Here is a 57671-nt window from a genome sequence, read left to right as displayed (position 1 = left end):
TAAAAATTTATTTACTTCATCTTTTGTCGGCATTCCTCCCTGAGCTCCCATTTTCTGAACGGATAGAGCTGCTGCTGCATTCGCAAAATTACATGCTGCTTTCACATTTTTATTTTTACTAATAGCGTAGGCGAAAGCACCATTAAATGTATCGCCTGCCCCTGTTGTATCAACTGTTGGCACTATAAAACTAGGTACCTTACAAATACCATCGCCGTCATGATAGATAACACCGTCTTTTCCTTGAGTTACGATTAACTTCTCCGGGTAATTGCTCAACTCTATTTCTGTTTTTTCTAAATAGGCAAGTTCTATTTCATTGGGTGTAATATAACTGGCAAGTTTGATGAGATTCTCATTTAATTCCATAGCAGGCGCCGGGTTTAAAATCAATGGTGTCTGGTGTTTATAACATAACCTTGCAATTTCCTCTACAGATTCAATAGGGATTTCTAATTGTGTAAGAACAATATCACTCGTGGCAATTTGTTCTTCATATTTTCTCACATATTCTGGAGTAACCAGCTTATTGGTTCCAGGAACTACGATAATACTGTTATCGGCTTCGGCAATCGTAATTAAAGCAACTCCTGAGGAAATACCTGTAACCGGTTCCACACCATTCAAAAAAATAGTTTCCCTTTCAAGGAATGTCTTTAACTCTGATCCAAATTCATCGTTACCTATACACCCTATCATATGAACTTCTGCCCCTAATCGGGCGGCTGCGACAGCTTGATTTGCTCCCTTTCCTCCCGGGCTTGTTTGAAAATCATTTCCTAATATGGTTTCCCCAGCTTTAGGGCGTCTTAAAGCTGAGACAACTAAGTCCATGTTAATGCTTCCGATTACTGTAATAATTGGTTTCGTCAATGGTTTCTCCTCCATGTTATTTAGTAGTGCCACGTTCTATCATTTTCGTTGGTATTTCATACTTTAATTGCTCGGTTTCTTTTCCATTTATAATTTTTATCAACAACCTTGTAGCTAAAGCTCCCATATCATAAATTGGTTGTGCCACTGTTGTTAGTTCCGGATAGATCATTTCACCAAAGGCAACACCATCAAATCCAATAATCTGTACATCTTGTGGGATTTTAATTCCTCTTTTTAATGCTACCTTCAAAAATCCCACTGCAATCGCATCACTACTGCAAAAGATGCCATCTACTTGAGCATGTGTATTGAAAAAGTTCTCTGCCAGCTTTTCAGCAGCTTTCAATTCAAATGCTGATTCCTCTATAATATAGTCAAAGTGCTGTTCTTTCATTTCATCAATAAATCCTTGATAACGATCATCAGCAGGCGTAATACCTTGCGGGCCCCGAATATGAGCTAAATTCTTTGCCCCTTTTTGTAATAATAATTTAGTGGCGTTTCGGGCTCCATCATAATTATTCGATACTACTGTCGGTAAACTTGAATCACTAATACGGTCCAAGGCAACTATAGGGATTTTTGAGTCTATATATAATTCTGAATTAGATCCATGTGCAGTTATGATGATGCCATCTACATATTTCTGTTTAAACAAATCGATATATTTTTTTTCTTTATCCGGGTCTTGATCCGAATTACATAATACGACTGTATAACCGTAAATCATAGCTACATCCTCTACAGCCCTTGCCAATTCTGGAAAAAAGGGATTTGTAATATCCGGAATAATAAGACCAATCATATTAGAAGTTTTATGATAGAGTGATCTCGCTACAGAATTAGGTTGATAATTTAATTTTTCAATAGCTTTTTTGACACTGGCTGCTGATTCTTTACTAACATAACCACTTTTATTCAATACTCTAGATACAGTAGCAACTGATACACCAGCTTCTTTCGCCACTTCTTTAATTGTCGCCATACAATCCCCCACCTAACCTGTAACCGATTACACATTGTTAACAATAATGTATGTGATATAAATTGTCAATAACAAATTTATATCATGAATAACGCTACAACGATTCCAATCATTCCAAACAGCAATGTAAATGGCAGGTTATGAAGCGTGATTCGATATGGATTTTGCTGCGTATTTAATGATGTCATCGTAACTGTTATGCCATATGTGCCTGAACTGGATGTTGCCAATGCAGCAACGATTAATACGATACCAATACTCACTGGATTAAAGACTGTAAATAACGGTGACAGCACCTCTAATAAAATACCAATCGTAGCAATAGGATGTACGCCTATCAATGCCATAACAAAATAAGTAACTAAAATGAGAGATAAAATAATAATAGGATAATCTTCAAATTTCAAGAAAGGGCCTTGTACGATTTCCAATATAGGTGTGGCACTTAAACTATTGGAAAAGAATGCTAAAGATAGAAAAAGAATAACGAAATTTTGCATCCGATTCGTTTGTTCCTTCCATATTTTATAACCCAGAATTCTAAACTGATTCCATCTCTTGATGATTATTGCCCATATGCTAGAGAATGGTAAAATTACTAAGGTTACCGTAAGAATAAAATTCAAATTAAATACATTACTTACGACTAGAATGGTTATTAAAAATAAAGTTAAAGCAAAAAGCAACTTTAATATTTGTTGTAAAATTTCATTTAAGGAAACTTCTTTTTCACTTTTATTCGTCTGTACATAAGGGATTTTCTCATAACGTTTTCTTCCTAAAAATAAGTCAATCGCTACAGCAATGACAGAAACGAGCAGAAGCCATGGCAAGTATACAAGGTAACTGATACCTGTAGCATCAACCGTTATAGCAACAATAATTTCCATAGGGCTCCATATTAAAGCTAAGGCAAATGCCCTTATTGTTGTTTTACTTATAAAGGTATCCCGGATTACCTTTTTAACACCTTTCATATTTTCAATCAGAACACCTTGCGCAAGATTTATTGCTGATAAATTAAGAAAGGTCATTAATATGTACGTTGTGACCGTACTTCTGACGTACAAACTCCCTAAATTATCTACGTTTTCCTTCATTAGCTGGTTAATCTGTTCATCATAGCGCCCCACATGGACAACACTATTTATCCAAGGCAAAATCATTAAAAATGCTAACATAGACATATTAGATGTTAGATATAGCGGAATGTCAGTAATTGGGAGTTCAGCTGAACTATACATAATAAATCCGATTATAATAAAAGCACTACCAAGCACTCTAAATAGTTTTGTTGCCCATAGGAAAGAAATTACCAACATTGGTATTGCTAATAGGCCAACAATATACGCTAAAACAGAATTATCCCAAAACACATTTATAATATAAAGTAGAAGAATCCCTGAATAAAAAAGGTAAAGTCGCTGGTATATCCACTCTTTCATTTTATTCCTCCTTCCTATTAAATATATGCTGAGTAATTTGAAACCCATATGTAACCCGTTACAGACAGCCTAATATATTAATATAAAAGTGTCAATAGAGTGACGACTTTATGCAGCAAATGCAGATTTATACTTGAATGCACCAAACATGTATGAGTCATACTTGTATGTAATTCCAATAGATTAGAAGAAAAATATAACTTTTTATAAGAACATAGAAAAAGTCATATTAAAATAGCAAAATAAAAATGCAGTACTTTGCGGGATTAAACACAAAGTACTGCATTATCTACATAAAAGGCAAGTCAAACACGTATTAACCGATCAGGCCGAAACATATCTATATTCAATGCTGGTGTCGCACCTGTGGCAACTTCAGCAACTAATTTGCCCATGATTGGTGCAAATTTAAATCCATGTCCCGCCATTGGTCCAAGCATCGTTACATTAGGCAGCCCCGAAACAGGACCAATAATAAAATGGTTATCTGGTGTATTCGTGTACATACATACTTTTGCCTTTACAGGATTAGGATCAAGGTCAGGGATGTATCTTTCAATAAAGTTTGATAATAGCTCTGTATCTTCTTTATGTGTAGCTCGATCTATCGTATCTGGGTCAACTGTATCTCCGCCATGATGAAAAGCAACTTTAACGAGATCACCATCTAGTGATGGGAAACCATACCATCTGTGCCCTTCTCGCTCGCGTGCGAAGGTTGGGAAGTTTTCCAGTGTAAAGGCATCTGGATTTTTCGCACGATACCACACTAATATCTGTCTTTCCACCCAAACCGGCAATGATAATTGTGGAAGTAGCTTAGATGCCCAAGCACCTGCAGACACAACAACATGACCGACCCGGAAACTTTCTTCTCCACAATAAATTGTTACTCCAGCATCATCAGGCTCAATAGCTGTAACAGATACACCGCAATATATTCTGGCACCCAGTTCAATCGCACGTTGCGATGCAGCTTGTATAGCAAGCTCGGGTCTAACAAAGCCTGCTTCCGGATCCACATAAACCATATCATTCTCTTCATATTTATGTTGTGGAAAACGTACAGAAGCTTCTTGCGCATCTAATAACTCATAAGGTAAATTATGAAGGTTTGCTCCATTGATTTCTGTTTCTAAATCCTTTTTTTCGGAAATAATAATTCTCCCTGTTTCTTCATATATATTATTTCCTGTCTCGGTTTCAAGTTGTCGCCACAGCTTTTTAGCTTCCTGAAGAAATGGAACATATTCGGTTCCCTCGCCATATGCAGTTCGGAATATACGGGTTTCACCATGTCCCGCACCTTTATCATGACCTGGAGCATATCGTTCAAATCCTAATACTTTCGCACCTCGTGAAGCAAGCTGCCAAGCTGCTGCACTTCCCATTGTCCCAACACCAATTACCGCTACATCTGCATCCATTGATACACGTCCTTTTCTATTTAAAATTTATAATGCATCATACTCTTACTCTTTCCTTATGCTTAGCTTATTTGATTAGTTGTTTTTGCATTACACATAAAACGGCAGATTTAATTACTATCCTTAATCATTACACCATTCTCATATAATGATAGCGCCTCCATAAAATGTTTACAGAGTAAATGGTTGTATAAAACCTGGAATGCATACTCCTTTCTGAACAAAGGGAGAGATCCTTCTCCCTTTTAAGTTGATTGTAAGGGAGGACTGTTAACAGATCATACTCAAATTATATTTATCTAGTTTACTTGCTTTAAGCATTTAACTTATATTTCTTCTACTCTCTTGTTTAGCTGCAGAATAGCTCCACCACCCCATCCATTTTGAAAGAATTAGAACCAGAGTACCAATAGCCAGAGCAACAAGTGTAAATGGCCAGTGTTGGCCTGTCATTATGAGTACAGGAGCTAAACTAACAATTAAAATGTCTACTGTACCAACACCAACATAGGCGAGTGCATAGTCATCAAGTGTTTTACTTTTGAGCTCTGGATCAACAATGCGCAATAACGCGATACCCATTGCTACAGTTCCGGTTCCCCAGCCCCATGAGAATATAGCCTTTTCAAACCAATTTTCTTTAAAAAGTCGTGGGGCAATAAAGTAAAAGAATATGGTTACTAGCAATAGCCCGAATACTAGCAGCAATGCTAACGGCAAAGCATAATTTACAACAACTGCTAAATTAATGGATGCTATCCCAAAAGCAACTAATAAATCGGTTGCAGCACCACTAATTCGGTCAATTATCTGTTTATCTACATAATCACTTGCTTTAACAGTACGTAAAAGCCTATTTATTATTAAACCAGCAATGAACGCTGTACTGAATACTGGAATGGAGATTTGCGGAAAAAGAGTTGTTCCCCATTCACTTAAGTAATAGCCGGCTGTTGCAATAACTCCTATAAGGGCAAGATGATATACAAGCGGATCAATTGAAATGGAAGATACCGTACCATCTCCAATAGAACCACGGCTGCCCTTAGGCACTAATCCTGAACGCAGCTCTCCAGGCAAGCTTTTAAAATCACTAATATAGGATGTTTGTCCTTTGATAGTGCTTCTTTTAATTAAAAACAGACCACCAACAATAGCACAAATAATCCCCATTGTAGCAGACGTCATTGCTAAGGTGCCGGCATCTGCCCACGTATCTGAAAAAGCATCACCAATTGCAGCCGCAGTTCCATGACCTCCTACAAACCCAGCAGCAAGAACTAATCCAAACCCGTTCGGTATATCAGTCCAAAACAGCTTTAACACTAGAAGAGCAAAAAGCATTCCTCCACCCCACTGAAAAATCGTCAGTGACTGGGCAAAAGACCACATACTGCCAATTCGATTAGCTATTCCTTTAATAGGTATTTTCGCTGCACTTAGAGGTAGTGAACCAAAGATGAGTGCAATTAATATACTCGTATACGTACTTAAGTTATCAGAAAAAGGTATAATGCCAAACCCATTAGGACCGAGAATCAAGCCCATTAATCCCGCCAATAAACTGGCTGGCAAAAACAGAAATTGAATAGCCTTTATTTTTGCCCTTAACAAAGTTCCTACTACCAACAACAGACATATAAAACCAAAATCAATAAAAATTGTCCAAGGTGTGAATTCCATTTTTACCCTCCTTTTAAATGTAATGAAGTGAGACACCTAAATGCGATAATGCCAGGCAGCCCAGCAGCCTGTATATGCGCTTCAATTCCGCAGCATATTAATCCAAGAATCACAGCATCAGGGTTACAATATTTTGCACCAAGCGCACTGTAAGCCACCTCATATAAAGCGCTTACAATCATGTCATCCATAACAGCAAATGAATAACCCATCCTTCATTATAAAATAATCATTCCGTTAAATCGTGACATTTGAAGTTTTGCTGGATTGGAAAGATTACTTGGTATTCCCTTGTCAGGCGCTGCCTTCATATCCATAGATTGGATTAGCTTCATGTCCGCCAATAAACTGGCCACCCTGATTCCCAAAGCAAATGCAATAACTATCGTTCAACCACCCTACCAATAGATAATCAGTGGTTTACTTCGTTTTCATGATTTATCCCTCATACATTCACTCCTCTTTTAAAATAATCTGAACCTTCAATTTAATAATAACAGCGTTTTGGAATATTGTAAACACTTTTTATTTTGAAAAGGTACTTTTTTTCCTTTTTCATACACTAAATTATAAAATCTGGGGAATTTGGATAAACAATCAAAAGCTCTCCCTATTTACATGGATTATAAGATGTCTCATTTCTTTAAGAGAAAGTATTAAATCCCAAAAATTCTGTAAAGTTGGAATTCCATCCCTTGACGACTTCATTATTATTAAGTTAGCATTAAAGTATTAGTATAAAATCCATGTTGACAGAGGGAATGAATATGAAATGGACAACCCCAATATTCTTGATACCATATTATCCAAAAAGGACTTCCTGCCGAAAAAACAAAGAATCCTTTGTGAATACATCATTGAAAATTACAAATCTGTAGGTGTCTTAACTATTACCGAACTAGCGGAAAAGGTTGGTATCGGTACAACGACTATATTACGAGTAGTAAAAGCATTGGGTTATGATAGCTTTCAGGAATTTAAAAAGGAATTCCATCATTTTACGATTAATTCGGGGAATTCTACTTGGTGGCATTTGCAAAGGTCTTTTATAGATAATGAATCAGATTCCGAAATCCCAGCAATGGCTACTGCCTGGAATGAAATTAATTATCTATTAAATGAAACGATGAATGATAACTTAATTGAAAACATGGAGAAAGCAGTTCAATTAATACTTCGCATGGATACCATCAATGTCTTAGGTTTGCGCACATCAAAAGTGGCTGCGATTTATTTTGAGAATCTGCTTGCTGAATTTTATCCGAAAACAAGACAACTAAGCTATGATCATGAATTTATTTTTGACCGGATCCTGCAATTTAAAAAAGGTGACCTGCTTATTTTAATAGCTCAGTCGCCATTTACAACATTAAGCTTAAAGGTAGCAGAATATTGCTATCAACAAGGGCATCCTTTTATCTTGATTACTGACCATTACTCCTGTCCGGTAGCCTCTTATGCTGAAATTGTTTTTCATACACAAGCAAGCGACAAACAATACTCCATTGTACCAACTATGGCACTGCTTGAAACACTTGTAATAGAAATAGGCAAACGAACGAGCTCTCATTCTATAGACCATTTGCAAAAATTGGGCGATTTATTGAAAGAAAAGAACATAACAACATGATTAATTTTCTTGTGTATATTTGTTATTAGCATGCGGCTAAGAAACACGGCTGTTACTCTGGAACGCCTTATTCTGATAAATGTGACTTACAAGGTGGAGTGTTTCTCCACCTTTTTCAATTAAATACTAGTAGAAATGAATATCCTTACAGTTGCAAGCTTCTATAATCCCATCCCTACCCATTGCCAATACGAAAAATAAAATAACATCATAAGAAGTATATAGAGGGGCATTAATATAGCACTCATCTTTAATAGATTACTAGCATCATAGGATATGTCGCCTTCCTCATAAAAAAACAGCAATGCTTTGGAACTAACCGGAAATGTAACACAATAGTTCATCCCAATTAAACTCAAGAAAACAACTGCAACAGGATTAACCCCTATTGTCTCGCTAAACATCAATAAACTTGGAATAAAGATAATCGCTCGTGTCGAATGAGAGGTAATATACAAATGGCTCGTTACGGTTACAACCAAGATAATGAAAACAATGAGCCAATCTGGAGCTCCTACAAACAGATTCAGTACATGCAGCATTTCGTTTTCAATCCAGTGGACTACACCTGTATCGACTAACACTTTTCCTAGCGCCGTTGCAGCAGCAACAAATAAAATCAAACTCCAAGATACCGCCGCTAGTCCTTCTTTCCAACGAATGATCCCGTATTTCGGTATCATGACCAGGATAGCACCTATCATTGTAATAAATGCAATATCATAGCCATGGATCGTTTCTGTCATCCAGCCTGCAATTAAAAATGAAATCAAAATCAGTGTCTTCTTCTCAGCCCCACATAACTGAGTTTCTTGCATTGTTTTTTCTTCTGGTTTTACATCCATCTCTGCAGTTTCACCTTTTGGCCACAAGCACCATTTAATGATAAAAAATGAAACAAGCGTAACAACGAGCGCAAATGGCACTCCCCATAGAAACCATTTTAAATACGAAATGGTTTGACCAGATGTACTTTCCAGTAAAGAGACTCCGATTAAATGAGATCCTGCACCTATTAATGTTGCTGACGTGCTCATTAATATAAGTACAGGTGTAATAATAGCCAATACGCGTTGCTCTTTAGTTGAAAGCTTTTCACCTAGCTGATTCACAATCGGTTTAGATAATGCAGCTCGACCTGAGGTAGATGGAATGAAAAATGCAGATGCAAAGAAAACCGAACCTATTCCAAAAAGCACATTGCTTTTTTTCGTTGACCTTCTGCATACAGAACGTGTTAATCGTTCTGCTAATCCAGATCGTTTCACTGCTTCACCGATAATAAAAGAACCAATCATTAACCATACTACCTTCTCAGATAGTGATTTGTATAACAATTCCGTACCTGCTGCATTCATCATAATGATAAACATAATAAGTGTAATCGCTACGAATCCTGCGGGTATTTTAGTTGTGATCCATAGCGTCATTGCTGATAAAAATGCGAATAAAGCTATCTTTCCATTAAAATCTAAACGACCTATGGATAGGATCAGTACTATTAGTAGGACATGTATGCTGATAATTACGAACGACTTCGTTGATAATTGGCTTACCCGTGATTTGATCCAATTCTGCTTTTCTAATCGTTTCTCCATTCGTGACATCACTTTTGATTCATGCCTTCCCTTAGCAATTTTCTTTCACCAATTCCTAAGCCAATAGCAACTTGTCGCAGTATGCATTCTGTACTTTCCTCAATCCACTTTGGCGCCCTTTTCATCGCCTTTTCTAAAGTTGTTGGTTTTTGAATAATACTACTGTAAGCATCTATACCCGCACGATAATTTAAATTTGCTCCTTTACCGATTGTCCCAGTAATCGCAATCACAGGGATGTTATTCTTTTTCGCAATACGTGCAACCTCCGCTGGAATTTTTCCATTTGGAGTTTGAAAATCTAAACTACCTTCTGCAGTGAATACGATATCAGCAGTAGAAATTTTTTCCTCAATATTAATATAGTCCATAATAATATTGAAACGTGGGTGTAATGTTGCACCGGTAAATGCAATTAAACCAGCACCTAATCCCCCAGAAGCACCACTCCCTGGCAATGAACCTATCTCTATCCCAACTGATTCCTGAATTAACGCCGCATAATGCTCTAAAGCAGCTGATAACTTTTCTACTTGCAATGGGGTGGCCCCTTTTTGCGGACCGAAAACTCTGGCCACTCCATTCTCGCCACATAAAATGTTTTGCCAATTACATGCAACATCAATAGCAACAGTTTGTAAGCGCTTATCTAATTTCGCTAGATTAAGAGAATCCACCTTCAATAAATCCTTACCCCCGTTTATAGGAATTGATCGATGCTGCTTATCCAAAAACTGAACCCCTAAAGCTTGCGCCATTCCAGCACCACCATCTGACGTTCCAGAATCACCACAGCCGATTAAGATTCGATCAACACCTAAATCAAGCGCAGCTAAAATTAACTCACCTACACCATAGGTAGTTGTTCTTAATGGATTTCGTTGATCACGAGGCACGAGCTTCAGCCCAGCAACTGCTGCCATTTCAATCACGGCAGTTCGTTTTCCATTCTCAACAAAAACGCCAAAATGGCTTAATATTTTCTGCCCAACAGGACCTGTAGCTTCTTTATATATTAATTCTCCATTTTTTAAATGAGTGATCGTCTTTGCAAATCCTTCTCCACCATCAATCATTGGAATAACTTCCATATTAATAAACGGATCAAACCGCCTTACACCACGTTCCATTGCTGAAGCCACTTCCTCAGAGCCCAAACATTCTTTAAATCCAGACGGTACAATAACGATTTTCATGATACATTCCTCCAAATGTTTTTATTACGAATCAATATACCGCTGAAAAATGAGAACATAATGAGAGAATGATGGGAAAATTATTATAAATTCGTTGTAATTGTATGATTAAGAATACGAAAATCCCTATTTCCTTAATTTTTTGGATTTAATCTCTATCTCATTCGACTTCTTTTGATTCAGGCCAGATGCAATTTATCGTTGATTCCCTTTTCATCATTTTTCAGCCGTGATACAAGTCGATAACTAATTAATTAGTAGGAGGTATATTTCATATGCCGTTCTTTTATACTTATGAAATAATAGTCTCTTTTTACCGAAATATAGGATTCAAACAATTATTGAAAAATAACGCTTTATTGTTCTTCTATTCTTTAGTATATTGTTGGTTGGGCAAGAAAAAAATGGAAAAAGGGAGAATCGTATTAAGTATGAAGAAGAATTTCGTTTATCTATTTTTAGCTGTATCTTTAAGCTTTTTTATAGGAGCTTGCTCGGAACAAACTCCGGAAACAGCTGGATCAAAAGAAGAAAAGACAGATGATGCCAACGAGGAACAAAACACTGGTATGAAAGAAAATGAATCAGAAGATACTACTACACATACTTCCCAGTGGTCTTATAACGGGGATACAGGGCCTGAACACTGGGGAAAACTAGACAATGAAAACTTATCCTGTACCAATGGAAGTGAACAATCACCCATTAATGTCGAATTTTCCCAAGTAAAAGCGAATAAAAAACCAGAGGATATTCAGATTCAATATGAGCCAACAACATTTTCACTCGTAAACAACGGTCACACAGTTCAAGCTAATGCTGTAACAGAAAGCAGCAGCATTGTCATTGAAGGAAATGAGTATATGCTCGCTCAATTTCATTTCCATACTCCGAGTGAACATCAATTTAATGGCCAGAATTATGATATGGAGCTGCACCTAGTACATAACGATGCAAATGGCAATCTTGCCGTACTTGGATTAATGATTAAAGAAGGTAGAGAAAATGAAAATCTAGCATCTATTTGGGAAGTATTACCGCAGGAAGAAACAGAAAAAGATATTTCCGTAAAAGAACCGATTGATTTACAAGCACTGCTACCCCAAGATCAAACATCTTTCCATTATAACGGTTCTCTAACGACACCTCCTTGTACAGAAGAAGTGAAATGGATGATTTTTGAGCAACCAATCGAAATGTCAGACGTACAAATTCAAGCATTCCAAGACATTTTTCCTGACAACCATCGTCCTGTACAATCTTTAAATGAACGAGAAATTATTAAAGAGTAGATAGATTTCATCTACTGTTTTCACAGCGAAAAACATATCTATTAATCTTGGTGACCTAGTTAACTGAGAGAAGAATGCGGTCCCTTTGATACTTTTATTATCTCTTGACAATCAAGCGTTTCAATGAATTCAGTATAAACACAACTATACATGGAGAAGTGGTATTGGTATGCTCCAAGCAAGTACAAACCTTGCTTTATAGCCTTTCACCTTTACCACAGAGGCTCCATGTTAAGTTCCTTTAGATATAAATCTTTCATCCAGATAATACCGATTGTCATATCACACAAAATTAAATGCCAAACACAACATTTCCTATACCTCTCCTTCAATCATCCCTCTAACCTTCTCAATCTCCTCACCAGACACAATCAAATAATAAACGCCATCAATCGTTGTTCCGTTCCCTTGCAGCTGATAGCTTTCAACATTGTTCCTTGTATTTTTATATCCGGACAACAGTTTCTTCATATCGTCAAAATCCAGATTTGTTGCCATGTTATTACCTAGTACGTCGATTGTGCTGTTGATTTTTGTGACAGACCCAACAGAAGCACCTTTGTTAATAATGCCTTCGATTACTTGCCTCTGTCTGGATGTTCGGCCAAAGTCCCCGTTTGGATCCTGCTTGCGCATTCGAACAAAAGCCATTGTCTTATCACCATCGAGTTCAACTGGACCAGCATTAAAGTCATATGTACCATCATTCCAAGCAATCTCATTATCTACTGTAATTGTTCCGAGTTCGTTTACTAGCTCAGATAGTCCGTCCATGTTCATTCGTACATAATAATCAAGCTCAATATCTAAGAAATTTTCGATCGTCTCAATAGACATTTCAGTACCGCCAAATGCATGGGCGTGATTTATCTTATCTTCAATTCCTTTACCGGCAATTGTTGTTCTCGTATCTCGCGGGATACTAATTAGCTTCATAGAATCGTCTGTTGGATCAAGTGATAGAACCATCAATGCGTCAGATCGGCCGCTCGTACCTTCTTGTGAATCAATTCCCAACAATAATATATTAAGATGTTCGGTTGCTTCCATTTTCTTTTTCGTCGTTTCTCGATCAATAGACTTCACGGGCTCATGCATTTTTTCATTTACCGTCTTAGCAGCATTATTATAAATGGAAAAGGCATATGCCCCTCCTCCAAGGACAAGCAGTCCAATTAAAATCAGTGGAATTTTCAACCATAGCTTTCTGGATTTCTTATGATGTGATTTTCTAGTCATTTCCTGTCTCCCTCTTTTTAGCATTCTTATTTATTCCATTTAATCTAACTTTTGCAACAATTCTACATAAACATTGTTCACACTCATTTTCTGCGGACAGTAACTTTCAATTGACCTAACAATAAATAACTCACTATCCCCACACTAGCTCCTCCACTATCAATTAGCACATCCATCACTTGAGCCCCTCTGCCTGGAACAAAAAGCTGGTGGACCTCATCGGAAATTGCATATAGCACACAGATAAGCATTGCTAACCCGATTGTTTGATATCCTGTTCCCTTGCTCTTTCTTAATGCATAAAGCACTAGCATTCCAAGGAAAAAGTATATGAAGAAATGAGCATTTTTTCGAATCAGATGATGAATACGATTAACATCTAAACCCTCATTGGGAACCATTTTTTCTATTATACTTAACACTATTTCTGTAACTCCTGTACTAAGTTCACTAGACTCTGCAGCAGGTTGATGTGATAAGTAAAAAATCAACCCCATCCAGAGGATAACAGCTGCCCAGGAAAGGGTTTTATGCATAGTAATCTTCCTTTTTATTTTCATTATGCTGGTCTATATCTACAAAGTTGCGAATTATGCTTTTAAATTAGTTTTTTAAAGAATGTAACATCCTATATATTATCAAATAATAGATTAATTATGAAGATGAGAAATCTAGATTTGGGGATTAATCTAAAGACTTAAGTTTTTCATTTATGTATGAACTTAGCCTAGGGCATTTGGCAGCCATAATCTGCTGCTTTCTTGTTGGATGACATTTTGCAATTAAAATCTGACCACATTATTGCTGACAAAGGACTTTATTTAGCATTAATTATTTTATAATTTAAATGCAGTATGGTTATACCGAGAAATGTTTATATCGTTATACTGGAGTCACCCCCCTTGTCAATAGAAACTGTTAATCAAATCCAACATCTTTACAAACCTCCGTATTTCTTATAAACTTTAATACATATAAACCCCATTATTTTAATGGGAATAAGGAGGTTTTTACGTTGGAACAGCAAGCAACCGTATCATCAAAGACATTTACGAAACATCCAACAACAGTGATTAAAGAACTCCAGCCTATTCAAAAACCATATCTAACACTTGGAATTATCGCTGCAGTTATTTTATTTATTGCAATTGCCAGCACGACTAATATGGTGCAAGGAGTTCTTTATTTAATAGGAATTGCATTAGGTGTTACTTTATTGCAGGCCCGTTTTGGATTTACATCAGCTTTCAGACGGCTTATGTCCGTTGGAAATACACAGGGCATCCAGGCGCATATGCTGATGCTCATGGTTGCGACTACATTATTTGCCATCATTCTTAGTACTGGATTTTCATTTACTGGGGCCGATCCTGCGGGATATGTTTCTCCAGTAGGAATGAGTGTCATATTTGGCTCATTTTTATTTGGTATTGGCATGCAGCTTGGAAACGGCTGTGCCTCTGGATCACTTTATAATCTTGGTGGGGGCTCCAGCTCGATGATCCTTACACTGATAGCCTTTATTATTGGTTCCACAATTGGTGCGCTTCATTTCCCATTCTGGATGAGCACGCCATCACTTGAGCCATTCTCCCTTGCTACATCTACAAATCTCGGGTATGGTGGAGCTTGGGTAGTCCAAATGATTGCTTTCGTTGCGATTTACTTTATTCTTGCTCAATTTGCGAAGAGAAGAAAACCTCCGATGATGAAGCCGCTCGCAACAACAAGCGGTTGGAAGAAAATCTTTAGAGGTGCATGGCCACTAGTTGCTGCTGGATTGATTCTAGCAATCTTAAATGCTCTGACACTAGCAGTCCGCGGACAGCCATGGGGAATTACATCTGCCTTTGCTTTATGGGGTGGAAAAACACTTGATTTTGTTGGGGTCGACGTTGCTTCATGGGGATATTTCCAAGGGGCAAACGGCATGGCACTAAGCCAAAGTGTTCTTGCTGACTCCACAAGTGTGATGAACTTTGGGGTTATCTTAGGTGCCTTCATTGCTGCAACTGCACAAGGTAATTTCAAGCCTAAAAAATTAAAAGTCGGCCCAGCGAGTGCCTCCATCGTTGGTGGATTACTAATGGGATATGGCGCACGTCTTGCCTTTGGCTGTAACATTGGCGCATACTTTGGCGGGATTGCCTCATTCAGCTTGCACGGCTGGGTATGGATGGTTATGGCAATGCTTGGTACAGGAGTTGCCTTGTTTATCAGACCGCTGTTTGGGCTGAATAATCCGAAGAAGAATGATTTATTCTGTTAAAAACATCCTCGTCCGTTGTGGACGAGGATGTTTTGGCTCTGCTTTACAGAACTCCATACGACTTTTAATGTTATTTTAGATGGGGCCTGGGCAATCTCCGAACCACTTAAGTCTAGAATCTTAGAATAAATTCATGTATAATGGATATAGATAAAGAGAGAAGTGCGCTAACACTTCTCCCTGCAACCATCTACCGTCAGGATGGTGGTTGTCAAACCGTTTTATTTTCGTTGAGAACCACCCCTATGCTTGTGACGGCGTTGGGTGGTTTTCTTTCGTTCAAGAAAAGTTCTTTTAAAGAAATATGCACTAATTGCACGTACAACCCCTTTCAAAACTTCTCTTGCAAACTCAAGAAATGTTTCCATAATTATCACCTCCTTTCAGACTAGATATAGCCAGAAGGAAGAGTGACAACCAACCACCCTCACAATATTCGGTTACTACTTTATTTTATCATATTCGGCTATGATTATTATTTATCATTCTTCTACAAAAACTGACACCGGTATAGGTATAAGCTTTAAAATACCTAACCTGTTCCCCATATTATCCACTGCACCTTATCTACTCTAACCGGTACATTCCATCCCTTATAATGTTCCGTCCCCCAACAAATTCCGAGAAACTATTTAGAGGATAGAAATAAATAAAAGCGAAACTATCACCAACCGTAATAATGGTTTTATCCTCAGTATTGAAAGTTTTATAGCTTTAATTACTTTTCTCCAATGGCTTCTCTTCTATTTTCCTGTTATTTTTCGTATTATTTTTCTTTAATCTCTCTTCCCAAAAATCAGCTCCTTTAATACCAAGTTTAACCGGATCGAAGACTGGTTCAATGCCTGCTTTCTTCTGTTTCTCATAGTCTTTAAATACTTTTAAAGCTGTTTTAGTTAAGAGTAAAATTGCCACTAAGTTAAGCCAAGCCATGCTTCCGAAACCAAAGTCGCCGAGTGCCCATAATAGAGATGCGTTTTCGACACTTCCAAGGTAAATCATTCCTAAGAAAAGAATCATTAAGCCTATTTTTAACCCTTTTAAATTTCTTTTTCTGCCGAGGTAAACGAGTGTTGTTTCAGAAATATAGTAGTATGCCATCAGAGTCGTAAAGGCGAAGAAAAAGATAGCAATCGCAACAAACAAACCGCCAAATCCAGGGATAACACTTTCAACAGCGGCCTGTGTCCACATTGGTCCCGCCTCAACACCTGAGATATTCTCTACAATTGGCTGCTGTCCTTCTGGTGTAACACTGTACATGCCGGTGATTAGTATCATAAGTGCTGTTGCTGTGCAAACAATGATAGTATCAATATAGACGGAAAAGCCTTGTACAAGACCTTGTTTAGCTGGGTGGGATACATGTGCTGCGGCTGAACTATAGGTCCCTTCTCCGACACCAGCAACATTAGAGAATATTGCTCGCTTAACGCCCCATGCAATTGCTGCCCCGATAATTCCGCCAAACATTTCATTGGCACCAAAAGCACTTGAAATAATCAGCCAAAGCATTGCTGGAATTTCTGTTGCATTCGCAAATAAAAGAACGAACGTGATAACCACATACCCTAAAGCCATAAAAGGAACAACCTTTTCTGAAACAGTAGCAATACGCTTAACGCCGCCAAAAATAATTATGCCAAGCAATACAACAAGAACAATGCCAGTGATACTTTTATTAAGGCCAATTGTGTTTTCGAATCCAACAGCAATTGTGTTGGCCTGAATACCTGGAACTAAGATTCCGTAACAAAGGGTAACAACAATAGCAACAAACACCCCGAAGCCTTTCATATTTAAGCCTTTTTCAATAAAATAAGGGGTTCCGCCTCGGTATTGATTACCATCTTTTACTTTATAAACCTGTGCAAGAGTAGATTCAATAAAAGCACTTGCACCTCCTAATAAGGCCATGACCCACATCCAGAAAACTGCCCCCGGACCACCAAACGCAATAGCAGTAGCGACTCCGGCAATATTTCCTATACCAACCCGGCCGGCTAACGCCATCGTAAACGCCTGAAAAGAGGTCACACCCGATTCGGGTTTACCTTTTTCAAAAAGAAGCTTGATCATTTCCTTGAAATATCTAAATTGTACAAAACGCGTCAAAACAGAAAAGAACAATCCCGCACCAAGTGCAAACGCTACCAAACCAAGGCTCCAAACCATGCCTGACGCTTTATTCACCAATTCCTCCATCTTACCCCTCCTCTTTAGGCTTCAATTAGATCATTTCTCTCTTTATATCCTGCAGAATATTAATCATTTCCATATATAAAGAAAGGAGGTGATATGAGACAATGGAACAGCCCCATTGCACCGCCTCCATATGATTAATATCCGGCTATTATTCTAGCGTTCTAGTTATCCTGTTTGATGTTAACAAACACACTTTTCACTTCCGTATAGTTTTGTAATCCATACTCTCCACCCATTTCTCTGCCAATTCCTGATTGTTTGTAGCCGCCAAAAGGCATTGTTTCCCATTCAAGGCCAAAATCATTAATCCAAACTGTACCTGATTGAAGCTTCCCTGAAATATAGTGAGCTTTTTTGATATTTTCTGTCCAAACACTTGCAGCCAAGCCGTAATCACTATCATTTGCACGCTTAATTACTTCTTCAATCGTATCAAAAACGAAAACGGACATAACCGGACCAAAGATTTCCTCATGGGCAATTACCATGTGATCTTCTACATCAGCAAAAATGGTTGGCTGTACAAAATATCCTTTTTCAAAAGCTTTCTCGCCACCTGCCACAAGAAGTGCCCCTTCTTTTTTGCCTTGTTCAATATAGTTAAGAACCGTTTGATGCTGCTTAGCTGAAACAAGTGGACCCATTTCCGTTTCAGGGTTCATTCCGTCACCTAGCTTCAGTGCTTTTGCCCGCTCTGCCAATGCTGCTACGACACGGTCATAAATATTTCGCTGTACAAATACACGCGTACAAGCACTGCAGTTTTGTCCATGATTGTACATCGTTCCGTTAAATGCCCCTTCAATTGCTTCCTCAAGATTGGCATCATCTAAAATAATCGCTGGCGATTTTCCGCCAAGTTCGAGCGTAATGCCTTTAATTTGGTCTGCAGCTTTTTTCATGACTTCTTTTCCGACAGCTGTTGAGCCAGTGAATGCTACCTTATCCACGTCTTTATGCGTAATGATTGCTTCTCCCGCTATACTTCCTGTTCCAGGAACAATATTCACAACTCCATCTGGAAATCCAGCCTTTTTAAACAGCTCGCCTACATAGAGAAGAGATAACGGTGTTTCAGTTGCTGGCTTAATAACAATCGTACAGCCAACAGCAAGTGCAGACCCGAGCTTCCACCCTGCCATGGCAAGCGGAAAATTCCAAGGAATAATTTGACCTACCAATCCAACGGGTTCGTGTACCGTATAGGTTACATAATCCTTGGAAATTTGAGTGGTTTTGCCAAATATCTTCGTTGCCCATCCAGCATAATATCTAAAATGCTGAATCGTTCCATCAATATCATCTTCCAAAGCAATCATGTAGGGCTTTCCGTTATCCAATGATTCCAGCTGTGCAAGTTCTTCTCTATTTTCTTCTAAAAGATCCGCAAACTTATAGATTAGATGGGAGCGTTCAGCTGCCTCCATTTTTGTCCATTCGCCTTCATCAAATGCTTTTCTTGCTGCAGCTACGGCCACGTTAATATCTTCCTCCTGCGCTTCACTTACTTCTGTGATGACCTCTTCATTGGCAGGATTAACAACATCAAACGTTTTTCCATTAATTGCTGGCACATACTCCCCATTGATATATAATCCTTTGATTCCTTTCAAAAATTCTTGTACTTTCGGTTTCAAATTATAGTTTGTCGCTTGCATGGTCTCGCTCCTTCACTAATTTTTAGTTATTTACTGTTTGTAAATTTGCCAGTAATTCCTTTAGCTTCTCATCTTCCTCTGGAGATAGACCTAAACGAGGGAAGCGTGCAGGACCTCCAGCATTACCGGTTAATTCCATCGCTCTCTTCACGATTTGCACATACTTACCTGATCCTTCTAGGAACGTACATAGCGGTAAAATTCGATCATTGATTGCCCATGCTTCTTCCAACTCACCATTTTGGGAATGGTTATACATGTCTGTAACAAGCTTCGGCACGATATTACCTGCAACAGAAATCCACCCGGTTGCTCCAACGAAGTAAGACTCCATTACAAGTTCTTCAGCACCGCAGAATACTTCAAAATCCCCCTTGCCTTTTCTTGCAAGATCTCTTACCTTGTCAATTTCACCGCTTGATTCCTTAATAAGACGGACATTTTCACACTCCTTACCAATCTGAAACATTAAATCTGTACTCATGTTCACACCAGAAGTAAATGGGTTGTTATAAAGCATAATTGGTAGATTTGTAACACTCGATACATCTTTAAAATGATGGTAGATTTCATTTTCTTTTGGTTTCATATAGTAAGGGGGAATGATTAGTGCACCAGCAGCTTCATGGGCTTCAGCCTGCTTTGTATATTCAATTGTTTCTTTTGTTGTTTCAGCAGCAGTACCAACAATAACAGGAATACGGCCACCTACTTCCTCCAAAACTGTTGCTACCATTTGGAATTTCTCTTCTTTTGATAGACTGACAAATTCCCCCGTACTTCCATTGATGACGATACCTGCTACTCCTTGATCCACGAAGTAATTAACATTATTCTTTACTCCATCCCAATCGATTTTTTGTTCTTGCGTCATTGGCGTAATTAATACTGGATAAGCTCCTCTGATTGTAGTCATTCTATTTTCCTCCTGTTTAATTAATTTAATTTTTTATTGTAATAAAAATCCTTCAGATAATGGATCTGTCGGATCTAAAACATATGTCTGTATACCCGTAATAAATCCGCGGGCTGAAAAACTAAAACTGTAATCGCATTCATTTTTTGCAATAAGCTCTCCTGAAAGTTTGGCATTATATATGCTTTCATTTTCAATTTGTCTACCTGAAAACATATCGCCATTTTCTAATAAGTACGTACTGCTGGCAGCCAGCGTACCAAAACCTGGAGAGCGTACAATATAACGATCCGGACGGAATGTTACTGTTTTGATTCTTCCTCTGCTTTTTTGCGAATGATCCAGTAAAATGATTCGGCTAAAAGCATGGCTTTCCTCTCCTAAGGCTTCCAATGCCTTTTTCCCCCATTGGTTAATTGCAGGAAGGTTCTCTATCTCAAATTCAAAAGGCAGCCGTACATTATCAAAAATTGCATAGAGATGGTCAGCTTGAACAAAAGTAACCTCTGTCTGTAAATCTAAATAAGAGATTGGGACCTGTTTTTTTACAACCTTGCATGGACCGCTTTTTAATGCAACAGCTTTCACTTCTTCGTCTTTTAAAGTAGCGCTAGCCGTAACAACACCGCTCACGGTTTCAATGTTATATTCAGCTGAAGGTTTTGCTTTTAACTGACCAGACTCTAGCAAGGCAGTTATAACAGCAACAATTCCACCATATTGCATTGGAACCGTTCCGTTATGATCGAAAAAGACAACAGCTGCATCGGCATCATTTTTAAAAGGCGGAACGACCAAACAGCCATTCAGTCCCGCAAATCCACGAGGCTCATTTAAAAGTAGTTTCATTTCTTGCTCGCAGATAATTGGGAACTGCTCATTCAGCTCCTGCAAACTTTGGTAATAACCAAACGGTGCATCCTTCATAATTCGGTAAGCTTCGCCTGCTACATGTACATCGGTTGTTATGTACGACGTTTTAATCTTCATGTTATATCCTCCATTTCATGCTCCATTGGGGGAATGAGCAAAAATCCTTCTTTCAGTGGATCCTCCTCATGATAAAAGAATCGATGCATACCCATTAACCAGGCTGCTCCCGTTACCTCTGGAATAACAGCTTCTACATTCTTTACATTCGTTGTGCTTAAAATTCTTGCTTTAAATAAAGAACCAACAATACTCTCATGCACAAACAATTCATTTTCTTCTATTTCATTTTTACTATACATAACTGCTAGTTTTGCAGAAGTACCTGTTCCGCATGGAGAGCGATCAATCCCACCAGGAGGAACAACTACAGTGTTCTTCACATCTGCTTCTGGATGAACTGGATCTGTGTAAAATTCAATATGTGTTAATCCTTGAATAAATGGAAATTCAGGATGAACAATCTCCTCCGCAGCATTAATGGTATTGCGTATAGTGATTGATTTTTCAATAATCGTGGATGCATTTTCTTTCGTCAGTTCAATCCCTATTTTTCTAGCATCGATAATGCCATAGAAATTGCCCCCGTAAGCAATATCACATTCCACTTCTCCAATTCCTTCTACATCTATTTCGATGGTCTTTAATAGAAAGGAAGGAACATTGGAAAAAGTTACTTCTTCTGCTTTGCCATTAGTCACTTTAATGGTGACTTTAATTAAGCCAGCTGGAGTATCTAATTTAAGATAGGTATATGGCTCAGAAACCTCAACCAAACCTGCCTCAATTAATGCAGTACAGCAGCCAATCGTATCATGACCACACATTGGAAGATATCCGCCCGTTTCGATGTAAATGACCCCAAAGTCCGCCTCAGGATGGCACGGTTCTACAAGCAGAGCACCTGACATTACCTCATGCCCTCTAGGCTCATTCATTAAAAACTTTCGAATCCAATCGTAATGTTTATCCATATAAAGCATTTTTTCTGACATCGTGTTTCCCTTAATCGGTGGAAGTCCACTAATAACGGTCCGTGTTGGATTTCCACCAGTATGTGTATCAATTGTTGAAAATAGACGCTGAAACTTCATCTATTGAACCACCCTTTCTTTAAATCGATCATGGCGTAGCGGTTGAACTGGTATACAGGTTTGTTTCTCTGATAACATTTCTTCGATAAGTTTTCCTGTCACAGCCGCCAAGCTAATTCCATCTCCTTCATGCCCAGCTGCAATATAAAAGCCAGGAACTTGTTCTACATGAGAAATGATAGGCAAGTGATCCTCTGTCCACGGTCTTAAACCAGCATAAGTTCGAATAACTGTCATATCCGCTATCTTTGGATAAAAGCGAACAGCTCTTCTCGCAATATACTTCGTTACTTCATGATTCACCGTCGTATTAAATCCTGAAAATTCCCGGCTACTTCCAATGAGAAAATTTTGGCTTTCAGTTGGTTCAAACACTAGCGCAACTCCATACTTTTCCGTTATGGGATCCACTTTTCTCGTTCCACCAAACTTCGAGATAAGATAGCCAAATTCCATTACCTTTCGCAATCCAACTGGCTGCTGTCTGGATGCTACAATAAGCTGTCCTTTTCTTGGTTTAATGGGAATAGTCACTTCTAACATTTCTCCAATAAAAGGTGCCCATACCCCACATGCATTCACCACTTTGTTCGCTGTAAATGTGCCATTCGTTGTCTCAATTACAAATTGGCCAGATGGATTTTTGGTTACATTTGTTACCTCTGTCTTCGTATGTACCTTTGCTCCAAATTTTTGAGCACGATGAAACATAGAAAAGGTAAGCATATATGGATTCACTGTCGAGTCTGTCTTACATTCCAATCCACCAAATAAATCATCCGCAAAATACTTTGATTCATTTCTTAAATCAGACCGATCAAGCATCCGAAAATCCAATCCAGCATCCTTTTGTTGCTGTACCCATTTACTTGCAGCTTCCATTTCTTCATCATTCTCACAAACCAAAATACTGCCAGGATTACGGTATTCAAATGGTATTTCTAGCTCTTTACTCAATTCATGTACGAATTGCTGGCTTTTTAAAGACATTTGACTATCAAAGCCTGGATCTTTATCAATGGCCAATATGTTTCCATCGCACTTTGAAGATGTTCCACTGGCTAGTTCATGCTTTTCTAACACCGTTATCTCCAATCCAGCTTTTGTTCCATAATAGGATATAGCAGCCCCCATAATCCCTCCACCAATGACGACGATGTCACAATGCTGTACGTTGCCCACTTCTAATCCCCCTCTCTTTACATTGTTACAAGTTATTATGCAAAATACGTGCCAATAATATTTATTGCATTTTCATAAGATAAGTTGTTTTCTGAATATGTTAATGTAAAATTATTTATAAACCTGTAAAAAAATTTATACACAAGGAGGTTGCTCAAATGAATGTTGAAAAAAAAATTAAATTAGCAATAAAACAGGATTTTTTACTCATTACGGATATTAAGAAAAATGGGAAAGAGCTAAGAAATATACTTCAAACCAACAAACCGAAAAAACTTCTTTTTAAAAATCAAAATAATACCTACTTAATTGAATTGGTTCCAGATACAGATCACCTAAACTACTATCCATGCAAAGAGGTTTCAGCAGATATAGATGTAAACGAAGCAATCAAACTGTTAGAAGAATATCGATTCATTGTCCTGAAAGAAAAGAAAAATTACATAGGATATCTCCGTACATTCGATTTATTTACATTACTTAGAAACGAGTACAAACAATTAAATGCTTATTACCAAGCTATTTTAGAAACAATGGATGGTTCATGTACTGTTATTGATGCCAATCAGAATGTACTCGTATGGACAAAAGGGGCAGAGAAGCTATTTTCTGTAAAACAAAAAGATATCATTGGAAAACCAATTACAGACTTCTTCAGTCCTAAACGGCTCGAACTGCTAAACACCTTAAAAACCGGCGATTCCCTTCAGCACAAACAGCATAAAGCAAGAGAAGACCTTGTCGTGTTAATCAACTCCAATCCTGTTTATTTAGACGATGAAATAATTGGTGCTGTCGTCTCTGAGATAGATATAACTAGCCAGATACGGTTAAATAATCAACTAAACAATACAACCGAAAAACTATTTGAACTTGAAAGAGAAGCTAATCGATTCGTACCTGAAGATCCATTTAAACTAATTCGCGGTAACAGTAAAACACTTAAGAAAACGACTTCCATGGCTGAGAAGGCAGCAAGTACGTCTACAAACATATTAATTCATGGAGAAAGCGGAGTAGGAAAGGAACTTTTCGCCAAAGCAATTCATACAATTCGTGAAGGCAATAAAGCCCCTTTTATTGCTATCAACTGTGGTGCCATTCCATCTTCTCTATTTGAAAGTGAAATGTTTGGCTATGAGAAAGGTGCTTTCTCTGGAGCGGACAATAAAGGAAAAAAAGGAAAGGTCGAACTGGCACAAGGCGGAACATTATTTCTGGATGAAATTGGAGAAATGCCTTTAGAAATGCAAGTAAAACTTTTAAGATTACTTCAAGAAAAGAAATTTTATGCTGTTGGTGGAACGAAAGAGAAAACAGTCGACTTCAGAGTAATTGCTGCAACAAATCGTATTTTGAAGGATTTAGTTGAGGAAGGTAAATTTCGCGAAGACCTTTATTATCGCTTAAATGTGGTAAGTCTTGAAATTCCGCCATTACGCAAACGACCAGAAGATATTATTGAATTAACACATTATTTTCTATATGAATTATCCATAAAATATAACCGGCCGATTTATGGAATTTCACAGGAAGTTATGCAGGCCCTATTAAACCATGAATGGCAAGGTAATATCAGGGAGCTAAAAAACGTCATCGAACGATTAATTGTTTTCTCTGAAGATGGCCAGGTTAAATTAGAACATTTACCTTTTGACATAGATGGACTGGCAATTAAAAACAATTCGATGACATCTATTTACGAAAATGACTCTCGTCCATTAGCTGACAGACTTCAAGAAGTGGAACGGAAAATACTTCTACATGAACTTAAAAATGAAAACGGAAACAAACTTGAGGTTGCAAAAAAACTGAACATCACCAGAGCAACGCTATATAATCGCTTGAGTAAATTGGGAATAAAAAACTAATACGCTCCCTTCTTTTTAAGTTGGCACGATAATTGCATGGATAATGTTGACTAAAAGAAGAGGTGATTCAATTGGGACAAAGTGAAATGATTATTTGCAGATGTGAAGAAGTAACCTATCAAGAATTATTGGACACTGCAGCAACATATAAATGTTCAGCAAGAGAATTAAAGCTCAGGACACGTGCAGGAATGGGCTACTGTGGCGGGAGAACTTGCCGAAGTATGGTGGACCAAGCAGCAAAGCAAGTCGGAAGTGAGCAAAGTATTAAAAATATATCCTTAAAATACCAGCCACCAATTAGACCTATAAACTTTGCAGATCTAGGGGGAGAAGGAAAATGACACTTCGAGTTACGGACCACCCTATCCTAGGGAGTCAAGAAGAGAAAAAGGAAGTTACCTTTACTTTTAATAATAAGCAATACATGGGCTATGAAGAGGAATCTTTAGCTGCTGCGCTATTAGCAAATGGAATTCGCACTCTTCGCCACCATGAAGAAAGTGGTTCCCCACGGGGAATCTATTGTAACATCGGCCATTGCTTTGAATGCAGAGTAAGCATAAACGGCAAGCAAGGAGTTCGCGCCTGTCTTACCCCTTTAAAAGAGAATATGATTGTGGAAAGCCATAGCAAACTGCCAACACCAGTAAGAGATTGGAGGTCCTCTGATGAATAAGGTCATTATTATTGGTTCTGGTCCTGCTGGATTAACAGCCGCTATCACATGTGCTCAAAAGGGGTTAGATGTATGTGTTATTGATGAATACATGAAACCAGGCGGTCGTTTGCTGGGTCAGCTTTATGAACAGCCAGATGGTACCTGGTGGAATGGAATCAATGAATCCAATAAATTATTTCAACAGGCTGCAGATCTGGGTGTTCAATTCCACTTAGAAACAGCCGTCTTTAATATTGAAAAGAAAGATAGTCTATGGATGGTTTACACAGACAAAGAAACCTTTCAAACAACTACTCTATTACTAGCAACTGGAGCTGCTGAGGCTCCAGTACCAATCCCAGGCTGGACATTGCCTGGAGTTATGTCTGTTGGAGCTGCACAGGTAATGGCGAATGTACATCGTGTAAAACCTGGAAGCCGCGGAATTATAATAGGTATTAATGTGCTATCGTCCGCTATCGCCATGGAATTAAAACTCGCAGGTGTAGATATTGCTTGCCTTGCCCTGCCGAAAGACAATCAAATTACTCATGAATCTGCACATCCCAAGAAGGTATTAGATTCATTACTTCACGTTGCCCATATGGCCCCTTCCTCTTTTATAAAATTAGGAAGCAAATTAATGAAAAGTAATTTTATGAAAGAGTTAGGTGTTACATTTTATCCTAGAAATGGTGTGAAAATGTGGGACATTCCCATTCAACTAAAAAAGGCTGTCATTGAAATTTATGGGGAACAGGAAGTTGAGGGGGTAACGATCGCATCCATTAACAACAAAGGCGAGATTATATCAGGGAGTGAAGAAAAAATTGCAGTTGATTTTGTCTGTATCGCTGGTGGTCTTTATCCATTAGCGGAATTAGCAGCACTTACCGGATGTCCTTTTCATTATATCGAGGAACTCGGTGGCTATGTACCATTACATAATGAGCAAATGGAGACATCAGTAGAAGGTTTATTTGTCGCTGGCAACATAACTGGTATAGAAGGAGCAAAGGTTGCTGGTGCCCAAGGAAGAATTGCTGGTTTATCCATCGCTAAGCGCACGGGACAACATCAGTTAGACGAAGAGCTAAAAGATGCTATTAAACAAGTAGCAGATACGAGAAAGAATGCTTATATCCAGTTTCATCCAGAGATTGAACGCGGGAGAAGGATGGTCCAGGAGGAATGGAATCAATACCTGGAAAGTAATACTGTCGATTCATTTTAATAATTAAACCTAACAAGATATTGCAAGCTGTAATTAACAAAACAAACAGTTCCGTTCATTCTTTAGTAGAATAAGCGGAACTGTTTGTTTTGCATTATTTATTTTTTATATGAAAAAGTATCAAGATATATACCTGCCCCTCGGGCACTTCTGTTAATATAATCAGCGGTTGTATCACTTACGTCCTTATTTTCTGTTAAAGATCGGAGAGCAGTATCTAAATCATTTTTTTTATAAACCTGTACAATGTTCACTTTATTTGATAACTCATTTTTAGAATATGGAATTAGTTTTCCACGGATTTCTCCTAAATCATTGGCTGACTCGTCATATGACTTCACTGCAAAATTTGAAAGTGATCCATTATTTCTAATTTCAATATCACCATTTTTTATCTTGCCATTAGGTGAAAACATTAAAATACTTTCAATTCTGCTTTCTGCGCTACTAATAGATTCCCTCATTAATGTTGCAGGGGTTTCTGGTTTTTCCTCGATTAACAATCTTGTTATACCTCTGTCATTTATTGCCTCTAAAATCTGCTCGGAGTCGTTTTCAACAATTACTTCTCGATGCGGTGGCCAAATATCTAACTGGGCACTGTTACCGGTTAAGTCTCCAACATGAAATATAAAATTTTCAGGATAAATTCTTAATTTATTGTCTTGATTGCCTAGGTCATCATAATTAAACATTTCATAGTAAGTTGCCACGCAAGCCATAAGAAGTGAGCTTATTCCCAAAGTTCCTCCCTCACTATGAGTAACGATCCCAATTCGATCTTGTTTATTAAATCCTGGAAAAATATCCTCAAAACTTACTTTATTGTTATTAATATAGAACTCGAAAACTCCCACTAGTACTTGACTCGATCATGATAAGGCAATAATGCAATTACACAGTATGAGTGCTATACTTACTGAACACTTGGATACAAAAGGAGTTAAAGAGCAGATGAAATATTATACATCTCACATGAAAAAACTAGTTATGCACAATGAAGAATTACAAAAAGAGTTAAAAAAAATAATGAAAGAACATGATCTTGAAAAAACCTTTGCGCTTAAGGCTTTGTACCATGCTGAGGTTGCTTCAGGCGGAAAATATCAGGATGCATATCGGGAGCTTGACTCGTCAAAAAAGTAGATCAATTTTTATTTGTAAATAGTATAAAAATCGAAGTGATTCCTAAAACCTAAAAGCAGGAGCGGTTTGATCCCAGAATCTGTGAAAACAGCAGAGAGTACCGTTTATACATAAACGGTACTCTCTTCATCAGTTATTAACTTCCCATTTTACGGCGAGTCATACTCGGTTTCTTCGCGAGTTGGCTTTGCATATGCTTTGCTGAGCCTTTGCCATTTTGGGTGTTTTTATTGTTTGCTTGCGCTTGTTTTTTTCGTTCCAGTTGCTGCTGTACAATTTCTCTCGTACTAAGCTTTTTTTCGTTGGACATGTATTTTCTCCTCCGTTCATCTTACTCTTATTATAATCTATTTTTGTTACATTTAGCTATCGATATTTTCCAAAGCTTTTGATGCTGTCAATTAATAACTTCATACGCAACCTGAAACGGAAAGTGACGGGCTCCGTGTCAAGCACATATGAAACGAGAGAACCCTCCACCTATTTCATGATATACTGGGCTTTAAGCAATACTAAGAAAACAAATATAACAAAATAATAACATAAAAGAGGTTAATAAATGACAGAGATACGTTTCACCGATTATAAACTAAGCGAAGACATAATGACTGCACTAAATAGCTTAGGTTTCGAAAAACCAACAGAGGTGCAAAGCAAGGTTATTCCACTTGTGTTAGAGAAGAAAGATCTCGTTGCGAAATCACAAACAGGAAGTGGGAAGACAGCTTCTTACGGGATTCCAATCTGTGAGCTAGTCGATTGGCTCGAAAATAAGCCACAGGCACTTGTCTTAACCCCGACAAGAGAACTCGCTGTCCAAGTGAAGGATGACTTGACCAATATAGGAAGATTTAAACGAATTAAGGCAACAGCCATTTATGGGAAACAGCCGATTGCCATTCAAAAAACGGAATTGAAACAAAAAAATCATGTTGTGGTTGGTACCCCTGGACGTGTATTTGATCATATTGAAAGAGGTACCCTTTCCCTCGATAAGATTCAATATCTTGTCGTTGATGAAGCAGACGAAATGTTGAATATGGGATTTATTGAACAAGTAAAAGCAATTATTAATAAGTTACCAAAAGAAAGGGTTACCCTGTTATTCTCGGCTACCATACCAGAAGCAGTGAAAAGCCTAGCAGAGAAGTATATGAAAGACCCGATTGATATTGCAATAAAAGCGTCTGGACTGACAACGGATAAAATCGAACATCTCCTTTATAACGTTCCTGAACAAGGGAAACTCTCCTTGCTTAAAGACATAACGATTGTTGAAAATCCAGACAGCTGCATCATTTTTTGCCGAACAAAAGATAGAGTCGATACGTTGTGTGATGAATTAATCGATTCAGGCTATAGCGCCGATAAAATCCATGGCGGTATGGAACAAGACGATCGTTTAGCAGTCATGAATGATTTTAAAAAAGGAGAATTCCGTTATTTAATTGCGACAGATGTAGCTGCAAGAGGAATTGATATTGAGAATATTACCCATGTCATTAATTATGATATTCCATTAGAAAAAGAAAGCTATGTCCATCGTACAGGCAGAACGGCACGAGCAGGCTCCAGCGGAAAAGCGATTACCTTGGTAACGCCATTTGAAGATCGCTTTTTGAATGAAATAGAGGAATATATTGGTTTTAACATTACAGCGAAGCATGCACCTGCAAATGAAGACATTGCACGTACTAAACCTGCTTTTAAGGAAAAAATGGACAAGCGACCACTCTTGGAAAAGTCTAAAAGTGAACAACTAAATAAAGAAATCATGAAGTTATATTTTAATGGTGGAAAGAAAAAGAAGCTTCGAGCAGTTGATTTCGTTGGCACAATTGCAAAAATAGATGGTGTAGCGGTAGAGGATATTGGTATTATTACAATCCAAGATACGGCATCTTTCGTGGAAATATTAAATGGAAAAGGGCCACTTGTATTGGAAACGATGAAGCATACGAAAATAAAAGGGAAATTATTGAAAGTTTATGAAGCGAATAAGAATTAAGAAGCAGACCATAGATAAAAACACTCACTTGCGACTTTTGTGAGTGTTTTTATTTCTGAAATGATTCCTTATGCAAGAATCGGTGCCATTCCTACCTTATCCGGATTAACCAAGAAAGCAGGAAATCCAAAAAGTTAATATCGCCAGGCTGAAAAATCACTAGATTTTAGCCAATTATAGCAAAACCTAAATTTCAATATTTTTAACAATCAAGTAAACCAGTAAACCACTCAAACACTTTCAACATAGTTAAATGCCTGCTCAAAATCTGCAATTAAATCATCGATATCCTCAATTCCGCAAGACACCCGGATTAAGCCTTCAGGAATACCCATTGCAGCACGTTCCTCTGGTGTACATTCAATATGGCTTGTCGTACGAGCAGGACCTACTGTTGTTTCAACAGCCCCGAGATTTGCTGCACGGTTAGCAAGCTGAAGTTTGGGAAGAAGATCTCTTACTGTATCGACTCCACCTTTTACCGCAAAACTAAGCATACCGCCAAAATCCTTCATTTGTTTTTTCGCAATCTCATGATTTGGATGTGTTTCAAGACCAGGATAATAAACAGCTTCTACTAAATCCTTTGTTTGTAAATATTTAGCTAGTTTCATTGCATTTTCACACTGCTGCCTGACACGCAGATGGAGTGTTTTTATTCCACGCAACGTTAAATATGCGGCCATTGGGTCCATTGTCGCACCGTTAATTTCACGGTAATGATAAATTTTTTCAATGAGTTCATGTGAACCGCATACAACCCCACCAAGTGCATCTGCGTGACCGCCCAGAAATTTTGTTGCACTATGGAGAACTAAATCGACACCAAGTGAAAGTGGATTTTGATTAATCGGAGTTCCAAATGTGTTATCAACAATCACGAGAGCCCCAGCTTCATGTCCCGCTTTTGCCATACGTTCAATATCCGTAATTTTAACGGTTGGGTTGGTAGGTGTTTCTAAATATAAAATTTTACAACCTTTTGTTACTTCTGATTCGATTTGTTCATGATTTCCTGTTTCACAAAGAACGACGTCGATTTGTTGACGCGGTAAAAATTCCGTGAAGATTTTATTGGTTCCACCGTAGGTATCTTTAATAGAAACAATACGGTCTCCTGGCACTAAAAATGTAGAGAAAATATTGCTGATCGCAGCCATTCCTGTTGAAAAACTTGTTGCCGCTTCAGCTCCCTCAAGAGCCTTCATTTTGTCTTCAAAAGATTGTACAGTTGGATTGGTATTTCTCCCATAAATATGTCCTTTTTTCTTTCCGGTTGCTACATCATACCACTCATCCATATCATCGTAGTTGTATGCTACACTCAGAACGACAGGCACTTGTGTTGCACCATGTACTAAATATTCCTTTTCTCCTGCCCATACTGCTTTTGTACCCATTTTCATGTTTTGGTTTGTCATATGGCCCACTCCCCATTCATTTAATCGTACTGCTCATTCATTCGAAAAATTTCCACCCTAAATTCCTTTTTCCATAAACCTCTCTCTAAAAGAAGTTTTGATCCTATTCCACTGACTTCGGAATATAGAGCGAGCACCTCTATTGAACTTTTCTATCTCTATACCGCTCTCTTTGGGAATAGAGATCGCCTCCACTCCTCCTCTATTCAGGTCTGCGTCTCGTTCTTTGCTAAAATTTCATCCGTAATAAACAACTCCCTTTGTAGCTTTGCAAATGTTTCACAGCCAGTTTCCGTAATGCGAATCGATTCACTTGCTTCAAAACCATATTGATCTAACCATATCCCTGGAATAAGATGGAAGGTCATATTCGGCTGGAGGAGTGTTTTATCTCCTTTACGAATACTTGCTGTATGCTCTCCCCAATCAGGAGGATAATTCAATCCCATCGAATAACCTAGACGCGAATCTTTCATAATGCCACTTTTCTCGATTGCTTTTCTCCACGTCTCTTCAATTTCCTCACAGTAAATCCCTGGTTTTATCATGTCAATACAAGCGTTTAAACCTTCAACAACCAGGTTTGAAAGTGTTATAAATGCATCGTTTGGCTGGCCGATATTTACTGTTCGTGCCAGGGGTGAATGGTAACGTTTGTAACAACCAGCTAATTCTAAGATTACCGCATCACCACGCTTATACCGTTTATCTGTCCACGTTAAGTGTGGTGTTGAATTTTTATCTCCTGATGGAAGCAAAGGCATAATTGCTGGATAATCTCCCCCGAATTCTTCTGTTCCAGTGATTTGCGTATGGAAAATTTTCGCAGCAACATCACATTCCCGAACACCTTCCTTGATTAGACCAATTCCATCCATCATTGCTTTTTCTACAATGACTGCTGCTCGTTTCATATAGTCAATCTCTGCATTCGATTTAACAATGCGAACCCAGTTCACGAGAAGGGTTGCATCTTTGAATGTTGCATTTGGTAATCCTTTTAGCAATTGCCCGTAACATTTTGCTGTAAAATAATAGCTTTCCATTTCAACTCCTATGGAACGGTTCCCTTGGCCAATTTGTGTTAAAATACATGCCACAAAGTCCATCGGGTGTTTCGTATCAGATTGGACATAATCATCTGGGTAAGGAATAATGTTTTCATCATAAAGCCAAGTTGTTACTCTTGCTGCGTTTCTATCCATTCCCCTGCCAATCCATAATGGCTGCTCATCCTCATTAATAATGACCAGCATTTGATGAACATAAAAGGACCAAGCATCATAACCAGACAAGTAATTCATATTTGCCGGGTCTGTAATGAGCAATACTTCAACCCCTTCTGCTGCCATTCTTTCCTTTGTTTTTCGAATTCGCCTTTTATACTCTGCTGTTCCAAATGACATAGGGACATTCCTCCCTCGTTCAACAAAATTTAATGATTCATTTTTTGTATCCGCGCTGTAAATCCAGTATAGTAAGTTTGAAAAAATTTATCATCTGCCAAATTGTATGAAAATGAAACCAATTTTATAGACAACATTTAACATCTATAAAGTTCACAATTGGTGAAAAGCTATGAACAAGATGCTAGTTGTCTTCAATCAGCCAACAAGTGATTTTAAAAATAAATAGACCGTTATAAAAATCGGCTATCTACCAGATCTTTATAACAGTCAAATTTTAGTTAGGAAATCCATAAGTCCCTGCATTTACTTTTTATCTCCTTGTTCGAATACACCTATTCTCCAAGACCTGATACTTAAATCTAATAAAAATAAATCGTCTGGATCAACGAGCGAAAGCCCTGTCAGCGATTCAATTTTTCGAAGTCGATACAACAAGGATTGTCGATGCAAATTCAAGACACGAGCTGTTTGACTTACATTCCCGCGGAATTTGTTAAATGTACGAAATGTACCAATTAAATCCATATTCCGCTGCTCATCATATTGAACAAGCTGTTCAATCGTCGTCATAACGATTTCTTTCATTTCCTGATTTTGTACGAGATTTAACAGGACACGATCAACTCGAGTGTGTTCATACAACATCCGATGGCCGATTCCTTTTTTGCGCCTGCCAATTGTTAAAGCAACGCCCGCATGTTGATAACTCTCTGAAAATCCTTGATACCCTTCCCGATAGCTTCCAATCCCCCATGATAATACAACCCCAGGCAGTAAATTCCCTAACCTTCTCTCTACTAAATCCAAAAAACTTGTAGCATTCTCATTTTTACAAGGAATTTCTATGAATAGCAGAAGTTGTTCATCTTGATAGGTCATCATTACTTCTCGATTCAGTGATTGTGCTGCATAAAAAATTTCTTCCCTGATATAAAGAATCATGTTCTCCAGCCAATTTTCATAGGAATAATGAGCTTGTTTTTGTTTACGAAAAAGTTCCCTAAGATTCTCAGGGATTCCAATCATACAAACGTAGGGAAGGTTAATGCGATACCCCAATAATGTTGCACGTGCATTCGCTTTTTCATAAGACATAAATTCCCCTTTTGCAAGCTCCTGTACAAAATCACTGTGAAGTCGCATTTTTGTTTCTTCAATTGCGTTTTTTCTTGAAAACCAAAGTGCTATTGTTGTAGCAGCATGTTCCAATACATTTACGCGATACGGTGTTAAATATGCTTCGACATTGGTATCAGGAGGTATGATTACAAAAAAATAGCCTTGCGGTTCGCCTAAAACATGAAGTACTGGGAGCTGCAGTACAGTTTGACGGTCTACTTCTACCATGTGGAATTTCTGAAACATTGGATTACGAGTTAATAACGCAGCATCTCTTTTCACTGGAAAGACTTCTTGTAAAACGTACCCCTCCCATTTCTGAATGAATGTTTGTGTATGCATTTCTTTTTCTTGCATCTCTCCTGTTCGATTCGTAATAACAATCGAACAACCAATCTTTCTTTGGATAAATTTCGCGATCGGTTGAAATGCTGTATTCTTTAAAATCAGTTTAAAAAATTCCTGCTGAACTTTCTCTGACTTCTCCCTTTCCTTATAATGAATATCGTTAATCTCCTTCATAATTTCTTCCACAATACTTGCAAAACGGATTTCCCACGGTAGTTCAACTATTATAAAATCATGCTTTTCCGCTAATTCAATGACCTCACTAGGAATATCAAATATATATCTACCCGTAGCAATCAATAAAGCTGATGCCTCTGCGTCTATAATATCTTGCACAAAACCTTTTAACACGGTTACATCATCACTACATCCAATGGCGGTTGTTAATACAGCCTCATTTTTACGAACAAAATTTTCAACAGGCAACTCAATGACGGAAATCCATTGGACATATCGCTCGCTTACAACATTCTCCCCTGTGATTATTTTCGCGTTTTCCAGCATTTCTCTATTCAGTACACCTTCCATTGTTAACCTCATGTTGTCCTCCTCCCCCGATACTTAATGATTAAGGCGATTACCAAAGTCTGTTAAACACAACTTTTCCGTTCAGCTAAAATTGGAATTGCAGTTCTTGGAGAATCGGTCTTCAACGATTGGTTAATTATGACAACATCCTTTAACCATACTATGCCTAAAAATGGATAATAACGACTACTTATGAGAATCATGGACTTAACGAGGCAACAGTGCAATGTAGAAAAGTCCACTAGAAAGATTCTAGAGGACAAATGGTAGCCTTCCAAAGACTTATTGATTATTCAAAATGCTAATATGTGAGGAATCTTCTTAATCATCTTACCTTTTGTTGTATAGCCATAGGCGATCGTGATCGTGCTTCCATCTATAAAAGGAGTATATTTGAAGTGAATAGGAGAATTAATTCTATTATTTTATAACTTGTAATGTAGTGTAATTATGCCCCATTGACCTTGCATACTGGTAATAATGTCCATTAATTACAAATAAAAAAGCTCCTCCTGCAGAAGAGGAAACATACTTGTTTCCAAAACTTCCACAAAGGAGCCAAGACACAAAGAAAGAAATAACTTTATAAAATTCAATAATGGAAAAATTGGGAATGAAATCAATCAAAACCCTAATAAATCCACGTGTTTTCCTATATGCTTCACTAATGCTGTACGGTACTCATCTTCTTGTTCATCCAACGCTTGAAAGAATTCATCTTTAAATAGGTAAGAACCTTGGTCATCCTTTGCTGTTAATAATAGGCCGTATGTAACGTGGAACACTTGCCTTGCCGCATCGTTATTCATATATTCCGGTAATTGTTCATCTGTCACATTTTCAAGTGGGCGAATGCTTTCTAGATCTGGTGTTACATGATAATACTTTAATGCCTCTTCAAAGTTTTCAAGTGCAAAGACATGCATTCTTCTGTATAAATCTGGCTTTGTATTAGCAATTACCCGAACTGCTTCAAGCCAATTCGTGCCGGCTGTTTTAACATGCAAGATCCCTTTCGTATGCTTTGCAATAATTGGAAATACCGCAAATTTATCGCTGCCTGAATGAATACTAAGCTTGTAGCCAAAGTAAGTTGCAATTAAAGCGTGTTCACGGAGTTCCTTTTCAAACTGCTCGATATCACCAATATAGTCGATTCCCTTTTGAAATTCTCCACAAAATCTTGGTGCAAGACTTGTCACATCCACCTGATTTAACTTTAATTCATTTGCAACGAAGAAATGTTCTGCTGGTGATGTAATTGTTTCAGTTTCATCAATAGAAATTTCAAAATCAATATCGCGTTCTTCTTTGTTAATATACGTATTATAAACATGAACCATGTAACCAATAGCCTTTCCATAAACGAGCACATTTTTCATCAATTCTAGTTCGTCAAATGTGAGTGAAATGCCAGTTAGATCAAATGTTTTATTTAAATAATTTTTCTCATAATAATCCTTTGTTTCTGCTGGCAGTTCCATATACGCATTTCGAATTTCATCTGGAGTTGCGCTTGAAATGTGGTTGTCAATATAATCTGAGCAATCCAGTGTCAACATTGACATACCGATTGAAAGTGCATGTTCGATATCGGATTCTTCCTTCAAGTGATCTCCATCAGCACCGAATCCGCCTTTATAACCCTCTTGGAAAACCGCAAAACTAGCAGCATCAACGATATCCGTCATCGTTCGATTCGTGAGATTTAATTCCCGAATACTTTGTTGAGCAAGGATTGGCTTAATTTTCCGGTTTCTTAGTGTTTCAATATGACCGGGAGAAGCCAAACCTAAGCGATCACCTAATCCCATTGTTGCAATATCCTTACCAAATGCTTTTGGTACCGTATAATCAAAGTATTGATTGAGAACTAAACGATTTTCATGTATAAGTGGACATACCTTTCCTTTTCCCTCAACCTGTTCTCCGTATAACTCATCGATCAATTCTCCCTCACCAACAGCTAATAGCTTCTTCTCACCTGATTCTTTGATCATTACAAGACTTACATTCTTATATTTCGTAAAGGATTGCTTGTATACTTTAACATCCGATAAATTCAAGTCTAAATCCTCTGCTTCTAACCCTTTCAACACTGTAGCTAATTGTTCCATTGATAAACAGCCCCTATCCTATTTATATTTATGTGCAAATTCACTTATCTATAGCAATTAATGTTTTATTCGTTGTGAAACTTCCTGCTTCAAAAAATGACGGTACCTGATCAAATTCAATATGGTTGGTGACATAGGAATCCTTGACTAGCCCTTTGGATAAACAGTCAATAACATAATTGAAATCTTCTTTTGTTGCGTTTCTACTAGCCATTAATGTCAATTCCTTCGCATGAAAATCAGGGTCAAAGAAACTAATCGTATCTTTCACAAGTCCAACATAAATCAGTTTCCCACTATGAGATACATAATCAAAAGAACTCATCATTGAATGCTTATTTCCGGTTGCATCTATGACAACCGTCGGTAATTCTCCTTGATTCACATCGAGAAGTTCCTGATAGGCAGCTTCTCCAGCTACCACAGCATGATCGCAATCTGCCCACTCCTTGCAAGCATGTAATCGTTCTTCACTGAGATCCATAATGACAGTTGTTGCGCCCGCCAATTTCGCAAAACGGGCAGCACCCATTCCAATCGGGCCGGCACCGACAATTAGTACAGTTTCTCCCTCTTTTATTTCAGCTCTCCTTACCGCATGTGCACCAATACTTAACGGTTCAACAATTGCCGCTTCTTCTAAAGACAAATCACTTACTACAAAGATATGTTCCGCTGGGACTGCTAGATATTCTGTCATTCCCCCATCACGATGAACCCCAATTACCTCCATATTTGTGCAGCAATTTTCCCTTCCATTCCTGCAGGCGACGCATTTTCCACAATTTACGTATGGAATAACGGTTACAATATTTCCCTGTTTGACAGACTCCACATTCGCTCCGACCGTTTCTACGATTCCTGAAAGCTCATGACCTAATACACGCGGGTATTCAAAAAACGGCTGATTTCCACCATATGCATGAATATCTGTCCCACAAATTCCAATGCGTTTAATGGCTATAAGTACCTCATTTTCTTTAATTGAATGTTGCTTTTCCTTCGTTATGATTTCCATTTCATTTGGTTTAGTACATACTATTGTTTTCATTACTTATCCCCACTCTCTTTTTTTCTAAAGCTGACTGCATACCTAGCTGATCGATAAGCATAAAATCAGTTGCAATTGCTTCGTAAAGCTCATTCAATTCTTCTTCCTTTTCTAAAAAGTCCTCTTCTATCATTCTTTTAATAAAAACTACCAATTGTTCCTTTGAGTGATCTTTGAAATGATAAAATCTTTTAAACATCGCGATCGTCTGTTCATCATCGGTAATGCTATAACCAACCTCCTCATTTACTCCTTTGTAAAAATAAAGTAGGGAGGCAAATGAAAATATCAATCGTTTCGGAAGTGACTCATATTCTTGCAGGTATGCATATAGGCTTGGCCACACCCGGCTTTTGAACTTCGAATATCCATTTAGGCTAATGTCAATCAATTTATGATGTAGGTACGGATTTGTAAATCGCTCATATAGTTGCTCCATATAATTTACGCTTGCATTCTTTGCCTGTGGATCCATCGTAATGGCTACTTCTTCGTGCAATGCATGATCAATAAATTGGAATAATTCCTGATTCTGCATCCCTTCACGTACAGTATCCAGACCGCTTAAAATCCCGATTGGCGCGAGCATCGTATGTGCACCATTTAATAGTTTGACTTTTAACTCCCGATAAGGCTTTATGCTGTCGAAATGAACATTCAATCCTGCCTGTTTCAAAGGCAATTTCGTTTCTAATTCAGCAGGACTTTCGATAACGAATAAATGGTACGGTTCCGCTACTGCCAGTAATTCATCCCGATATTGAAGCTCTTCGTAAATTTTCTCCGCCTCATTTGCTGGAAATCCAGGAACAATCCGATCAACGAGTGTATTACAAAATGTGCAAGCAGTATCTATCCAATCAATAAATTCAGTCGGTAGCCCCCAATCCGCAGCTTTCCGAACACAAATATGCCGTAATGCCTCTCCATTGTTATCAATAAGTTCACAGGGAATGATTGTCCACCCCTTATCCCTGTCTCCCTTAAACGTCTGGTACCGGTGATACAGTAAAGCCGTCACTTTTCCTGGATATGAGACTGGACTTTGATCCGGATTAAATTCCTCTGGATGATAAACAATACCTGCCTCCGTCGTATTTGAGAACAGGAACGAAACCTGTTCTTCTTCGACTAACTTCAACAGACTCTCCCATTCTGTATAAGGATTGAAACCCTTCGTAATAGAATCGATAATATGTCTTTCTTCAATAGATTGACCATTTCTAATTCCTTTTAAAAGTAAGGTAAATAGACCCTCTTGTTTATTTATCTTTTGTGTTGTCTGATCCCCAGGAAGCGCTTGTACCGTCGCAATACTTCCATTGAAATCTGTTTTTTGATTCATGTCAGAGACCATCCAATCAATGAAAGAGCGAATAAAGTTCCCATCTCCAATTTGTAGTGCCTTTATAGGATGATCACCTGCAGGCTGTGAACCTGGTAAACTTTTTAATATATCTCTTTTTAGCACTTTCATTTCAGTCATATGATTACCTCCTTTCATCTAATAACCTTCCACCTATTCAAAAATTGTTGGTAAAAACATAGAAATCTGTGGAATAAAGGCAATTAATAGACTCGCAATGATTAATAGGATAATGAATGGAATACTTGCCTTAATGAAATCCTCAATCTTCGTTCCTGTAATTGAGCTCGTAACAAACATAATCGTTCCTACAGGAGGGGTGATTGTACCTATACTCAATGTAAGGATAAAGAATATACCAAAATGAACGGGATCAATCCCATATTCCGCCAACATTGGAAGGAATAGCGGCGTTAATATAATAATTGCGACATTTCCTTCGACAAACATCCCAATAATCAATAAGAACAGCAGAATCATGATAAAGAATAATGCTGGTGTAGAAATAAAGCCTGTAATCGACTCCGCCATCATTTGTGGCACCTGCTCCAATGTGAGCACCCAACCAAATGCCGTTCCTGCAGCAATTATTAATAGAATTCCTGCCCCTGTATGTACCGTTTCAACAATCGACTTTATTAAATCTTTTAAACTCATCTCTCGGTAGACAAATAATCCTATCACCAAGGCATACAAAACGGCAATCGCGCCGGCCTCTGTAGCACTAAATATTCCAAATCGAATCCCGCCGATAATAATGATTGGGAAAAATAATGCTAAAATAGCATCCTTTAATCCTGAGAAAAACTCCTTAGCGGTAGCCTTTTCCTTTTTTTCCGTTTCCAGATTATGTTTCTTTGCATAGAAATAAACATAAATCATCAATAATATAGCCAAGGTAATTCCCGGCAGAATACCTGCCATAAATAGATCTCCAATGGATACATTTCCGACATATCCATACATAATTAAAGCGATACCTGGTGGAATAATTGGTGTGATAATCGATGATGTTGCTGTTAATGCCGTTGAGAATGCCCGATCATATCCTTTTTGTTCCATAGCAGGAACAAGCATTTTAGATTGCATCGAAGCATCTGCTATATTGGACCCTGAAAGACCACTCATTAATACACTTAGCGTTATATTTACTTGTCCCAAAGCCCCCGGCAATGGACGCGTGATAATTTCAGCAAAGTTAAGCAACCGTTTCGTTATACCGGTGTAATTCATCAATATACCGGAAGCCATAAAGAATATAATTGCCATTAACGGGACAGATTCTAAGCCACTAATCATCCTTTGAATTAACACCATACCTTCAAAGTCATTAGCAAATATAAAGTAAATGGCGACACTCGCGATAATCGAGAATGCGACCGGTACATTAATAAAAATAAGTACCAATAAAGATATCATCATAATAGTTAAAGCCATTTAGATATCTCCTTTCTGCGGCAATTCATGTTGAAAGGATTTGATTATGTTTCTAGTAAAATGGTAAGCAATAAGTATACCGCCGAGAGGTACCGCAACATCAATCCATATATAGCTTACTCGTAAGGTCGGGGTCACCTTATCCCCTGCTTGCATAGCAAGTTCTGAACCTAAGTACATAAATACATAGCCGAGCACAAAATAAATTACTACCATTCGGATAAATTTCATTACTTTTTGTATACTTAATGGCAGCCGTTTCACAAAGTAATCAATCCCAATATGTCCATTCCTTTTCATTGTGGAGCTAGCTCCTATAAAGACGAACCACACATATAGAGCAAGCGATACTTCTTCCGCCCAAAGAATTGGCATATTAAATATATAGCGAAAAATTACATTGATAATGGTGATGCTTATCACTCCAATGAGCGCAATTGAAGCGATGAAGTCGTCTATATTATTGATCCATTTTTTCCACATACATACACCCCATCCCTATTTACTTAACCTAGTAGGTCTCCCAATTGGTTTACTGTTCCTCAACTAATGATTGAACAGTTTTATATAGGCCATCTGTCCATTCAGGAAATGATGTATAGACGGATTCAGCCCTTTCCTTAAATGGTTCTAAATCTACTTCATGTATCTCTATCCCTTGTGCAACAAATTCCTCCAATACCTTTTCATTCTCTTCCATCATCACTTCTCTTCCATATTCCGCCGCTTCAATACCTGTTTGTTCTATAATCTCTACTATGTCTTCAGGGAGTGTATCCATGAATTCTGTACCTGCAATCCACGGACTCATTATCTTTGTGTGTTCAGTCAATGTTAAGTGTTTCGCAACTTCATTTGTTTTTGAACCAGCTAATACCGGCAAAGGATTCTCCGCTCCATCGATAAGCCCTTGCTGCATTCCTGTATATGTATCAGACAAAGGCATTGGTGTTGGTGACGCACCAAAAGCTTCAAACGTTTTTATATACATACTATTATTAGGAACTCGAATCTTTCTCCCCTTCAAATCTTCTGGGGACTCCACTGGATCGACTGTCATGAGGTGTCTCTCCCCATAAATCGTTGTTGTGTTAACGATTTCAATACCTTCCGTATTTAATTGACCCTCCAGATCACCGAACCAATCCGTAGTAGTCAGTTCTAATAATTGATCGAAGTCGTCTGTTAAATATGGTGCAGTTAAAATCCCCGCATCTGGAACATAATCCATTAAGAAATCATATCCCGTAAAAATAATAACGTTATTTCCCATGATCGCTTGCTCGACAACATCTTTTTCAGATCCCAGTTGTGAGCTTGGATAAATATTTAGCTTTAGTCTTCCATTACTCTCTTCTTCCGCTAACTCCTTCCACTTCTCAGCAAGTTGTCCAATAGGCTCACTCGGCTGATTCCCATGTGCAATATTTACGACAATCACCTCTTCATCTAACCCCTTTCCCGATGAGCGTTGTACCTCGCCACAGGATGCAAGTAAAAGAATACAGGTTCCAAGGATACTAATAATTAACCAGCGTTTACTACCTTTCATAACCATTCCCCTCTCCATTTTATGAAGCTCTTTCCTGCCCCGTCTTCCTATTATTTGATAAGCAGCGTATCGTATCTATTTATACACTCTTCTGTAATTGAGTAAGTAACTTAATATATGGTTTACAAACAAATTTCCTCAAAGTCACCCTCTCATCGCATCACCACCTTTAACCGTAATATAATCAATAACAACGTTGTTATTTTTAATAAAAGCAAGTAATAAACCGGAGAACCACACTATTTCTACACAGTAAATTACTTATTTAATGGAAGTCACTTTACGATAACTTTTTATTCTTTTTTTATATAATGTAATTGACTGACTTGCTAAATCACCATTTTTTAAAAACGTTTTCATTTTGTGGACGAATATTCGGAGTGCTTACAAAATTACATGAATCTAAAGAGAAATTTAAATATACCGCTTTCATTATTAAAAAAATATTTTTAAGACATTTATAGTGACACAGTTTCCTTGGATACTATATTTTATAAGCTATTTTATTTATAGATACTAGATTAACTTGCCTACAAAGGCCATCGTAATATTTCTAAATTTCAATATTAACAACGTTGTTATTTATGATATACTAGCTATTATAAAAATGCAATAGCTTGATAGTAATATATTTTGGGAAAATTGGGTGATAGACAATGGACGTTACAATTAAAGACATAGCTAATGTTGCAGGAGTTAGTTATTCTACTGTATCCAAGGCTTTAAATAATAGTCCTTTGGTAAAGGAAAATACGAAAAGAAAGATTATCAAAATTTCACAGGAAATGGGATATAAGCCAAACTTCGCTGCACGAAGCCTTGTATCAAACCAAACTAAAATCATCGGTCTGATTTGGCCGACCATTGAAAGGATTGTTTTATCAACTTTAGTAACCGAAATTAGTAACCAAATAAATAAAACTTCCTACTCAATGATTCTTTCTGTTGATCCGGTGCAAACTTCATTAGAAACCTTCAGACGTTTTCAAGTAGATGGAATTATACTATTTGAGGAAAATAACGATGAATTCGACGCTTCCCGGTCTGCCGCAATACTATCTTATGGTGTAATGGGTAAGGATAATCACACCTATCCGATAATCGATCCAAATCATGAACAAGCAATGCATATGGCTGTCGAACATTTAGTCATGTTGGGACATACAAAAATAGCTTATATTGGTGACTTATCTTCTATAGATCCCATGCAGATTCAGAAATATAAAGGGTTTAAAAAGGCAATCAAACAGCATGGTCTTTGCTTGGATGAGGATTCCCTAATAGATACAGAAGGACTTGACTGGTATAACGGATATACAGCTACAGGGAAATTATTCAAAATGACTAATCGCCCGACAGCGGTTGTAGGTGGAAGCTACGATATTAGTGGTGGAATCATCCGTGCGATGAAGGAAAGAAAGCTACATATCCCTAATGACATGTCCATTATTAGCTATGATAATGTTCCGCAGATGGCTAATATGGAAATCCCCTTAACATCAATTGGGGTACCAATTGGCGAATTAGCTGCAGAAATTGTAAAGTCCATTATTAAGCTTGTGGAATCTGAAGAAATGAATAGTATTGATGTCTATAGTAATAAAATGATGCCGAAATTAAATTTAAGAAGCTCCTGCGCCCGGCCGAGACTGTAGGGGCTGATTAGGGGCAAATCAAAATTTATATTTTAATTTTGATTTGCAGAAATGGCTGGTTTGCTTATTGTACTTTAAGATATAACAGCAATGTTATAAAATTTGTATAAGAAGATGTTAGAGGTGGATAGTATCATCTTTATCCACCCTCTTCTTCCTTTAATTCTACAGCCTCTAAATCCCGCGATAAGATTCGCTATCATGTCATTGATGAAGCAGACGAAATGCTGAATATGGGATTTATTGAACAAGTAAAAGCGATTATTAATAAGTTACCTAAAGAGAGGGTAACCCCTGTTATTCTCGGCTACCTTACCAGAAGCAGTGAAAAGTTTAGCAGAGAAGTATATGAAAGACCCGATTGATATTGAAATAAAAGCTTCTGGAATGATGACGGATAAAATCGAACATTTTCTTTATAACGTTCGTGAACAAGATAAACTCTCCTTGCTCAAAGACATAACGATTGTTGAAAATCCAGATAGCTGCATCATTTTTTGCCGAACAAAAGATAGAGTCGATACGTTGTGTGATGAATTAATCGATTCAGGCTATAGCGCCGATTAAATCCATGGCGGCATGGATCCCAGATTAAATAGCAAACAAAATTCTTTTGATCCGTTACTTTAATTAATAAAACTACTAAATCCCAGTATTTTTAACTACGACATATCTCATATTTTTTGTTACAGCAACTTTATACTTTGGTAAAGCTAACTTTATAACTGTGTTATATAATACAGTTATACCTACCAAAAGGAGGAGAATCAATTGCAAAGTAACCAAAAAAGAATACTGGTAGCTGCTGTATTATTGCTTGCGTCTGCACTATTTCTTATCAAACCAGTAACAGAAACTTTTGTGAATGCATCCTCAGGTGATGGATCAGACTCGTCTCCATACACAGTCACACAAGCGATGGCCAATCAAGATAATTCGGCTAAAACGGTTGAGGGATATATTGTTGGTCAACCAGTCTCCACAACTTCAGTCATCACAAGCAATTTCCCAAATGATTATGCTTTTGCCTTAGCTGACAATCCTTCTGCCACGAACATAGAAGAAATGATTTATGTTCAAATACCATCTTCATTCCGAACTTCATTTGGGCTGCAATCCAATCCTTCCTTATTAGGAGAGAAAGTAAAAGTAACTGGTACACTAACAAACTACTTTTCTCATGCTGGAATAAAGAACGGAACTGCTTTTGAACAACACCAGGACGGCACACAGCCACCAGAAACAGACCCAGATCCAGAGCCTGAAACTCCAAGCCCGGACGGCTATTATGATGATACAAACGGTAAATCAGGAGAACAATTAAAATCTGCTCTGCACGACATCATTGATGATCATACGGAAATTTCCTATTCTGATGTTTGGGAAGCACTGCGTGAAACAGATGAGGATCCAAGCAACTCGAACAATGTACTCCTTCTTTATACGGGACGTTCACAAGGGAAAAATGAGAACGGCGGAAATGCGGATGACTGGAATCGCGAACATGTTTGGGCAAAATCTCATGGAGATTTTGGTACATCAATGGGTCCTGGCACAGATCTCCATCATTTAAGACCAACAGATGCTTCCGTAAATAGTTCCAGAAGTAACCTCGACTTTGATGAAGGCGGCAATGAGCATGAAGAGGCAGCTGGCAACTATTATGACTCAGATTCCTGGGAACCAAGGGATAGTGTCAAAGGTGATGTGGCAAGAATGATTTTTTATATGGATGTACGTTATGAAGGTGATAGCGGTGAACCAGATTTAGAATTAAACAATGAGGTCAATAATGGATCTGCACCATATCATGGCAAACTGTCCGTATTGCTGGAATGGCATGAGGAAGATCCGGTTGATGATCTGGAAAGAAGAAGAAACGATATCATCTACAACGATTACCAGCATAACCGGAATCCATTTATTGATCATCCGGAATGGGTGGCTGAAATCTGGGAGTAAGAGAATTGGGAGATAATTCGCTGCGTTGATTTTTCGGCTAAGTTAGATTCATTTATACTAAAGTTGCACTGTTCTCATTGACAATAAAAATAATGAGAAAGGCAACGTGTTATTCTCCCTGCCTGTTAATGAGCTGCTTTGTATCTCTTAACCGAGGATTTATACTAACCAAAAGCTATAAAACTTCTGAATACACCCCACAATAAGTGGGGTGTATTAATGTAAACATTCGTAAACTCGTTCACGATCAGTAAGCGAATGCTATTCCGTACATCGTCCCTCTACCTGTTCCCAAGTAGGCATTCCCTCTTGGGCACCTGCCTTTTCTATCGCTAAAGATGCAGCAATGTTTGCTTTAAGGATAGCATCGTTTATATCTAAACCTGAAGCAATATAAGTTGCCAGCGCCCCGTTAAATGTATCTCCGACTCCGGTTGTATCCACAACATTTGTGGGGAAGCTGGGTACAATATTATCTTTATAGCGGGCTCCTCTGCTCCCTAAGGTGGTAATTAAACTATCTTCATAATCATCTATGTTAGTCCCAAAAAGTTTAATTGCTTCCTCTTCATTTGGCGTAATATACTTACACTTTCTCCAGATTTCCTCAGGTAAATCCAACGCTGGTGCCGGATTAATAATGATTGGGATATTATTTTCAAAACAAAAATTCGCACACCAAACAATGGTTTCAATTGGAATTTCTAACTGCATTAATACCAAATCACTATGTAAAAGTTGGCTTTTATTTTGCTCTACATATTTTGGTGTTACATATTCGTTTGCTCCTGGGACAACCATAATACGATTGTCATTCTCATATAAAATAATGTTGGCTATCCCAGTACTGGTTGCATGCTCTACTTCTACATGTTGGATATCAATGCCTTCTTTTTCAAGTTGCTCACGTAATTCTATGCCGAAAGAATCGCTACCTACTTTCCCAATCATAGTAACATCGGCACCAAGACGCGCTGCCGCAACTGCCTGATTTGCTCCTTTTCCTCCCGGCTTTACAATAAAGGAGTTTGCTAACAATGTTTCTCCCTGTTCAGGTATTCTCGGAACAGAAGTCATTAAATCCATATTAATACTGCCAACGATTGTAATTTTTGGGGCTTCCATAATATACCTCCATCGTAACCTAAGCATTTTGTTTTCTTTTACTAAAGAAACTTCGAATAATTGGAATACCTAATGATAAAACGGAAATACCAATTAAGATCATGGCGATTGGACTTGTATAGAATACAGCAAGAGGTTGATCTCCCCCCATTACTAATGCTCTCCGCAGATTCGATTCAGCCATCGGTCCTAATAAAAGTCCAAGAATTAAAGGTCCTAGTGGGTAATCTAATTTTCTAAAAATCAAACCTACTATTCCACTAACTAGTACAATCCATACGTCAAAATAAGAGTTATTAAGAGCAAAGGCACCAATAATACTAAATAGAATAACAGAAATCCATATATATTCCTGTTTGATAAGTATAATACGAGAAAATAGATTAGCACCTAATAAACCTACTACAATCACAAGAATATTAGCTAATAATAGTAAGCCAATAATGAGAAATACAATATCTGGACTTTCTACAAATAAATTTGGTCCTGGTTGCATTCCATACATCATTAAAGCACCAATTAAAATCGCTGTGACAGAATCGCCTGGAAGGCCAAGTGTAAGCATGGTCGTAAAAGCTCCACCGATAACACCATTATTAGCAGAAGTAGTTGCCGCAAGCCCTCCCAATGAACCCTTTCCATATTCTTCTTTTTTCTTTCCCTTTGTAAATCGCTTACTTTGTTCCCAGGTAATGATAGAGGCAATATCACCACCTGCTCCTGGAATTGCTCCAATGATAGGAGAAAGAATCGCAGAAATAGCAAACGGCTTTCGCATTTCTTTTCTTTCCTCTTTATTTGGAAGAATTCTTCCAACTTTCTTTTTAGTATTCTTTTTATTTGCAGCAAATTTATCCCCTTTTGTAAGGAATTGATAAAAAACCTCACCCAAACCAAACAATCCTATCATAATTGGAATGAAGGAAACCCCCTCATATAATCCGCTCAGTTCATAGGTAAACCGTGGTGTACTTGTAATTGGGTCAAGTCCAATGGTTGCAATGAATAAACCAATGAAACCACTAATAAGTCCTTTTGATATCGATTTACCAGAAACACTAATAATCATCGATAAGCCGAAAAATGCAAGAGCAAAATATTCAACAGCACCGAACCGGAGAGCAAAACTAGACAGCGGTTGAGCAAGAAGCATTAGAAAGATAACACTAATAATTCCACCTAATCCCGAATAGATAGCATTAATCCCTAAAGCAATACCGGCTTTACCTTGTTTGGTTAATGGATATCCTTCAAACGTGGTCACCATAGATGCCGGTGTTCCAGGGGTATTAACCAATATTGCAGGAATTCCCCCGGCAAAAATAGCAACACAGTAAATAGAAATCAGCATTGCTAACCCCTGTTCAGGAGGTAACCAAAATGTCAAAGGAGTAAGAATTGCGACACCCATGGTTGCACTTAATCCGGGAAGTGCTCCTATGAATAGTCCCACAACACCGCCTATAAGCATAAACAGCAGAGTACCTGGTGCGAATAACTGAGCAATAATTTCCATAAGAAACCACTCCCCTTTCTAAATCATAATATTAAAACCTTCTTTAAAGATGATGTACACAACCACACTCAATCCCACTGATGCTAATACGGAAGGGAAAAAAGGCAGCCTCAATATTAAACATAATAAGAACAACGAAATACTAGCATTAATGATAAATGGTACAACCCCTAATAAACTAATAAATAATATAACAACTGCAATAAAAATCACTAGTCTGATAGAATTTGGCCACATACTTTTCGGAACCATCGGGCTATTTTCTAGTCTAAAGCTTTTTACTAACTCGAACAGTTGTGTAATAATAATCAATGCTAATATAACTCGAGGGAAAAACGCTGGACCAATACCATCTTGAGCAAACATTGTTGTGAATTGATAAGTTTCTGAAAATAGAAATCCACAAATCCCGATAATAGCAATACTAAACATCAAATTTGCAGCTCTCATAACCTTTCCTCCCTTCAGACCAAGTAAGAGATTTAATTCTTATTCAAATTCGATTGTAGGAATTAACTCACTATAGAAATCATATTGATCTTTTGCAAATTCCTGGAACTCATCTCCTGGTTTATAGTCAGGGTTCATCCCTCTATCTTCTAATAGTTTTTGGAATGCATCACTATTATATGCTGTTTCAAAAGCAGCTTTTAATGCTTCTAATACATCCTCTGGAATTTCCTTTGGAGCAACAAAACCACCCCATCCTCCAAGGTTTATATCATACCCTAATTCCTGTAATGTAGGAGAATCGGGAGCATTTACATCACGTTCTTCACTCATAACAGCAAGCACTTTAAGATCCCCACTTTCAATACCAGAAATTGCTTCAGATGGACTAACTGTAACAGCATCAATATGACCACCCATTAAAGCGGTTACAGCTGGTGCAGCACCATCATATGGAACATGTCCAATTTCTATGTCCGCTTCTCCAGCAAATGCTGCAGCTGCAATATGCCAAATGGATCCAGTACCTGAGTTACCTATTTTGATTTCTCCAGGATTTTCTTTTGCATGTTCAACAAATTCTTCAACTGAATTATAAGGAGCATCTCCGCTAACAATAATTCCAGCAGGGATTGTCATTAATTGACCTAATGCTGCATAATCTTCAGGACTTATTTCTGCTAATCCCAGACTTTCCAACATTGCTAATTCAACTGGTACATAGCCGATTGTGTATCCATCTGGGTTGGCATCTTTAACGGAAAGTAAACCAGTTGCACCAGAGCCTCCAGTTTTATTTGTTATAACAACTGGTACACCAAGTTCCTTTTCCATTTCTGTTGCAATCGTACGAGAAACTAAGTCAGATGCTCCACCAGCAGCAAAAGGAACGACTACTTCAATTTGGTCTTCAGGAAAACTTGAACCTGTCTCTTGATCAGCAGAGCTTCCCGCTTTACTGTCTGAATTACCACAAGCAGCTAAGAAAAGAACTAAACTAGAAATTAAGAAGAACGAAATAAACTTTTTCATAGATATTTACCTCCAATTTAAGTAATTTTTCGACACGATTGACCTTCTACTAAAGTTGGTCTAATAACAATCTTTTTTTCAGGAAATCTTTTATCTAACATTAAGCGATTTTTTAACATAATAGATGCTTCAATTCCAATTCTACTTATATGTTGTGTCATTAAAGTTAGTTTGGGAACAAATAATTCCCACTGTTTCTGATCCCCAAATGCGATAATAGAGACTTCATTTGGAATATGAACACCATAATCTCTTAATGCTTTTAAAACTCCTATAGTCATAGTATTATTACAAGAATAGATTGCAGTAGGAGCATCTGGAAGCCGCATTAATTCCATTGTTGCTCTATATGCTAATTCTTCTTTAAAGTTCGTCTCCTTTATTAATGTTAGATCCGAATCTAAATTGAAATGTTTTATTGCATCCATGGCTCCTTGGTATCTATCTCGTCCAATTGAATTTCTTGTATGTCCATATATAATGCCTATACGTTTGTGCCCAAGTTCGGAAAGATATCTAACACTTTCAAACGATCCATAATAATTATCGTCTACAATTAAATCAGTCTCTACATTTTCAATTTCCCTATCAACAGAAATAACTGGAATATTTGATTTTTTTATACTTTGGAACACATCCTGATTTCCACCTGTAGGAATAACAACAATAGCAGCGACTTGCTGTTCTATAATAATTTGTAGGGCAGCATTCTCTGTTCCTTCTTCATCACTGTGACTTACAAGGATCATATGAAAACCCAAACCACGAATCGTTTTTTCAACTTCTTTTGCAATTGACATTAAATAAGGATTCGAAATATCGGATATGAGAACCGCAACCTTATTAGACTTCGAAGACTTTAAACTTCTTGCATTTGCATTTACTTTATATCCTAAGCGTTTTATAGATTCCACCACTTTAGCACGTGAGTCTTTTCCAATGTATCCTTTATTATTGATGACCTTTGACACGGTACTAATGGAAACTCCTGCATCTTTTGCAACATCTTTTATCGTAATTTTCTTCATTAACTTCCGCCTCCGTAACATCATTCTTCCATACAGAATAACGGAAAGGCTATCGGATTACCAAAGGAATGTTTAACTTCCACCCATCGAGTTTTTCAATCAGTTCTTTTTCCTCCTGACTGCCGATATCTAATTGAGGTGCTTTAACAGAACCTGCTTGGATTCCCCTATATTCAATAGCCTTTTTAAAATAAGACATATTAGAACCACCTTTTAATAATGTAATTAACTTGTCTGCATGTCTTTGTAATTCTCTTGCCCTATCTAATTCTTTATTTTGATAAGCTTTGTATATCTCAACAAATGGTTCTGGGAAAACACAGGAAACACCTGAAACCACACCATCACATCCCAGTGCCAACGCAGGTAAGAATAAGGAATCTGCACCGGTTAATGCGGAAAATCCATCATTTCCAACAGCTAAGTAATCTTTTAACATCACAAAATCAGGATAACTATATTTAATTCCTATTATATTTTCATATTTTTCTACTAATTTTTTTACAACTGGGATGGATAACTCATTTCCTGATAGCTGAGGAATACTATATAGATAAATAGGGAAATCACTTGGTAGTTTCTTTGAAACTGTTGCATAATATTCTTCAATTTCATAATCATTTGCGCTAAAGAATGCAGGTGTAACGACACCAATACCATCTGCTCCAGCTTCATATGCATGCTGGGCCAAATCAATTGTATCTCTTTGATTCATAGCACCAACATGGATAAAAACATTCACCCTATTATTCGCTGTTTGAATAACCGCTTCAGCAACCCTTTTCCTCTCAGATACCGAAAGCTTAAACATTTCTCCTGTTGTTCCTAATGGGTAAAGACAATCAACACCCTTATCAATTAAAAAATTCGTTAATTCCTTCGTGCCTTCTAGGTTGATTTCTCCATTTTCATACATCGGAGTTATCATTGCTGTAGTAACACCATACAGTTTTTTCATTTCGCCCCTCCTATACATAGTAAAACGTTTTATTATATATACTTAAATATCTTATATTTAACCCCTATAATCTATGTTAAATGCATGATAATATAGTAAAACGTTTTATCATATTATAATATGAATGCGTTTACTTTTCAATAGGAATTTTTAATTTTTATCAATAAATACGAAAAGAGTAAATTGTTCCATATTAAAGTTTTAGAAGCTCATTAACCAAAACAAAACTCCCCAAACAAACAGTTTCCCGAATAATAAAAAGCAAATAGGCCACAATAAACATGAAAATCAGAAAATGACCGTCATCACTAAAAGACATATGGAGGTGCAATACGGATGAAGCCATACCGTTGTCCAAATTGCAAAACAAATAAATCCCGCTTTAATCTCATTGAGCAAATCGCAATACCTGTTAAACTAGATGCAAAAACTGGAGAATTACTGGAAAGTTATACAGATGAGAATACAGAAATGTTCCATCAGATGTATAAGGGGCCAAAATACCGTATTCAATGTGGAATATGTGGTTTGATAGATAATGAAAATACATTTGAACAATTTGCTAAATATGAAGGTTTTTAAAATTAAGGATCCAAATGATTTCATTGTTATGAACTCTAATTTAAACTAACCTTTTAAGAAACCTAAACTTGTTAATTAATGATCGATTATAAATATGAATCCATTATGATTAAGAGTATAAATTGAATAAAAAAACAATCACGTTTTATAGCAAAAATCATAAAATTATGTTAACCAGCCCTATTCCCTTGACATAAATTTCTTAAGATTATAACATTGAATATAACTTAATTATATGCACTAGGGGTGTTATTTAACTGAGATGAGTATTACTCAAACCCTTTGAACCTGAACTAGTTGAAACTAGCGTAGGAAAGTGTAAACTCTAAATACATACTTAAAGAACGTTTATGCCTTATTTTTAATATGTAGTTATTTGTTTTTACGCAGCTTTCCTATGGGATGGTTGCGTATTTTTATTTTATCTATCATTTTATTAATAGGAGTTGTTAGGATGACTAGAACAGTATTAGTAACAGGAAGCAGCAGAGGGTTAGGGGCAACTATTGTAAAGACATTGGCACAGCAAGGATTTCAAGTGGTTATCAACTACTATCAAAGCAAAGAAGCTGCTGAGAAGCTCGTTTCTGAGATTGGTGAAGAGAATGCTATTGCAATTCAGGCTGATGTAACAAATCGTAAAGAAGTAGATGAATTGATAAAAAAAGCAACGGAATATTTTGGCCAAATAGATGTTGTCGTCAATAATGCATTGGTAGATTTCAAGTTTGATCCAACCAAACAAAAATCCTTCACAGAACTTACATGGGATGATTATCAAAAACAACTAGATGGTACGTTAAAAGCAGCTTTTAATGTAATTCAAAGCGTCATCCCCCAATTTATTGAACGGCAAAATGGAAGTATTATAAGCATCGGTACAAATTTATATCAAAATCCTGTTGTACCCTATCACGAATATACAACAGCTAAAGCTGGGTTAATAGGTTTTACACGGAATATCGCTTCCGAATTAGGTGTATATGGTATAAAAGCGAATGTAGTTTCAGGTGGATTATTAAAAACAACTAACGCGAGTGCCGTTACAACACCAGAAGTATTCGATTTAATTGCTCAATCAACGCCATTGAAGAAAGTGACTACACCTCAAGATGTAGCCAATATGGTCGCTTATTTATCTTCGGAAAATGCAGACGGTATTACAGGTCAAAATTTCACAATAGACGGCGGTTTGACAATGAACTAATAGCTTAAAATACGATAGCTGATCCTTCAAAAACGGAATATACAAGACAGTTAATAATGATGTATGTTGAGGTGCAAATAAAATGACAAAAACGAAAGAAAGACAACTGCATTTAGGTATTTTGCTGTATGGTTGTGGACACCATCAAGCTGCTTGGTTAATGCCTGACTCAAGCGTTGAACATATTGGGGATATTTCTTATTATCAATCTTTAGCACAAGTAGCGGAAAAAGGTTATTTTGACGCAGTATTTTTTGCTGATAATCAATCATTTCCAGCTAAAAATGCCAGTGATATGCCAGCATTTTGGTTTGATCCAGTAGTCAATTTAACAGCTATTTCGCAAGTGACAAATCATGTTGGATTAGTTGCAACAATTTCAAGCACTTTTTCTAATCCTTTCACAGCTTCACGACAGCTCTTAAGTTTAGACCATATTACAAAAGGGCGAGTTGGCTGGAATCTCGTTACCTCCATGACTGATTTTGAGGCGATGAATCATAGTATGGAAGAACTGCCACCTCGTGACAAACGTTATGAAAAGGCAGATGAATTCGCTGCTTTAATGAACAAGTTATTTCTTTCATGGGACAATAATGCGTTTCTGCATCATCGAGAAGAAAGGAAATTGATAAATCCATCAAACATTCAGCCTTTTCATCACGATGGTACGTATTTTAAAGTGCATGGCCCATCCACCACACCCAAAAGTCCGCAAGGCAAACCAGTATCCATGCAAGCGGGAGCATCTAAACAAGGCATTGCATTAGCCGCAAAATATGCCGATGCAGTCTATTCCGTGTCGTGGAACTTAAAGCAAGCAAAAAGTTTTCGTAAAAAATTAGATGAACAAGTTAAACAAAGCGAAGACAGCAATAGACATATTAAAGTATTCCCTGGCCTAGTCACTTATGTAGGGCATACGCGTGAGGAAGCTTTAGGCAAAAAAGCAGCATTAGATGAGCAATTACCTATCGAAACTGCTTTAAAACAGTTGAGTTTCTTTATTCAGCAGGACTGTTCAAATTGGGAAATTGATAAAGCAGTACCTCCATTACCTCCAGTAGAAGAATTTACTGGTCCAGTTGGACGTTACGAAACAATACTGGAAATTATTCATGATACACAACCTACAGTAAAAGAATTACTAGGTTATCTTAGTGCAGGCGGTGGACATCATACATTGATAGGTACACCCGAAGACATTGTGGATCAGATGGAGGTCTGGTTTGAAGCTGGTGTTGCTGACGGATTTAATCTTATGCCTCCTACATTACCAGGCAGTTTAGAAGACTTTGTGGAACTGATTGTTCCTGAAATGCAAAGAAGAGGTCTCTTCAGAAAGAATTATGAAGGTCACACCTTCCGTGAACATTTAGGATTAACAAAATAATTAAATTGGACTTACGTTATTATACTTTGCATCTTCACCATTATGTTTGTATAGTTTATTAGCAAAGGGAATTTCATAGGCAGATCAACCTTTCTCAATGATCTTTTCAATTGCACGATTGAGATTTCAGATGAGAGTGGAAATAACAGTGTTCATTACCAAGGGAAAGAACGATTGCGTAACAATAAACCGTTGCAGCTGGTACATTTGTGAAAAAAGAGCGCTAACAAGACAATTCCTTTTGGAGGTAATAAGAATTGAAACGACAAACAAAAATTCATATTATCGGATGGATACTAGCTCTCATTCTAGGGTTCCTTAAATGGCAGTATCCAGCAGAAACTTCTCTTATAACTTCTGGACTCGGAGGACTGATCACTTTTCTATTGGTTGGAGTGTTAATCTTTTATCCTTTAAAAAATTAATCTAAAAGCGTTAATAAACCGACTTGAATTAATCAAGATTAAAGAGAAAACAACCTTAATAGGTTGGTAGTCTGTTGCTTTGCCATAGAGTAACTACTATATTAATTGAAAAATGGCCCACACCTTTTTTATGATGTGGGCCCACTTCTACGCAAGATCAATGGGGTCTAATTTAATAAAGTAGTAGAGTATACATTTACTAGAAGAACGGGTTTTATTATTCAGTATATTCACCCTATTACTATCGTTTGCTTTTTTCTCTAGTGCTTCAGCTTCTAGTATTTTTCCATGACTTGTTGAATTAAATCTATCCCCCCCTACAAATGCATCAGTTTATTAAATAGATACTTCTTCCTCTCGTGGACAAGACAACAAAATTCTGAAAACATATGTTAATTCTATATGAATAAAGCCAATGTTTTCTATTTAAGAAAACATTGGCTTTATTATTTCAATGTATATTAATTAATTCATCATTCCTGGATCAGCTGGTGCATGTTTCGTGTAGATTGCCTCTCCATCACTTTCACCATCAAATACAACTGGTACATTTGGTGAGAATAGGATTATATCTCCTGTTTCTGCAACGTGACGGTTGCCTTCTTCGTCACGGAGGACAAATTTCCCTTTTGTTACAACTTTGAATTCTAGTGTTTCATATAAGAAATCAAATGAATCTCCTGGCTTCATTGAGAACAAGCCGATTGTAAGTGGATTTAACGATTCCGTTATTGGGATATCTACAATTTCGCTGTTTACTCCTCGTTTGTCAATCATTTTACCTAAATCTAGTAATGGATATTTTTTTTCTAAATCTGCTACTTTAAAGATTTCAAATCCTGGTTTGCTAGCTAATGGTTTAGTCATGATTATCCTCCTATAATTTAATTATTGGTAAGTATTATTAAGCTATACTTAATAGATACTAGTATATATCTATTTTTTACATTGTACAGTATGGTCTTTTTAATCATATAGTATGATTATGCATACTATAATTTTTAAAGGTATATATTATATATATGCGTATAGTACATTTTTAAAAAAATCTATATGATTTTAAAATTCCTACTTTTCATTAAAATATTAATGTTTATAATATAAAGTATATTAAGTATAGCTTAACTAAGTTATACTTAATAGGAGGGAATATAAGCTATTCAATTTTTAAAAAATAATAAGAGGAGGATATTAAAAATGACAAGTACTAATTATGATGTAATCATTGTTGGAGCTGGATTTTCTGGAGTAACAGCATCAAGAGAGCTAAGTAATAGAGGGTTCAAAACGTTGGTCTTAGAGGGAAGAAATCGTATCGGTGGTCGAACTTGGACAGATAATCGATTGGGTAAGAACATTGAAATAGGTGGAACCTATGTTCATTGGAACCAGCCTCATATGTGGGCGGAACTTACACGCTATAACTTACAAGTAAGAGAAAGTCC

Annotated in this window: 52 protein-coding genes, 1 pseudogene and 1 riboswitch (2 of these 54 running past the window's edge); of the genes and pseudogenes, 17 read left to right on the top strand and 36 right to left on the bottom strand. The window is 37.4% G+C overall.

What is annotated here, in order from left to right; translation table 11 throughout:
• The 7 genes from rbsK (NSQ77_RS15360) to NSQ77_RS15330 form a co-directional block, all read right to left on the bottom strand.
• Window positions 1-873, bottom strand: the 5' portion of a protein-coding gene (gene rbsK / locus NSQ77_RS15360; protein WP_339226923.1) for a ribokinase. It extends 39 nt beyond the left edge of the window; 873 of the gene's 912 nt are visible here — the first part of the coding sequence; its start codon is at window positions 871-873; its stop codon lies off the left edge, out of view.
• A 16-nt stretch (window positions 874-889) separates the two neighbouring features.
• Window positions 890-1861 (bottom strand): LacI family DNA-binding transcriptional regulator, encoded by a 972-nt coding sequence (locus NSQ77_RS15355; protein WP_339226922.1) that lies wholly within the window; start codon window positions 1859-1861, stop codon window positions 890-892.
• A 77-nt stretch (window positions 1862-1938) separates the two neighbouring features.
• The gene (locus NSQ77_RS15350) at window positions 1939-3306 is read right to left on the bottom strand and encodes a hypothetical protein (protein ID WP_339226921.1); all 1368 of its coding nucleotides are present in this window, start codon (window positions 3304-3306) and stop codon (window positions 1939-1941) included.
• A 305-nt stretch (window positions 3307-3611) separates the two neighbouring features.
• Window positions 3612-4733, bottom strand: a complete 1122-nt coding sequence (solA, locus tag NSQ77_RS15345; protein WP_339226920.1) for an N-methyl-L-tryptophan oxidase — start codon at window positions 4731-4733, stop codon at window positions 3612-3614.
• 321 nt (window positions 4734-5054) lie between these two features.
• Window positions 5055-6416 carry a sodium/glutamate symporter gene (locus NSQ77_RS15340; RefSeq protein WP_339226919.1) on the bottom strand — a complete coding sequence of 454 codons (1362 nt, stop codon included), beginning with the start codon at window positions 6414-6416 and terminating at the stop codon, window positions 5055-5057.
• Between the two features lie 2 nt (window positions 6417-6418).
• Window positions 6419-6628 carry a hypothetical protein gene (locus NSQ77_RS15335; protein ID WP_339226918.1) on the bottom strand — a complete coding sequence of 70 codons (210 nt, stop codon included), beginning with the start codon at window positions 6626-6628 and terminating at the stop codon, window positions 6419-6421.
• Window positions 6629-6634: 6 nt separating this feature from the next.
• On the bottom strand, window positions 6635-6760 hold the full coding sequence (locus NSQ77_RS15330; RefSeq protein ID WP_339226917.1) for a hypothetical protein: 126 nt from the start codon (window positions 6758-6760) through the stop codon (window positions 6635-6637).
• Window positions 6761-7188: 428 nt separating this feature from the next.
• On the opposite strand from NSQ77_RS15330, the gene NSQ77_RS15325 reads away from it, so the two are divergent.
• Entirely contained in the window at window positions 7189-8046 is an 858-nt protein-coding gene (locus tag NSQ77_RS15325) for a MurR/RpiR family transcriptional regulator (protein WP_339226916.1), read from the top strand.
• 161 nt (window positions 8047-8207) lie between these two features.
• Here NSQ77_RS15325 and NSQ77_RS15320 read toward each other — a convergent pair whose 3' ends face one another.
• A complete protein-coding gene (locus NSQ77_RS15320) occupies window positions 8208-9644 on the bottom strand; it encodes an SLC13 family permease (protein ID WP_339226915.1) in 1437 nt (478 codons plus the stop codon).
• An 8-nt stretch (window positions 9645-9652) separates the two neighbouring features.
• Window positions 9653-10840 (bottom strand): glycerate kinase, encoded by a 1188-nt coding sequence (locus tag NSQ77_RS15315; RefSeq protein ID WP_339226914.1) that lies wholly within the window; start codon window positions 10838-10840, stop codon window positions 9653-9655.
• 431 nt (window positions 10841-11271) lie between these two features.
• Between NSQ77_RS15315 and NSQ77_RS15310 the strand changes: the two genes are divergently transcribed.
• Complete coding sequence (locus NSQ77_RS15310) at window positions 11272-12132, top strand: carbonic anhydrase family protein (protein WP_339226913.1); 861 nt, start codon at window positions 11272-11274, stop codon at window positions 12130-12132.
• Window positions 12133-12447: 315 nt separating this feature from the next.
• Here NSQ77_RS15310 and NSQ77_RS15305 read toward each other — a convergent pair whose 3' ends face one another.
• Both NSQ77_RS15305 and NSQ77_RS15300 read right to left on the bottom strand, forming a co-directional pair.
• Window positions 12448-13371, bottom strand: a complete 924-nt coding sequence (locus NSQ77_RS15305; protein ID WP_339226912.1) for an LCP family protein — start codon at window positions 13369-13371, stop codon at window positions 12448-12450.
• Window positions 13372-13454: 83 nt separating this feature from the next.
• Complete coding sequence (locus NSQ77_RS15300) at window positions 13455-13907, bottom strand: VanZ family protein (RefSeq protein ID WP_339226911.1); 453 nt, start codon at window positions 13905-13907, stop codon at window positions 13455-13457.
• A gap of 479 nt (window positions 13908-14386) precedes the next feature.
• On the opposite strand from NSQ77_RS15300, the gene NSQ77_RS15295 reads away from it, so the two are divergent.
• The gene (locus NSQ77_RS15295) at window positions 14387-15640 is read left to right on the top strand and encodes a YeeE/YedE family protein (protein WP_339226910.1); all 1254 of its coding nucleotides are present in this window, start codon (window positions 14387-14389) and stop codon (window positions 15638-15640) included.
• Window positions 15641-15861: 221 nt separating this feature from the next.
• Here the strand turns inward: NSQ77_RS15295 and NSQ77_RS15290 are convergent, their stop codons facing one another.
• From NSQ77_RS15290 to NSQ77_RS15260, 7 genes are all read right to left on the bottom strand, one after another.
• The gene (locus NSQ77_RS15290; protein WP_339226909.1) at window positions 15862-16008 is read right to left on the bottom strand and encodes a hypothetical protein; all 147 of its coding nucleotides are present in this window, start codon (window positions 16006-16008) and stop codon (window positions 15862-15864) included.
• A gap of 346 nt (window positions 16009-16354) precedes the next feature.
• Window positions 16355-17845: an alanine/glycine:cation symporter family protein gene (locus tag NSQ77_RS15285; protein WP_339226908.1), complete on the bottom strand. Its 1491-nt coding sequence runs from the start codon at window positions 17843-17845 to the stop codon at window positions 16355-16357.
• Between the two features lie 161 nt (window positions 17846-18006).
• Window positions 18007-19503, bottom strand: a complete 1497-nt coding sequence (locus NSQ77_RS15280; protein WP_339226907.1) for an aldehyde dehydrogenase family protein — start codon at window positions 19501-19503, stop codon at window positions 18007-18009.
• Between the two features lie 22 nt (window positions 19504-19525).
• Entirely contained in the window at window positions 19526-20419 is an 894-nt protein-coding gene (gene dapA / locus NSQ77_RS15275; RefSeq protein WP_339226906.1) for a 4-hydroxy-tetrahydrodipicolinate synthase, read from the bottom strand.
• Window positions 20420-20452: 33 nt separating this feature from the next.
• Window positions 20453-21409, bottom strand: a complete 957-nt coding sequence (locus NSQ77_RS15270; protein WP_339226905.1) for a proline racemase family protein — start codon at window positions 21407-21409, stop codon at window positions 20453-20455.
• The gene (locus tag NSQ77_RS15265; RefSeq protein WP_339226904.1) at window positions 21406-22443 is read right to left on the bottom strand and encodes a proline racemase family protein; all 1038 of its coding nucleotides are present in this window, start codon (window positions 22441-22443) and stop codon (window positions 21406-21408) included. Before NSQ77_RS15265 ends, NSQ77_RS15270 begins: the two co-directional genes overlap by 4 nt.
• A complete protein-coding gene (locus tag NSQ77_RS15260) occupies window positions 22444-23625 on the bottom strand; it encodes an FAD-dependent oxidoreductase (protein ID WP_339226902.1) in 1182 nt (393 codons plus the stop codon).
• Window positions 23626-23783: 158 nt separating this feature from the next.
• Between NSQ77_RS15260 and NSQ77_RS15255 the strand changes: the two genes are divergently transcribed.
• The 4 genes from NSQ77_RS15255 to NSQ77_RS15240 all read left to right on the top strand — a co-directional run bounded on the left by NSQ77_RS15255 (window position 23784) and on the right by NSQ77_RS15240 (window position 27391).
• Window positions 23784-25496, top strand: coding sequence for a sigma 54-interacting transcriptional regulator (locus tag NSQ77_RS15255; protein WP_339226900.1), 1713 nt, complete (start codon window positions 23784-23786; stop codon window positions 25494-25496).
• Between the two features lie 86 nt (window positions 25497-25582).
• Window positions 25583-25840, top strand: coding sequence for a (2Fe-2S)-binding protein (locus tag NSQ77_RS15250; protein ID WP_339231027.1), 258 nt, complete (start codon window positions 25583-25585; stop codon window positions 25838-25840).
• Window positions 25837-26175: a (2Fe-2S)-binding protein gene (locus tag NSQ77_RS15245; protein ID WP_339226898.1), complete on the top strand. Its 339-nt coding sequence runs from the start codon at window positions 25837-25839 to the stop codon at window positions 26173-26175. The genes NSQ77_RS15250 and NSQ77_RS15245 overlap by 4 nt, the downstream gene beginning before the upstream one ends.
• Window positions 26168-27391 (top strand): NAD(P)/FAD-dependent oxidoreductase, encoded by a 1224-nt coding sequence (locus NSQ77_RS15240; protein ID WP_339226897.1) that lies wholly within the window; start codon window positions 26168-26170, stop codon window positions 27389-27391. The genes NSQ77_RS15245 and NSQ77_RS15240 overlap by 8 nt, the downstream gene beginning before the upstream one ends.
• Before the next feature lie 98 nt (window positions 27392-27489).
• Here the strand turns inward: NSQ77_RS15240 and NSQ77_RS15235 are convergent, their stop codons facing one another.
• Window positions 27490-28248 carry a hypothetical protein gene (locus tag NSQ77_RS15235; RefSeq protein WP_339226896.1) on the bottom strand — a complete coding sequence of 253 codons (759 nt, stop codon included), beginning with the start codon at window positions 28246-28248 and terminating at the stop codon, window positions 27490-27492.
• Between the two features lie 97 nt (window positions 28249-28345).
• Here NSQ77_RS15235 and NSQ77_RS15230 point away from each other — a divergent pair, with 97 nt between their 5' ends.
• Window positions 28346-28537, top strand: a complete 192-nt coding sequence (locus NSQ77_RS15230; RefSeq protein WP_339226894.1) for a hypothetical protein — start codon at window positions 28346-28348, stop codon at window positions 28535-28537.
• A gap of 136 nt (window positions 28538-28673) precedes the next feature.
• On the opposite strand, the gene NSQ77_RS15225 is transcribed toward NSQ77_RS15230, so the two are convergent.
• Window positions 28674-28847 carry a hypothetical protein gene (locus NSQ77_RS15225; protein ID WP_339226893.1) on the bottom strand — a complete coding sequence of 58 codons (174 nt, stop codon included), beginning with the start codon at window positions 28845-28847 and terminating at the stop codon, window positions 28674-28676.
• Between the two features lie 249 nt (window positions 28848-29096).
• On the opposite strand from NSQ77_RS15225, the gene NSQ77_RS15220 reads away from it, so the two are divergent.
• Complete coding sequence (locus NSQ77_RS15220) at window positions 29097-30545, top strand: DEAD/DEAH box helicase (RefSeq protein ID WP_339226892.1); 1449 nt, start codon at window positions 29097-29099, stop codon at window positions 30543-30545.
• 230 nt (window positions 30546-30775) lie between these two features.
• Here NSQ77_RS15220 and NSQ77_RS15215 read toward each other — a convergent pair whose 3' ends face one another.
• From NSQ77_RS15215 to NSQ77_RS15175, 9 genes are all read right to left on the bottom strand, one after another.
• A complete protein-coding gene (locus tag NSQ77_RS15215; RefSeq protein ID WP_339226891.1) occupies window positions 30776-31966 on the bottom strand; it encodes a cystathionine gamma-synthase family protein in 1191 nt (396 codons plus the stop codon).
• A 206-nt stretch (window positions 31967-32172) separates the two neighbouring features.
• On the bottom strand, window positions 32173-33372 hold the full coding sequence (locus NSQ77_RS15210) for a M24 family metallopeptidase (protein WP_339226890.1): 1200 nt from the start codon (window positions 33370-33372) through the stop codon (window positions 32173-32175).
• Between the two features lie 306 nt (window positions 33373-33678).
• Window positions 33679-35382 (bottom strand): PucR family transcriptional regulator ligand-binding domain-containing protein, encoded by a 1704-nt coding sequence (locus NSQ77_RS15205; protein WP_339226888.1) that lies wholly within the window; start codon window positions 35380-35382, stop codon window positions 33679-33681.
• A 611-nt stretch (window positions 35383-35993) separates the two neighbouring features.
• The gene (locus tag NSQ77_RS15200; RefSeq protein ID WP_339226887.1) at window positions 35994-37487 is read right to left on the bottom strand and encodes a tagaturonate epimerase family protein; all 1494 of its coding nucleotides are present in this window, start codon (window positions 37485-37487) and stop codon (window positions 35994-35996) included.
• Between the two features lie 40 nt (window positions 37488-37527).
• Window positions 37528-38538 (bottom strand): zinc-binding alcohol dehydrogenase family protein, encoded by a 1011-nt coding sequence (locus NSQ77_RS15195; RefSeq protein WP_339226886.1) that lies wholly within the window; start codon window positions 38536-38538, stop codon window positions 37528-37530.
• Entirely contained in the window at window positions 38516-40024 is a 1509-nt protein-coding gene (locus NSQ77_RS15190; protein ID WP_339226885.1) for a tagaturonate reductase, read from the bottom strand. The genes NSQ77_RS15195 and NSQ77_RS15190 overlap by 23 nt, the downstream gene beginning before the upstream one ends.
• A gap of 33 nt (window positions 40025-40057) precedes the next feature.
• Window positions 40058-41341, bottom strand: a complete 1284-nt coding sequence (locus NSQ77_RS15185; RefSeq protein WP_339226884.1) for a TRAP transporter large permease — start codon at window positions 41339-41341, stop codon at window positions 40058-40060.
• Window positions 41342-41824 (bottom strand): TRAP transporter small permease, encoded by a 483-nt coding sequence (locus tag NSQ77_RS15180; RefSeq protein ID WP_339226883.1) that lies wholly within the window; start codon window positions 41822-41824, stop codon window positions 41342-41344.
• A 49-nt stretch (window positions 41825-41873) separates the two neighbouring features.
• Complete coding sequence (locus NSQ77_RS15175) at window positions 41874-42893, bottom strand: C4-dicarboxylate TRAP transporter substrate-binding protein (protein WP_339226882.1); 1020 nt, start codon at window positions 42891-42893, stop codon at window positions 41874-41876.
• A 656-nt stretch (window positions 42894-43549) separates the two neighbouring features.
• Between NSQ77_RS15175 and NSQ77_RS15170 the strand changes: the two genes are divergently transcribed.
• From NSQ77_RS15170 to NSQ77_RS15160, 3 genes and pseudogenes are all read left to right on the top strand, one after another.
• Window positions 43550-44548, top strand: a complete 999-nt coding sequence (locus NSQ77_RS15170) for a LacI family DNA-binding transcriptional regulator (RefSeq protein ID WP_339226881.1) — start codon at window positions 43550-43552, stop codon at window positions 44546-44548.
• A 191-nt stretch (window positions 44549-44739) separates the two neighbouring features.
• Window positions 44740-45112, top strand: a pseudogene (locus tag NSQ77_RS15165) (DEAD/DEAH box helicase); the annotation flags it as partial.
• Between the two features lie 207 nt (window positions 45113-45319).
• Complete coding sequence (locus NSQ77_RS15160; RefSeq protein WP_339226880.1) at window positions 45320-46510, top strand: endonuclease; 1191 nt, start codon at window positions 45320-45322, stop codon at window positions 46508-46510.
• A 261-nt stretch (window positions 46511-46771) separates the two neighbouring features.
• Here NSQ77_RS15160 and rbsK (NSQ77_RS15155) read toward each other — a convergent pair whose 3' ends face one another.
• From rbsK (NSQ77_RS15155) to NSQ77_RS15130, 6 genes are read right to left on the bottom strand one after another with little or no spacing between them, the layout of a single operon-like run.
• Complete coding sequence (rbsK, locus tag NSQ77_RS15155) at window positions 46772-47635, bottom strand: ribokinase (protein WP_339226879.1); 864 nt, start codon at window positions 47633-47635, stop codon at window positions 46772-46774.
• 19 nt (window positions 47636-47654) lie between these two features.
• A complete protein-coding gene (locus NSQ77_RS15150; RefSeq protein WP_339226878.1) occupies window positions 47655-49151 on the bottom strand; it encodes a tripartite tricarboxylate transporter permease in 1497 nt (498 codons plus the stop codon).
• 18 nt (window positions 49152-49169) lie between these two features.
• Complete coding sequence (locus NSQ77_RS15145; protein ID WP_339226877.1) at window positions 49170-49601, bottom strand: tripartite tricarboxylate transporter TctB family protein; 432 nt, start codon at window positions 49599-49601, stop codon at window positions 49170-49172.
• A 39-nt stretch (window positions 49602-49640) separates the two neighbouring features.
• Window positions 49641-50633: a tripartite tricarboxylate transporter substrate-binding protein gene (locus NSQ77_RS15140; protein WP_339226876.1), complete on the bottom strand. Its 993-nt coding sequence runs from the start codon at window positions 50631-50633 to the stop codon at window positions 49641-49643.
• A 17-nt stretch (window positions 50634-50650) separates the two neighbouring features.
• A complete protein-coding gene (locus tag NSQ77_RS15135) occupies window positions 50651-51661 on the bottom strand; it encodes a LacI family DNA-binding transcriptional regulator (RefSeq protein ID WP_339226875.1) in 1011 nt (336 codons plus the stop codon).
• A gap of 49 nt (window positions 51662-51710) precedes the next feature.
• Entirely contained in the window at window positions 51711-52619 is a 909-nt protein-coding gene (locus NSQ77_RS15130) for a dihydrodipicolinate synthase family protein (protein WP_339226874.1), read from the bottom strand.
• 336 nt (window positions 52620-52955) lie between these two features.
• On the opposite strand from NSQ77_RS15130, the gene NSQ77_RS15125 reads away from it, so the two are divergent.
• From NSQ77_RS15125 to NSQ77_RS15110, 4 genes are all read left to right on the top strand, one after another.
• Window positions 52956-53201, top strand: a complete 246-nt coding sequence (locus tag NSQ77_RS15125) for a DNA alkylation repair protein (protein ID WP_339226873.1) — start codon at window positions 52956-52958, stop codon at window positions 53199-53201.
• 232 nt (window positions 53202-53433) lie between these two features.
• A riboswitch (TPP riboswitch) is annotated at window positions 53434-53533 on the top strand.
• Between the two features lie 122 nt (window positions 53534-53655).
• Window positions 53656-54408, top strand: a complete 753-nt coding sequence (locus NSQ77_RS15120) for a 3-oxoacyl-ACP reductase (RefSeq protein WP_339226872.1) — start codon at window positions 53656-53658, stop codon at window positions 54406-54408.
• An 82-nt stretch (window positions 54409-54490) separates the two neighbouring features.
• Window positions 54491-55801 (top strand): LLM class flavin-dependent oxidoreductase, encoded by a 1311-nt coding sequence (locus NSQ77_RS15115; RefSeq protein WP_339226871.1) that lies wholly within the window; start codon window positions 54491-54493, stop codon window positions 55799-55801.
• Window positions 55802-56058: 257 nt separating this feature from the next.
• Entirely contained in the window at window positions 56059-56226 is a 168-nt protein-coding gene (locus NSQ77_RS15110) for a hypothetical protein (RefSeq protein WP_339226870.1), read from the top strand.
• 465 nt (window positions 56227-56691) lie between these two features.
• Here the strand turns inward: NSQ77_RS15110 and NSQ77_RS15105 are convergent, their stop codons facing one another.
• Entirely contained in the window at window positions 56692-57093 is a 402-nt protein-coding gene (locus NSQ77_RS15105) for a hypothetical protein (protein ID WP_339226869.1), read from the bottom strand.
• A gap of 330 nt (window positions 57094-57423) precedes the next feature.
• On the opposite strand from NSQ77_RS15105, the gene NSQ77_RS15100 reads away from it, so the two are divergent.
• Window positions 57424-57671: the 5' portion of an NAD(P)/FAD-dependent oxidoreductase gene (locus NSQ77_RS15100; protein WP_339226868.1), read on the top strand. It continues 1081 nt past the right edge of the window; 248 of the gene's 1329 nt are visible here — the first part of the coding sequence; its start codon is at window positions 57424-57426; the stop codon falls past the right edge of the window.

This window comes from Oceanobacillus sp. FSL K6-2867, assembly GCF_037963145.1.
GTDB lineage: Bacteria > Bacillota > Bacilli > Bacillales > Amphibacillaceae > Oceanobacillus.
This window is presented reverse-complemented; position numbering and strand designations above follow the sequence as displayed.

Excerpts from the sequence above, each read along its gene's own strand:
- NSQ77_RS15355 (WP_339226922.1), bottom strand. The coding sequence starts at position 1,861 with ATGGCGACAATTAAAGAAGTGGCGAAAGAAGCTGGTGTATCAGTTGCT.
- NSQ77_RS15350 (WP_339226921.1), bottom strand. The coding sequence starts at position 3,306 with ATGAAAGAGTGGATATACCAGCGACTTTACCTTTTTTATTCAGGGATT.
- solA (WP_339226920.1), bottom strand. The coding sequence starts at position 4,733 with ATGGATGCAGATGTAGCGGTAATTGGTGTTGGGACAATGGGAAGTGCA.
- NSQ77_RS15340 (WP_339226919.1), bottom strand. The coding sequence starts at position 6,416 with ATGGAATTCACACCTTGGACAATTTTTATTGATTTTGGTTTTATATGT.
- NSQ77_RS15335 (WP_339226918.1), bottom strand. The coding sequence starts at position 6,628 with ATGGGTTATTCATTTGCTGTTATGGATGACATGATTGTAAGCGCTTTA.
- NSQ77_RS15325 (WP_339226916.1), top strand. The coding sequence starts at position 7,189 with ATGGACAACCCCAATATTCTTGATACCATATTATCCAAAAAGGACTTC.
- NSQ77_RS15320 (WP_339226915.1), bottom strand. The coding sequence starts at position 9,644 with ATGGAGAAACGATTAGAAAAGCAGAATTGGATCAAATCACGGGTAAGC.
- NSQ77_RS15315 (WP_339226914.1), bottom strand. The coding sequence starts at position 10,840 with ATGAAAATCGTTATTGTACCGTCTGGATTTAAAGAATGTTTGGGCTCT.
- NSQ77_RS15310 (WP_339226913.1), top strand. The coding sequence starts at position 11,272 with ATGAAGAAGAATTTCGTTTATCTATTTTTAGCTGTATCTTTAAGCTTT.
- NSQ77_RS15305 (WP_339226912.1), bottom strand. The coding sequence starts at position 13,371 with ATGACTAGAAAATCACATCATAAGAAATCCAGAAAGCTATGGTTGAAA.
- NSQ77_RS15300 (WP_339226911.1), bottom strand. The coding sequence starts at position 13,907 with ATGCATAAAACCCTTTCCTGGGCAGCTGTTATCCTCTGGATGGGGTTG.
- NSQ77_RS15290 (WP_339226909.1), bottom strand. The coding sequence starts at position 16,008 with ATGGAAACATTTCTTGAGTTTGCAAGAGAAGTTTTGAAAGGGGTTGTA.
- NSQ77_RS15285 (WP_339226908.1), bottom strand. The coding sequence starts at position 17,845 with ATGGAGGAATTGGTGAATAAAGCGTCAGGCATGGTTTGGAGCCTTGGT.
- NSQ77_RS15280 (WP_339226907.1), bottom strand. The coding sequence starts at position 19,503 with ATGCAAGCGACAAACTATAATTTGAAACCGAAAGTACAAGAATTTTTG.
- dapA (WP_339226906.1), bottom strand. The coding sequence starts at position 20,419 with ATGACTACAATCAGAGGAGCTTATCCAGTATTAATTACGCCAATGACG.
- NSQ77_RS15270 (WP_339226905.1), bottom strand. The coding sequence starts at position 21,409 with ATGAAGATTAAAACGTCGTACATAACAACCGATGTACATGTAGCAGGC.
- NSQ77_RS15265 (WP_339226904.1), bottom strand. The coding sequence starts at position 22,443 with ATGAAGTTTCAGCGTCTATTTTCAACAATTGATACACATACTGGTGGA.
- NSQ77_RS15255 (WP_339226900.1), top strand. The coding sequence starts at position 23,784 with ATGAATGTTGAAAAAAAAATTAAATTAGCAATAAAACAGGATTTTTTA.
- NSQ77_RS15250 (WP_339231027.1), top strand. The coding sequence starts at position 25,583 with ATGATTATTTGCAGATGTGAAGAAGTAACCTATCAAGAATTATTGGAC.
- NSQ77_RS15245 (WP_339226898.1), top strand. The coding sequence starts at position 25,837 with ATGACACTTCGAGTTACGGACCACCCTATCCTAGGGAGTCAAGAAGAG.
- NSQ77_RS15240 (WP_339226897.1), top strand. The coding sequence starts at position 26,168 with ATGAATAAGGTCATTATTATTGGTTCTGGTCCTGCTGGATTAACAGCC.
- NSQ77_RS15230 (WP_339226894.1), top strand. The coding sequence starts at position 28,346 with ATGAAATATTATACATCTCACATGAAAAAACTAGTTATGCACAATGAA.
- NSQ77_RS15225 (WP_339226893.1), bottom strand. The coding sequence starts at position 28,847 with ATGTCCAACGAAAAAAAGCTTAGTACGAGAGAAATTGTACAGCAGCAA.
- NSQ77_RS15220 (WP_339226892.1), top strand. The coding sequence starts at position 29,097 with ATGACAGAGATACGTTTCACCGATTATAAACTAAGCGAAGACATAATG.
- NSQ77_RS15215 (WP_339226891.1), bottom strand. The coding sequence starts at position 31,966 with ATGACAAACCAAAACATGAAAATGGGTACAAAAGCAGTATGGGCAGGA.
- NSQ77_RS15210 (WP_339226890.1), bottom strand. The coding sequence starts at position 33,372 with ATGTCATTTGGAACAGCAGAGTATAAAAGGCGAATTCGAAAAACAAAG.
- NSQ77_RS15205 (WP_339226888.1), bottom strand. The coding sequence starts at position 35,382 with ATGAGGTTAACAATGGAAGGTGTACTGAATAGAGAAATGCTGGAAAAC.
- NSQ77_RS15200 (WP_339226887.1), bottom strand. The coding sequence starts at position 37,487 with ATGGAACAATTAGCTACAGTGTTGAAAGGGTTAGAAGCAGAGGATTTA.
- NSQ77_RS15195 (WP_339226886.1), bottom strand. The coding sequence starts at position 38,538 with ATGAAAACAATAGTATGTACTAAACCAAATGAAATGGAAATCATAACG.
- NSQ77_RS15190 (WP_339226885.1), bottom strand. The coding sequence starts at position 40,024 with ATGACTGAAATGAAAGTGCTAAAAAGAGATATATTAAAAAGTTTACCA.
- NSQ77_RS15185 (WP_339226884.1), bottom strand. The coding sequence starts at position 41,341 with ATGGCTTTAACTATTATGATGATATCTTTATTGGTACTTATTTTTATT.
- NSQ77_RS15180 (WP_339226883.1), bottom strand. The coding sequence starts at position 41,824 with ATGTGGAAAAAATGGATCAATAATATAGACGACTTCATCGCTTCAATT.
- NSQ77_RS15175 (WP_339226882.1), bottom strand. The coding sequence starts at position 42,893 with ATGAAAGGTAGTAAACGCTGGTTAATTATTAGTATCCTTGGAACCTGT.
- NSQ77_RS15170 (WP_339226881.1), top strand. The coding sequence starts at position 43,550 with ATGGACGTTACAATTAAAGACATAGCTAATGTTGCAGGAGTTAGTTAT.
- rbsK (WP_339226879.1), bottom strand. The coding sequence starts at position 47,635 with ATGGAAGCCCCAAAAATTACAATCGTTGGCAGTATTAATATGGATTTA.
- NSQ77_RS15150 (WP_339226878.1), bottom strand. The coding sequence starts at position 49,151 with ATGGAAATTATTGCTCAGTTATTCGCACCAGGTACTCTGCTGTTTATG.
- NSQ77_RS15145 (WP_339226877.1), bottom strand. The coding sequence starts at position 49,601 with ATGAGAGCTGCAAATTTGATGTTTAGTATTGCTATTATCGGGATTTGT.
- NSQ77_RS15140 (WP_339226876.1), bottom strand. The coding sequence starts at position 50,633 with ATGAAAAAGTTTATTTCGTTCTTCTTAATTTCTAGTTTAGTTCTTTTC.
- NSQ77_RS15135 (WP_339226875.1), bottom strand. The coding sequence starts at position 51,661 with ATGAAGAAAATTACGATAAAAGATGTTGCAAAAGATGCAGGAGTTTCC.
- NSQ77_RS15130 (WP_339226874.1), bottom strand. The coding sequence starts at position 52,619 with ATGAAAAAACTGTATGGTGTTACTACAGCAATGATAACTCCGATGTAT.
- NSQ77_RS15125 (WP_339226873.1), top strand. The coding sequence starts at position 52,956 with ATGAAGCCATACCGTTGTCCAAATTGCAAAACAAATAAATCCCGCTTT.
- NSQ77_RS15120 (WP_339226872.1), top strand. The coding sequence starts at position 53,656 with ATGACTAGAACAGTATTAGTAACAGGAAGCAGCAGAGGGTTAGGGGCA.
- NSQ77_RS15115 (WP_339226871.1), top strand. The coding sequence starts at position 54,491 with ATGACAAAAACGAAAGAAAGACAACTGCATTTAGGTATTTTGCTGTAT.
- NSQ77_RS15105 (WP_339226869.1), bottom strand. The coding sequence starts at position 57,093 with ATGACTAAACCATTAGCTAGCAAACCAGGATTTGAAATCTTTAAAGTA.